This window comes from Mesorhizobium sp. M0800, from assembly GCF_040320095.1.
Lineage (GTDB): Bacteria > Pseudomonadota > Alphaproteobacteria > Rhizobiales > Rhizobiaceae > Mesorhizobium.
The window spans coordinates 1-56,949 of record NZ_JAMYOZ010000003.1 but is presented as its reverse complement, the minus strand read 5'-3'; the positions used below and the strand labels follow the sequence as shown (position 1 = coordinate 56,949).

Below are 56,949 nucleotides of genomic sequence, written 5' to 3'. Positions count from 1 at the left end.
CAGGCCGCTTACTCTGGGCGGCAGAGTGCCCTTCCGCGCTTCGCCAAACCTGCCGTGGGAAAAGCCTTGCCGTTTTTTCCGGCGGGGCTTTGATCAGATCGCGACTATTAGTGATTTATGCTGGAACTGGTTGCGGAGGTTGGAGTCGGACCGATTTGCGCCGATTAAGAAGCCCGTCAGCAAACGAACTCGGTCACAGCACTGTATTGGCGGTATCCCTCTAGCGACTTGAACGCCCCGGCCGTTGCTTAGGTCGCGCCCACCCTTTTGCACGCGCCCCCCTGCCCGGCCGTTGAACCCGTTGGGCGGCTTGCTAGTCTGCCAAGCTCCTAACAGGGATAGCAACCTGGAATGAACACAGCACTGCTTTTGATGGCTCAGTATGGTGGCAAGGCCATCATCCCGATCGATGAGGTCTGCCGAGACTATTTCTCCCACCTGACGCCGCCGAAGTTGGTCCGAAAGATTTCCATGGGGGAAATTGCCCTTCCGCTCGTGCGGATCGAGGACAGTCAGAAGTGTGCCAAGGGCGTCCATCTCGCCGATTTGGCCAAATACCTTGAGTTCCGGACTGAGGCTGCGAGAAAGGAAATGAGGGGTCTCACGGAGTAGCGAGGGAGCGTGAATGAGGTTTCGTTCAGCCCTGCCGTACACAGCCGCCCGGGGCTTATGGCCTGATGAGCGACGAACTGGATCAACCGTTTCAAGGCCGGTACTGCATTTGGTACAGCACCACTTCAACAAAGACGCGTAATCGACTGTCTGAACTGCATGTTTGTTGGGACTGCGTCCCATCTGATGTTGGACACGATGGTACAACTTTGCAGTATCAAACGAGGCGTTTCGCGAAATGATCCTACAGAACACGCACGTGTCCCTGCGACGAGCCGAAGCAGCGCACCGGCTGCGTGGAACACGCTGACGGGAGGGGCCTGAAAAAGAAGATTATTAGTCGGCTGCCGAGGTCATTATGAATTCAAATGCCGTCAGCTATTTGTACAGTTCTGGCTTACTCATTGCGCCAATAACTGCCTTTCGCCCTTCTGATAGTGATTGCAGACCCGCCTCGGCGGCGATTGCAGCCCGGTATCCGTCCAGCAGCTTGCTCCGGCCGGAATTCCGCTGAGTATTGAATGGATCCAGGCCTGGGCCTGCAGGCGATAGGCATCGGTGAAGCGAGGACGCCAGTCCGCGGGATAGGCCGTTCCTCGCGACAGACCCGAATTGATCTCGGTGCGCAGGGGCGAAAGCAGCGAGACCGTTGCGGTGGAAGCGTAAGCGCCTCGCGGATCGCCTATGGATTTGGGCTTGACGTTTTCCGGAATCGCCAGGGCATGAGTTCCTCGATCTGGGTTTGCGGATGGCCGTTGATGATGGCGTCGAGGGTTTCGGCGAGGTAGGCGACCGGGTTGACGTCGTTGAGCCTGCAGGTGGCCACGATGGAGGCGAGCAGCGCCCAGTTGTCGAACGTAGTGCTGTGCTGCGATTGTCGACAGTGTCCCAGGAGCCTCTTAGGGACTATTGCCTCCAACGATCCGTTGCTTTCCCCACCCCAACTTTCAAAATTGTGGTAAAGTCTCGACGTTGTTATTGGCTTTGAGCGAGCGGTGTGAGGGCGCTGGAGGCTACCATGCACTTCATTAAGCTCCTGGTTGGCTCAGCAATATTGACAGCATCGGGGGCAGCGTTTGCGGCAGAGGAGGTGTCTGTCGAGAGAGGACGGCTGGTTTCCATCATCGGCAGCTGTCACGACTGCCATACTGACGGCTACAGGGAAGCCGAAGGCGCACTCGACCCCACCAAGGCATTGAGAGGGAAAGTAATAGGTTGGCGGGGGCCGTGGGGCACAACGTATGCAAGCAATCTGAGATGGAGCGCGCAAGACCTTAGCGAAGACGGGTATGTAACCTACATCAAGACACTTCGCACATTGCCGCCGATGCCTTGGTACAACGTTCGCGTCATGCCGGAGAGCGACATTCGGTCATTCTATCGATATGTGAAGTCGCTCGGTGATCCCGGCGCCTTCCTCCCGAGAACGGCGAGACCGGGGGAAGAGCCGAGGACGCCCTTCGTCACGCTGGAGCCACCGCAAATGCCGAAACCTTGTTCACGCGACCTGGACTGCGGCGTGGGCGAAGTTTGCTCGGCCGCACCAGTCCGCCAATGCGTTAAGAAGTAGGCACCGTGGGCAGCGGCCCTCTTAAGACAGCCGACCCCAATTACGCGGTAGGGCGAAACCTTAAGTTTCGGAATAGTAGCGAACGCCGCCCTCGGGCCAGACGTCAAGTCAGACCGTCAATGATAAAACTTAGGGTGAGCGCCTCGCGGATCGCCTGTGGATTTGGGCTTGACGTTTTTCGGAATCGCCAGGGCATGAGTTCCTCGATCTGGGTCTGCGGATGGCCGTTGATGATGGCGTCGAGGGTTTCGGCGAGGTAGGCGACCGGGTTGACGTCGTTGAGCCTGCAGGTGGCGATGGAGGCGAGCAGCGCCCAATTTTCGGCCCCGACTTCGTGACCTGCAAACAGGGCATTTTTTTCTGGTCAGGCATACTGGCCTGATCGCGTTTTCGACCGGGTTGGTGTCGAGTTCCAGGCGGCCATCGTCCAGGAAGCGGGTCAGGCCTTGCCAGTGGCCGAGCCCATGCCGGATGTCTTCGGCCAGGCCAGAGCCGGGAGGAGATCATCGATAGCTGCTTTTCGAACCATGGTTTCAGGGCAGCGATGATGGGCGCGGAATGCTCCCGTCGGGCGGCAAGCCGGGCTTGAGGTGATGCGAGCATCCGCGCGTGATCCGCACCCATTACCCCTACGCCGATAATTCCAACGCGTATACTCAAGTTGACCTCCGTATTATTCCAATGCGTTCAGTCAAGCCAGCCGGTTGTCCAGGCTTTTCCGGCCTCGTGCGAGTCGGCGGCCGCCTGGATGAATTTCACCCAGCGCAGCCCGTCGAGCACGTTCGGAAACAAGATCGTGACTGCCTCCGCATGAACGGTTGCACGGTACAACGCGGTACGCGATGCCGTTTCGTGAGACGCTTCTCGCAATGAATCCTGGCCGGCTCCGCGGGCGAAAGCGCGTCAGAGAAGCAGCCGCTGGTCCGTTGTAGGCAAGATGCGGACCATATCCGCAGTAGGATGAACCTGCCGTGCCGGCGTGTCTATCTTCTGAGGCTGACCGGTGCTGGCGGCGCGCTCAATGGCAAGCAGGGCGCACACGTCGGCAAATCCTTCTCCACCGTCGGCTTCAGGCGGTTGTGCATTCAGGATGCAGTCGGAGAAATACGCGGTCTGTCCGGCGAAATGGTCTGTCTGCGGGAACGTCTTTTCGGTTCTGATGTCGCCATGCCGAAGCTTCATTTGCACGGCAGTCTCGAAACGGAAGCCAGGGTCGGCCGTTACGCTCCCCTTCGTTCCGGCCACATGGTAAAAATCCGAATTGTCCGCGCCGAAGCTGGCAATGAACTGTGCAAGCCGGCCCTCGGGGAAGCGCAACGTCACGGCAATGCTTTCCTCTACCTCCCCGACTGAGGCGCTGCCGAAACTCCTTACCGCGACTGCCTCGATCGGCTCAGTGGCAAAGATATGGCGCGCGGCATTCAGGCAGTAGACGCCGATGTCCTGCAACGGACCGCCCCAATAGCCGGCCTTGAGGCGGTGATTGTCGGGCGACGCCATGAACGAGAAGACCGCGGCGAAGATGCGGGGATCGCCGATCTCGCCGCTGCGGATGCGCTCCAGTATCTCGACGGTGCCGGGCTCGTTGTGCAGCCGATATGCTGTCATCAGATACGCGCCGCTCTCATCGGCGGCGGCGATCATCGCCTCGCATTCCGCCTCGGTTGTGGCTAGCGGCTTCTCAACAAGCGCATGCTTGCCGGCTCTCAGGGCTCGGATCGCATAGTCGGCATGCATAGAGTTCGGCAATGCCACGTAGACCGCATCGGCGACGTCCGATGCGAGCATCTGGTCGTACTGCTCGTAGCTGAAGACATGTTCCACGCCGTAGAATTCGGCGAGCTTCGCGGCGTTCTTGGCCGAGCCGCTGACGATTGCCGTGATTGTCGAGTTTCCGGTCTGGGACACACCGGGCATAAAGGCTTCCTGTGTGATCCAGCCCGCGCCCACCACGGCATATCGTATCTTTCTCAATTGCTCCTCCCGAATGGGATCACTCCCGGCACTCGTCTAAAAATGGTCACGCCGTGGCCAGCGGAGCGTCTCTGAGGCCTGACGGCAGCGGTCGATTTGAGCCAGTCGCTCGATGGGTCTGTTGTCGCCTCTCAGGGGCAAAGGCGGGCAAGAGTCATCCCTCGCCCGCCGCAGAGTTGCGCCCCCCGCCTACTTTCCGATGCAGGTGTCGGCGGTTTCGGGGGTGCAGACGTCGAGACCGGTGTAGGTCGGGTCGGCCGGCGCGGGCTTGCCGTCCTTGATGTCCTTCAGCGCCAGCATGGTCTTGTAGCCCATTTCGAACGGCCGCTGTCCGACCTGGCCGAGCGACAGGCCTTCCTTCATCTGGTCCATCTGCACCGGCAGCGTGTCGGCGACGACCAGAGCCAGCTCCTTCTTGGCGATCTTATCCTTGTACGGCTCGACCGCAGCGCGATTCGCATCCGGTATGAATTGCGGAAAGCCGCCTGTCGGCACGAAGGCGTCGAGGTTTGGCGTCTTCGCCATGAAGTCCTGGAACTGCTGAACCGACAGAGGGAAGTCGTCGTTGGTATAGAGAGGGCAGCCCGGTGCTTCCGTCCAGCCGTTCTGGCCGGTCAGGGCATCACCTGGCGAGGCGGCCGACTCCTTGCCGGCCAGCGTATCGCGTATACCCTTCATGCGCTCATTGTGGTTGGCCGCGGCAGCTCCGCCCGACTGGATACAGATGGTGCCGCCTTTCGGCTTGATGGTCTGCACGATCTTGGCGAGGTTGACGCCAATTTCGTAATTGTGCGTGCCGATATAGGCGACACGCAGGTCCTTGTTCTCCGGTAGCACATCCGAGTCCCAGGTAAGCACGGGAATGCCCGCTTCCTTGGCGGCCTGAAGCGCGACGGCCATTGCCGCGGCGTTCGACGGGGCGACGGCGATGCCGTCGACCTTCTTGGCCACCAGGTCCTGCACGATCTGCACCTGCTCCTCGCCGCCGCCATGCTCGCCGGGGCCGATATACATGCATTCGATCGCGCCGCTGGATTCGGCTTCGGCCTTCTTGCAGCCGTCACGAGCCTGGTCGAAGAAAGGATTGTTCATGTTCTTCGGCACAAGGGCGAAGACGTATTTCTGCTGGGCATAGGCCTGCCCTGCCATCAGCGCGGAAAACGCCACGGCCGCCGTCAGAATGTATTTTTTCACCTGTTCCTCCACTTTGTTTTGACGTCCACTATCCCCGACGGCTTGCGGCCGCCGGATTCTATTTGCGCTTCCAGGTAAACATACCCTCCAGCGTCGCCCGCAGCGACTTGCCCGAGGTCTGCATGCCGAGAAGCACGGCAAGAATGATGAAGGCCCCGACAAAGGCGCCCTGCCAGTTCGAATCGATCCCGGCCATCAGCAGCGCGTTGCGGATGACCTCGAGGAAGGCCGAACCGATCACAGCGCCAAACGCGGTTCCGTAGCCGCCCATCAGGCTGGCCCCCCGATGACGGTGCCGGCGATCACCCTCAACTCGTAGCCGGTTCCCATCGCGTTGATGGCCGAGCCGCTGTAGCCGAGCAGCAGCAGGGACGCGATCGATGCGGTAAATGCGCAGAAGACATAGGCCTGGAATTTGATCCAGTCGACGGGGACGCCGGTCATCCGCGAGGCGTTCTCGTTGCCGCCGATCGCGAAGAGGTGGCGCGCCCAGGCGGTGAAAATGAAGACGGAGCCGACGATGAGCGCGAGGATCACCATCACCCAGAACTGCGAGGACAGTTCCGGGATCCAATGAGGCACCCAGCCGTCAGGCGTGTGCCTCGGCCATTTGGCCTGGCCGATGGCCTTGACGATCGGCGCATCGGGTCCGAACTGGTAAAGCATCTGGTTGCCGGACAGCACGACCGCCAGCGAGCGCGCGATCGACAGCATGCCTAGCGTCACCACGAAGGACGGCATGCCGATATAGGCCACGAAGAAACCGTTAAAGGCTCCGCAGGCGATGCCTGCGAGCAGACCCGCGCCAAACGCCACATACCAAGGCTGGTGCCAAGTGAGCAGCAGGCCGGCGACGATCGCGACCAGCCCCATCACCGAGCCGACCGACAGATCGATGCCGCCGGTGATCAGCACCACCGTCATGCCCAGCCCCATGATGGCGATAGGTGCAAAATTGCGGGTGGTGTTGGTAACGTTGTCGACCGTGCCGAAGCTGGGCTCCAGCCACGTCATGAAGACCACCAACACGAAAAGCGCGATCGCGACCCAGAAGGCCTGGCTGGCGATCATCTTCTGGAAAACGCTCTGCTCTATTATGCCGACCACATCACCGATGGACGCATGGCCTTCCTTCAGCATGTCGCTCTGGCTATGCATCACGGATCGCTCCCGTAATTAGGCCGGTGATCTCCTCCGGCGATGTCTTCTCCGTCGCCTTGTCGGCCACTTTCGAGCCGCGTCTCAGCACGATGATGCGGTCGCAGACCGCGAACACATCGGGCATGCGGTGGCTGATCAGCATTACCGACACATTTTGCGATTTGAGCCGCCGGATCAGCTCCAGCACCTCGGCTACCTGGCGGACCGAAATCGCCGCGGTCGGCTCATCCATCAGCACGAGCTTGGAGTTGGATAGCCGGGTGCGGGCAATGGCGACCGCCTGCCGCTGGCCGCCTGACATTTTTTTGACCAGATCGCGCGGCCGCGTCTCCGACTTCAGCTCCGCGAACAGTTTTGCCGAGCGGTTGATCATCGCCTGCTTGTCGAGCACGCGGAGCGGCCAAAACCCCTTCTTCATCTCGCGGCCGAGAAAGACATTTTGGGCGGCCGTCAGATTGTCGGCCAAGGCCAGATCTTGATAGACGACCTCGATCCCTTCGCCCCGTGCCTCGATCGGCTTGTGGAAATGGCAGACCTTGCCGTCCACCGCGATTTCGCCGTCGGAGGGTGGGAAGTTCCCCGCAATCAGCTTCACCATGGTCGATTTCCCGGCACCGTTGTCGCCCATCAGGCCAACCACCTCGCCGGCAGCAACCGCGAAGCTAACATCTGACAAGGCGCGGATAGCACCAAAGCTTTTCGAGACGCTTCGTACGTCCAGCACAGACACATTCTCCTCCCTGTGCGACGTCGACTTGAGCACTCAGCCGACGTACCTCTCTCCGGCTGCAATTTATATTGCAAAATGTACAAACATGCAACGTTTATTTCAGACGCATGCGGGGCGGCGACCAACTCTCCCTCGCATCAGTCTGTTCGCAGCCACTTGCTCTCCCGGGCCGAGCCCTGAATTTGCCTCCACGAGTTCCTGGATGCGTTGGCCGGCCCGGAAGCCGAAAGACTCGTCTCGCTTCCCGGCGATCGCATCGACGAACCGCGCAATCTCGATAGCCTTCAGATCGTTGAAGCCGAGCTGATGGCCTGGTGCGACGCAGAAGAGTCCATAGGGATCGTGATCCGGACCGGCCTCGATGCGCCGAAAGCCACGCCGGCCGCCGGGATCGGCCGTGCTGTAGAAATGCAGCTCGTTGAAGCGCTCCTGGCTGAAGACGAGCGCCCCCTTGGTGCCATAAACCTCGAAATCGTGCTGCATCTTGCGGCCGGTGGCGACCCAGCTCGCTTCGATGCTGCCGGATGCACCATTGGCAAAACGCAGAAATGCGCGACCGATGTCGTCGACCTCGATGGTCCGGCGCCCGCCTCGGCCATCCGGACGGCTCGCTATGACGGTGACGGAATCGCCGAGGACCCGTTCCACCGAGCCAAGCAGAAACTCCGCCGTGGCCAGAGCATGGCTGCCCAGATCCGCCAATGCGCCACCGCCGACACGATCGTGCCGGAAGGTAAATGGGCTTTCCGCATCCGCCATGTAGTCCTCGGCGTGAATGCCGCGATAGCTGCGGATCTCGCCCAACTCGCCCGCGCGGATCATCTGCCGCGCCAGCGCGAGCAGCGGGTTGCAGAGATAATTGAACCCGACCTGCGTCCTGACGCCGGCCGCTTCCGCCGCCTCGGCCATCCGTCGGGCATCCGCCGCAAGGGGCGCCAGCGGCTTCTCGCAATAGACGTGCTTGCCGGCGGCAATGGCGGCGAGCGCCATCTCCTTGTGGAAGCCGTTCGGCGCCGTGATATCGATCATATCGATCTCCGGGTCCTCGACCAGACGCCTCCAGTCCCCGCTCGCCCGCGCGAACCCCAAGGCCTGCGCCGCCTGCGCGGCGAGGTCCTCGGTTCTGTCCGCAACCGTGTGGAGCACCAGTTCGTAGGGAAGATCGAAGACACGTTGTGCGGCAGCAAAGCCGAACACATGGGTCTTGCCCATGAAGCCGGTGCCGATCAGGCCGATTCTGAGTTGAGGTTTTTCACCGGCCATTCAACTCGGCTCCGTTTACCACCAGCGCTGAGTCGATCCGCCCGGCGAAAAAATCGAGCACGTTCTGCACGGACGAGATTGCCATGCGCTCGCCGCACTCGGCGGTGAGCCCGGCAATGTGCGGCGTCAGAATCACCTGGTCGAAGCCGAAGAGCGGATGGTCCGCGGCGGGTGGTTCATCGTCGAAGACGTCGATACCGGCCGCTGCGATGCGCCCCGCTCGCAGCGCCGCGATCAGCGCCGCCTCGTCGACGATGCCGCCCCGCGCTGTGTTGATGAGAACAGCAGTCGGTTTCATCGCCGAGAGTTCCACGGGGCCGATCACCGGGCGCTCGGCTTTGGGTACGTTGACGGAGATCGCATCGGCCCAGGCGAGTCCCGTTTGCAAATCGCTCACCGGCGCGACCGGCCCCTCCGGCCAGCCTTGCCTCTCAAGGAATGGATCATAGGCACGCACGTCCATGCCGAATGCCGCCGCCATGCGCGCCAGGTGGCGGCCGATCCGGCCGAACCCGAGGATCAGAAGCCGCTTGCCCGAGAGTTCGCTTGGCTCCAGCCGGTTGCGCCAACCCCATTCGTTACCGCGCACCGAACGATCCGCTCGGATCAGCCGCTTGGTTGCCGCCAGCAACAGCATCATGGCGTGCTCGGCCACCGACACCGAGTTCACATCGCCGACGATCGCGAGAGCGATCCCGCGCCGATTGAGGGAGGATAGATCCACAGCGTCGTAGCCGACGCCATGGCGCGAGACGATCTTCAACCTCTCGGCGCGTGCGACGGTCGGAGCCGACAAGGGCTGGGTGCGAATGACGAGGCCATCGGCCTTGCCGATCAGAGGTGCGTAGCTTGGTTCGGAGACATCTTCGACATAGTCGTAGGTGACGCCGGGCGACGCATCGAGAAGTTCGATGCCGCTCGGATGAAGTTTTCCGGCGACCAGAACGTGCGGCATCAATAGCCTCCCTTGCCGGCTTCAAGAGAGGCGGGCTTCGCGCCGGTCAATTCGCGAAAGCGGGCAACACACGCCTGGGCCGCTGCTGCGAGCAGGCGGGAGTCGCCTGACACGGTGGTCATGTCGAAACCCCATTCGATGGCACGTGCGGCGTAGTCGGCCGTGCCGCAATGGAGCGCGGCGCGTTTGCCGTTCCTCTTGCAGGCTGCAACGATCGTCCGCAGAGCGGCGATCATGTCAGGCTCCTCGCGATCGAAGGACGGCGCGAGACGCCCCTGGTGCAGGCTGAAGGTCAGGTCTGCGGGACCGACATAGATGCCGTCGAGCCCTGGCGTTGCGGCGATCGCATCGAGATTGCGCATCGCCTCGGCGGTCTCGACCATGGCGAAAGCCAGGATCTCGTCATTGGCTTCGGCCGCGTAGTTGGCACCCGCCGAGAAGTTGGCACGCGTCGGCCCAAAACTGCGCTGGCCGGCCGGCGGATAGCGCAGGTAGCTGACGAGCTGAGCCGCCTGTTCCGGCGTGTTGATCATGGGACAGATCACGCCATAGGCGCCGGCATCCAGCACCTTCATGATGATGCCCGGCTCCAGCCACGGCACGCGCGCCATGGGCACCACCCTGGATGCACGCATCGCCTGGAACATCGGAAGCAGCATCGAATAGTCGAGCGCGCCGTGCTGGACATCGATGCTCACGCTGTCATAGCCCTGCGCGGCCATGATCTCGGCGGTGAATGGACTGCCGATCGAAAGCCAGCCATTGATCGTGGGCCGCCCTTCGGCCCAGATCTGCTTGAGCTCGTTCTTGATCAAGGCGGCCTCCTCAGAACACAATCTGCGCAAGCTTGGTGTCGAGGTAGTCACCGATACCTTCGCTGCCGCCTTCGCGACCCATTCCGGAATATTTCGTGCCGCCGAACGGCGCTTCCGATGCGGCGAGAGCGAAGCTGTTGATGCCCACCATGCCTGCCTTCAGCTCGGCTACCGTGCGGCGCGCACGCTTCGGGCTCGACGTGAAGGCATAGGCCGACAATCCCATTGGCGAAGCATTCGCCCGCTCGAGCGCCTCCTCATCCGAGGAAAACCGGGTGATCGCCGCGATCGGCCCGAAATTCTCCTCGGCAAAGACCCTCATGTCGTCGGCAACATCGGTCAGGACCGTGGGCTCATGAAAATGGCCGGCATTGAACGCCGCAACCCGATGGCCACCGGCGACGAGCTTCGCACCGGCTTTCATAGCGTCGGACACGATGTCTTCGATCTCGGAAAGCCGGCCGGCATTGATGAGCGGGCCCATCTGCACGGATGGGTCGAGCCCGTCGCCCAGTTTCAACGCTTTGGCGCGTTGCACAAAGCCCTCGACGAAGGCGTCGTGCAGGCTTTCGTGGACCAAGAAACGATCCGGTGTGACGCAGACCTGGCCGGAATTGGCGTATTTGGTCGGCACGGAGACGTTGAGCGCGGCATCCAGATCGGCGTCGTCGAAGACGATCAGGGGCGCGTTGCCGCCAAGCTCCATAGACACCTTCTTCACCGTGTCGGCAGCATCGCGGATCATCTGCTGGCCGACGCGGGTCGAGCCGGTGAGGGACACCTTGCGCACCGCCGGCGAAGCCATGATCGGCGCATAGGTCGTGCTCGTGGGCCCAACGACCAGGCTGACGGTGCCGGCAGGAAGATTGCAGGCGCGGATGCAGTCGACCATCAGCATCGCCGTCCCGGGCGTCTGACTTGACGGCCGGACGATGGTCGAGCAGCCAGCGCCAAGCGCCGGCGCCACCTTGCGGGCGACCAGTGCCGCCGGAAAGTTCCAGGCGGTGAAGGCGGCTGCGATCCCGACAGGCTCGTGCAGAACTTCGAAACGACCGCCGGGCACGCGCGATTCGATGACGCGCCCATAGATCCGGCGGGCCTCCTCGGCGTACCAGCGGAACTGATCGACCGCCAGCCCCCATTCGCGCTCGGACTGGGCAATAGGTTTGCCGGTCTCGCTGGAGATCATCCGCGCGGCTTCGTCCTTGCGGCGGATCATCTCGTCCGCGATAGCATGCAGGGCGGACGCGCGCTCAAAACCACCCTTGGATTTCCATGCGGAAAACCCACGGGCGGCGCTAACCAGCGCCTCTTCCGTGTCCGCGCGGGTGGCGACCGGAGCCTCGCCCAGCGGCTTTTCCGTCACCGGGCTCGTCACCGGCGCCGTCCCGCCGTCGGATGCCTTGCGCCACTTCCCGTCGATGAACAGTCCGTAGTTCGCGTACATGGCTTATCCGATCTCGCTGACCTTCACGAAGCGGCCTTCGACCGCCGATTTCATCGCCGCCTCAGCCAGGATCAGGGCGCGGCGCCCGTCCTCAAAACCGACCAGCGGCGGCTCGCCCTTCTCGACGCAGGTGACGAAGGCGTCGATCTCGGCATCGAACGCCTCGCGGTATCGCTCGATGAAGAAGTCGAGATAAGGCCCGGCGGCTTCGGTTTGCGCGACCGAGTAGCGGCGCAGTTCGTGAGGCTTCCTGTTGCCGCTGATCACCATGCCGGTGCTGCCCAGCAATTCGACGCGCTGGTCGTAGCCATAAGTGGAGGTTCGGGAGTTGTTGATGTGGCACTGCTTGCCGCTTTTGGTCCGCATCACGACCATGACGCTGTCGTAGTCGTTCAGCTCCGCCATCATGGCCGGGTCGATCAGCCGGCCACCGATGGCGAACACCTCCTCCGGCTCCTCTCCCACCATGAAGCGGGCCAGGTCGAAATCGTGGATCGTCATGTCGCGAAAAAGCCCGCCCGCGACCTCGTAGTAGGAACGGGGCGGCATGCCCGGATCACGCGAGGTGATAATAACCTGGTGCAGGTCGCCGATCTCGCCGGATCGTACGGCGTTCCACGCCGCACGATGACCGGGGTCGAAACGTCGGTTGAAGCCGATCTGGACCGGCACGCCCTTGGACAAAATTGCTTCGGCGCAACGGTTCACCCTTTCCAGGCTAAGATCGATCGGCTTCTCGCAGAGCACGGGTTTGCCAGCGGCCACCGCCTTTTCGATGTAGTCGGCATGCGTGTCAGTCACCGTCGCGACAAGGACCGCATCTACATCTGCCGAGGCAAATACCTCGTCCGCGGATCCCGAAGCGCGAACGCCGTGCCGCGCCGCGACAGTCTCCGCGGACGATTCGTCGATGTCATAGACGGTGGCTAGTTCCGCACGAGGATGTGCGGCGATGTTTGCCGCATGCATCCTGCCAATCCGACCGCAGCCGAGCACAGCTATCCTGAGCAAGAAGTCCTCCCGGTTTGAATTTTTGCAATGATCGTTGCAAACATATTGATTTGTCAATGGGCATTCCGTATAGATTTGGAAAGACCGTCGTTAGGGAGGAGACAAAGATGACCAGGGCCACCGTCCGTCTGACCATGGCACAGGCGCTCGTGCGCTATCTGTGCAACCAGTTCACGGTCGTCGACGGCGAGAAAGTTCCGCTTTTTCCGGGAGTCTTCGCCATCTTCGGGCACGGCAACGTGACGTGCCTTTCTGAAGCACTCGAGGCGGTGAAGCACGTGCTGCCGACCTGGCGCGGCCAGAATGAGCAGTCGATGGCGCTTGCAGCGATCGGCTTTGCAAAGGCGAAGCGCCGGCGCCAGATCATGGTTGCGGCGACCTCGATCGGTCCGGGTGCGCTGAACATGGTGACGGCGGCGGGTGTCGCCCATTCGAACCGGCTGCCGGTGCTGATGCTCTCAGGCGACACCTTCGTCAGTCGCCGGCCCGATCCGGTCATGCAGCAGGTCGAGCACTTCGGCGACCCGACCATCAACGTCAATGACGCCTTTAAGGCGGTCACGCGCTACTGGGACCGCATCGTCCATCCCGAGCAGATCATCTCGTCGTTGCCGCAGGCGGTTGCGGTGCTGCTTGATCCGGCCGATTGCGGGCCTGCCTTCATCGCTTTGCCGCAGGATGTGCAGGAGATCGCCTGGGATTATCCCGAAGCCTTCTTCGAACAGACGGTGAATGAGGTGCCGCGCCCCCGGCCCGATCGCAGCCGGCTCGCCGAAGCGACGCGCCTCCTCAAAGGCGCAAAGCGGCCGCTGATCATCTCGGGTGGTGGCGTGCGTTATTCGGGTGCCGAGAAGGTTCTTGGCGATTTCGCCAAAAGGCATGGGATCCCGCTCGCGGAGACGATTGCCGGCAAAGGCACGGTTACGCACGACCACCCCGCGCATGTCGGACCGATCGGCATCGTCGGCTCAACCTCCGCCAACGCGCTGGCGGCGGAAGCCGACGTGATCATCGCCGTCGGCACACGGCTCATGGACTTCACCACCGGATCCTGGAGCGCCTTCTCGGCCGACGCAAAGTTCGTCTCGATCAATGCCGCACGCTGGGATGCCACCAAGCACCGGGCGCTCGCCGTCGTCGGCGACGCGCTGGAGACGGTGAGCGAACTCGAAGGTGCCCTCGGCGACTGGAAAGCGGAGAGGGCCTGGACAGACAAGGGTCGCATCGAGTTCGCCAAGTGGAACACGATGCTTGACGGCTTCCAGAAGCCGACCAACGAGCCGGTCCCGACCTATGCGCAGGTCGTAGGCGTGGTGAACGCCAAGGCGGGCGAGCGTGACCTGCTGATCACCGCGGCCGGCGGACTGCCCGGCGAGGTGATGAAGAACTGGCGGGTGAAGGAACCCAACACTTTCGACTGCGAGTTCGGCTTCTCCTGCATGGGTTATGAAATCTCTGCCGGCTGGGGCGCGGCCATGGCCGACCCTACCCGCACGCCGATCGTCATGATCGGCGACGGCACCTACATGATGATGAACTCCGACATCTATTCGTCGGTGCTCGCCGGCCACAAGATGATTCTCGTGGTATGCGACAATGGCGGCTATGCGGTGATCAATCGGCTGCAGAACGCCAAGGGCGGCGCCTCCTTCAATAACCTTATCAAGGACTGCCGGGTCAAGGAGCCGTTCTCGGTCGACTTCGCCAAGCACGCGGAAGCCATGGGCGCGCTGGCGCGGCGTGTCGAAAGCCTTGCCGATCTCGGCCAAGCGATCGAATGGGCGAAGACCACCGACCGAACCACCGTCATTACCATCGTCTCCGACGCCTTCAGCTGGACGCCCGGGGATGCATGGTGGGACGTCGGCGTGCCCGAGATCAGCGGGCGCCAGCAGGTCCGCGACGCGCATGCCGCGCAAACCGAAGGTCGCAAGAAGCAGCGCGTGGGTGTCTGAACCGTTCGGGCGCGCGGGGGCGTCCCCTGCCGGAACGATGCAAAACTCCCTGAGCTTTGTTCCGGCAGTTTTTTGTCGCTGCGCAGGCAGCCAGCAGCATTCGAAAATCATGATTGGAGATGACGATGAGAGCCAAGCTTGGCATCGCGCCGATCGCCTGGTGGAACGACGACCTTCCCGAACTGAGCGACGACGTCTCGCTGGAGGAGTGCCTGCGGCAGGCCCGTGAGGCCGGCTTCACCGGCATGGAGACTGGCCGCCGCTTCCCGATGGACGCGGCGGTGCTTGAGCCCATCCTGAGGCAGCATGCCATGAGCGTCTGTGGCGGCTGGTTCTCCGGCCGCTTGCTGGTCGGCAATATCGATGAAGAGAAGGACCGCATCGCCGCGCAGATGGAGTTGTTCAAGGCGACCAACGCGCCCTGCATCGTCTATGGCGAGACGGGTCGCACCATTCAGGGCGACCGCGGAACGCCGCTGGCTATGCGCCCGCGTCTCGACGACGATCAGATCAAGGCCTACGGCCGTAAGCTCACCACTTTCGGCGAATGGTGCGCGGATCAGGGCATGCCGATTTGCTACCACCACCACATGGCCGCGCCGATCGAAAGCGAACAGGACGTCGATCTGCTGATGAAGCATTCCGGCGAGGGTCTGCCCCTGCTCTACGATGCCGGCCATATGGCCTTTGCCGGCGGCGACGTGCTGCGGGTGGTGGACAAGCACCACGCCCGCATTTCGCATGTACACACCAAGGACATCCGCCAAGCGGTCGTGGACGGGCTCGACCGCAGCCGGGAAAGTTTTCTCGACGCAGTGGTAAAGGGCGCCTTCACCGTACCCGGTGACGGCTCGCTCGACTTCGAGGCGATCGTGAAGCGGCTGGCCTCCTACGGTTACGAAGGCTGGTTCGTCGTTGAAGCCGAGCAGGATCCCGTCAAAAGTCCGCCACTCGAAATGGCGAAGATCGGGCATAAGGAATTGCGGCGCGTCATGGCCGCGGCTGGCTACACTGTGGAGAGCTGAAGTATGAATCGCATGGATGGAAAGGTCTGCGTTGTCACGGGTTCAACGCAGGGGTTGGGAGCGGCCATTGCGCGCCGGCTGGCGGAAGCCGGCGCTGCCGGTCTTGTCACTCTCGGCCGCAACGAGGCGAAGGGCCGTGCCGCGGCCGAGGCGATCACGCACGACACCGGCGTGTCTGTCCACTTTGTCAAGGCCGATCTCGGCAAAGTCGAGGATTGCCGAAGCGTGATGGCGGAGGCCGAGCGCGTTTATGGCAAGATACATGTGCTGGTGAACGCCGGTGCCCGCACGGACCGTGGCACCATCCTCGATACCTCGCCCGAACTTTTCGACGCCCTGTTCGCCGTCAACGTGCGCGGACCCTACTTCCTGATGCAGGAGGCCATCCGCCGCATGATCCGCGACGGCCTTGAAGGCGCCATCTGCAACATCGGCTCGATCTCGGAACATGCCGGCCAGCCTTTCATCAACGTTTACTGTGCCACTAAGGCGGCGCTGGCGACGCTGACCCGCAACACGGCGTTTTCCGTCATGAAGAACCGCATCCGCGTCAACCAGCTGGATGTCGGCTGGATGGCGTCTGATAACGAGCGAGAATTGCAGGCGAGTGAGACGGGCGATCCCAATTGGGAAGCGAAAGCCGTTGCGAACCTGCCCTTCGGCCGGCTGGTCGATCCGGCCGAGGCCGCCCGCACCGTCAACTTCCTCGTTTCGGACGATGCCGGGCTCATGACAGGTGCGGTGGTGGATTACGACCAGACAGTCCTCGGTGCCGCATCCGGCCCCATGGCCGTGCCTGAAAAGGCGATGGCGCTCTCGCCTTCCGACACTGATTGAGAATCGACGGCCGGCGGTCCGAAAATGCTGCAATGAGGCCAGGTTTCGCGGTTCGCAGTCCCTACCGCTCGGTAACCGTTGGAATGCGGGGATCGACTGCGTTGTTCTGAAGCCTGGCCGCCAAGGCCACGGTCAAAGCCTGCGCAAGACACATAGGAGCCGCCAGCGAGCGCGAGAAAGTGTATTCGTGCTCCGGTACGGCGAACAGAACGCGCGCGCTCTTGGCCAATGGAGACAGCGTGCTGTCCGAGATCGCCACGATGGGTACACCTCTCCCCACGGCTTCTTCCACAACATTGACGACCTCGTTCGCATAGAAGCGGAACGACACCGCAAACAGCAGGTCCGTCTTCCGCATCGCGCGGGCCATATGCGTGGCCAGTCCGCCGCCCGGATCCAGGAGCACGCAGCGCTTACCTAGCATGGTCAGTATATAGCGAAGGAGTTCGACGACCGGTGCCGAGCGAAGTTGTCCCATCAGATAGATGACGTCGGCCTTCTCGAGCAGGCTAACGGCTTCTGCCAGATCCTCGGGTTGAAGATCGGTGAGCATCTCTTTCAGGGACGCGATGTCACGGACGACCAGGTCGTGCATCAATCCCATCTCGCTGCGATCTGTCCGCTCCCCCAGTTCCTTCTCCAACGCCTTGACGCGGGCTTCGAAGCCGGGAGCCGCGGTGGACAATCGTTTCTGGAAGAGGCTCTGCAGGTCCTTGAACCCTTCATACCCCAATGCTTGGGCAAATCGGACGAAGCTGGACGCGTGAACGCCGCTGCCTTCCCCGATCGAGTTCACCGATCGCACCGCGACGTCATTCGGATTTTGGGTGAGGTACAACGCAATCTTCTGGTACGACTTGCTCATCCCATCATACCGGTCGTGTATCACGCGGATGAGATCCTCATAGTCCTTGGGAGCCTCGACCTTCTCGTCCACGATGCACATCCTTGCAATTTTTGTTGCATGATGGCGTCTTTGAAGGTTTTTGACCAGCAGAGAGTTGTCAACTCTGTTATCGGGTCTGTTATCGGGTCTGTTATCGGGCCACAAGTTGTGTGCGCACCGCGCGTCCGCGCACCAAGAGGGCTGCGACAGCTCCGTGCGAAGGAGAAGCGTCAGAGGAGCAGCGGTTTCGGACAGGCGTAGGAATAGAAGGCCGGAAAGTCGACCGCTCCACCGCCCGACCAAAAGGCTTCGCGGCGGCGAAGATCTTTGCCGACGCCGCCCACTACGACTTGGAGAATTCCTGCTGCCGTATGCGATCCGCAGAGTTACCGATCCGGAACCAAGCCTCATGGTCGTCCTGGAGAGCACATATCGCGCCGCCGCAGACCTCGCGGACTGGGATTCAGCCGGTCTCGAATGTGCATTCGGGCAACCTCTGCGACCACGGGCTCCGTAAGTGCCCTGTCGCGCCGACGTTCGCAACGGCAAGTCCGTCCTACGACCCTGAAAACATCATCGGCTGCGCTTCAGCGGTACTGCATTTGGTACTGCATCGCCAACTTAAACCCCCTTAAGCTTTGATTTTTATTAGCTTTTCCGGACAGTCCGTCCAGTCCATCATTGAAATCGACATGGATGTCCTGGCCGCGTCGCCGATTTCTCGCCATAGCTTCCATTCGAGCGATCGAACCGCTGCAAACGTTGCCATTCTCCGGAGATTAGCCAAGATCCGATTATGCCGCCTTCCGATTTGTGGCGCGATAGATGCCATAGCCGATCTTGATGAGCAGGCCCTCGTCACACATCCGGGCCAGATAGCAGCCGGAATTCCGATGTCCGTGAGATCGCGTGTTCGCACACTTGTCGCTCCCATGCGAGTGCGATCGCCCGTTTTTCTTGAGTGACGGTTTCGGCCCACCGGCCAAGAGGACGCGCTCCGCGCGCTCGCGGTCACGCTTGCGGATCTTGATGGTAGGCTGTGGCGTAGATTTGTAGATTGGAAAGGGATCGGCAGCTCATGCTTCGCAGTTTCGCTCAGCCCGGGGCCAAAGCCTTTTCTACGCTAAGGCGCGATTTTGCACACCAGCGTGCGACTTCTCTCTGTCCCTCGATCCGCTTCGCTTCCACTTGAATGGTTGTAGCAGCCCTAGTCCGGTTTCGATACGCCCGCGTTCATCTCTTGGCGGAAACTGCTCCTGCTCATGTAAAGATAGGCGCCGTAGAGCAGCATCCCAATCGCCGCAACAGGCTCTTCAAAGAGCCGAACCATTTGGTCAGCAAAACTCTCTCGTCAGTCATCGCTCAATGCCCCCACAGCGCCACCGTAATGAGCTCACCGCGCATAGCCTTCATTCACGGTTTGCTATTCGCAGCGCCCGAATCGAGGTGATTTTTTGCGCGATCTGGAATGGGTGCTCGCTCGTATTCATAGCAAGCCATTCGATCTTCTCCAGCTCGCGTTCTACTAGATGCAGATGCTCGTATCTCAGCATGCCATTCAGCAGCCCGAGTACGTCGCTGTAGCCGTACTGCTGGTTCCTTTCGAGCACCCGGTTCACGTACGAGCGCCGGAATATGTTGTCGACGAGAGCAGGCTTGAATTCATAGCGCTCGTATACCGTTTGGAGCGCGTCTTCGAGCCGGTTGAGCCGCCACAACGCGTATACGATGAGGTAAGACACGCCGTAATACTCGCGATCCCTATCGAGGCGGTCCAGCAAAAGTGACGGGAACTTCGCCAAGCGATCTTCGGGAAGCTTTGAGGCGTACTCAACGATCGCATCGCCAATCTCAAAGACGATCTTCGGCCCGCTCTCGACCACGATGTCCTGCCGCTCGGAAACGCGGTCGGACGCCCACCAATCCTGGTAGATCGACTTTATCTTCGCGTTCCCCTTTACTGCCGAAATGGTCCCCAGCCCGCCATGCTGGCGACCGTGCCGCGCATAGCGCCCAATCTCCTCTTTCAGGAGCGACGCCAGAGCCTTCTCGTCTTGGTCAGCGATCTCTGCAATCGGAGTTGAGTTTCGTCGTCTTGACGCGTTGGCGCTCGGGCTTGTATTCGATGCCCCGTTTTCGCGTCCGATGCCCGTTGTGATCGACGAATGTGAAATCGTAGCGTTTCGTGGCCTTCAGGTGATGCTTCCTAGTGGGGACCATGAAGTGCGTGGAAATCGGGACCGTCGCCTTTGGCGGGATGACAGGTTCGCCATCGTGCGCCCTCGGCCCATCCACAATGAGATCGCCCTTGACACGTGGTCGGTCGATTTCCACCCCCACCATACGCAGAGGACGGTCGCTGTTGTTAGTCAGCCACCAATCGTTTTGCAGTTGAAGGAGGAATGTACCATCCGACTGTCTCGCCAGATGCCACCTGTTCTCTTTCGGTCGTTCGGTGATAGTCGGGCGCGACGCCCAGCTCTTCACGACGTCGGGTACGAAGGGCCTTCCTACCCGTTCAATGAACTGCACGATCGCGGCAGTAGCCGACGAAGACTTGGGAATTGCTTCGTCTTCGTTATCTTGCGACATCTGAATGTCCTACCGCCAACGCCACCACGGCACAATATACAAGACGGCGAGCATTGCGTAAGCGATTTGAAGCAGGGTCATCGAGGTCGCTCCGTTGGACGATGACCTAGCCATTTATCGAAGATTTTTTGTCATGGGTGACAAATCCTTTGTCACGCACGACAAATCCTTTTCCGAAATCCGGAAAGATCGCGCTGCGGTTCAGTGCCCTCCCATACCGAAGAACGCGATGAGGTAGCCAACGAAGGCAATGAACGCGCCCGCGGCGAGGCAGAGATAAGCGATCTGGAGAAGTGTCATAAGCGGCATCCTTTGTTGCTGCTTACTCTATAGCGCTCCGCAAACCGTGTTGCGTTTTATGGTGACACGCTCCTGTCATTCGACGGCAAGCGCAAACACAGGCGCGCAGTACGTGCGGCAACTGAACGGCGAATACGAGAAACACTACGCGCCAATTTCATTGACGCTAGACAGGCCAATACGACGCGTACGAACAAACACTAGCCGATGGCGCTAGCCGCACTAGCGAACGAACACTGCATTGTCCGCAATGACGAACTCAATGCGTCGAACGACGCTAAGCACCGCGAACTGTCATATGGTTAGCGCAGACACTTGATTGACCAATTAGGCCAATTGGCGATTGACAGTGCATTTGATAAATGCGCCGAACCTACGGCAATTAGCAATGCTAACGTTGACATCGCCCTGATGCAGCACCTTGGATTTGATCGCTTCGCAATCGCCGGGCACGATCGGGGAAGCCACACCGCCTTTCGGACTGCTATGGATCATCCCTCCGCGGTGACACATCTCATCGTGCTCGATGGCGTTCCTATCCTCGAAGCGCTTGAACGATGTGATACACGCTTTGCAACCGCGTGGTGGCATTGGTTCTTCTTCGCCCAGCAAGAGAAGCCGGAGCGCGCTATCAATGCCGATCCCGATGCTTGGCATGGTGGCTCCGCCGAACAGATGGGCCCAGAGGCCTGTGCCGATTACAGCGCGGCCGTTCACGATCCGCGGGTCATTCACGGAATGATAGAAGATTATAGGGCAGGTATCACGATAGACCGTCTGCACGACGCGGAAGACCGAGAGGCGGGCCGCCGTATTGAATGATGGTTCTGTGGTCGCTGCGTGATGACCTTGAGCAGCTTTACGGCGATGTTCTCGAAGTTTGGCGACCGTGGACGGCGGCGAGACTGCAGGGGAAGGGCCTGGACTGTGGTCACCACATGGCTGAGGAAGCACCGGATGCGCTCGCGGCCGAAATCCTGCGATTCTTGGGACCCTGCTAGGCTCTGCCTGCCGTGGCACGTATCGAAGCATTGACGCCCGGCAAGCCATGTTGTCCGCTTCGCCCGCAATGCGGACCCAATGTGAGGGCTTCGGAACTTCGACTTTGGGTCAAATGCCGAATTTGGTCCGCTGTAACATAGCTCCGACTTCCTTGCGCGCCGAGCACGAAATACCACCGATCCTGCCGACATCATGGCACACCTCGAGTAAAGCCTTCGTCTCGAGCCCCTCGCCCCGATTTTGTTCGCGCGATAGAAGCGGCGGTTGGCGATTAAGCAGCATGGAATCGCCGAATTCATGCGCGCGGTAGCGGTAGGCGGCAAAGGCTGTGGAGGCCTTGGCGAGCAGAGCATCGTCGGCAAAGGCGCGCAGGAGTTCGAAATGGCTTTCGCCGGGCTGGTGGACGCCTGTAAAAATCGCATCGACCACGCGAAGCGGCGTGCCGCGCGCGATGCGCCCTGTCGCAATGCCTTTTCCGGCACGCACACCGCCATCGGAATTGGCGGCTGCCTCAAGGGCGCGCACTACGCTCGTGCCGATCGCGATGATGCGGCTGCCGCGGAGCTTCGCCCGCACGACCTGCGCTGCGGTGCGCTCGGGAATGCGGTAGGGCTCGTCGAAGGGAAGACGCGAATCGAGTGCGGGATCGCCGGTGGAAGAAACGCCGGCGGCATGCGTGAGCGTTGCGAAGCCAACGTCGCGCCGACGCCAGACCTGGAGCGTACGCCAGTCGAGCGCGAAGCCTGCCGATGGCGCCTCGAACGCGGCCGGCTCGGCGGCAATATTCGTCCAGACATCCCACAGTGCCAACGGCTCACGAACATGCGCGTATTGGATCGGTCGGCCGTGCTGCGCCAGTGCTGCAAGCACCGCTGCGCGGTTGCCTGGCAAACGCAGCTCAAGAAGGCGAGGATGGTCGAGAAGGCGCTCTACGACGGCGTTAAGCGGGCCGAGCCGGAGTCGATCGCCTGGTGACAGCGGAGGCGGAGGCGGCCGGTCTTCAGTGCGCGTGCCGTGATCGCCTGCACCGAAGGCAATCGCCAAGAAACGGGTTGGATCGGGAAACGACTGCCAGCCTGCCAGGCGGATCTCGATCGCCTCGTCGCTCGGGACATGCGTGCCGTGCAAGCTGGCAGGCAAGGTCGCGGCGTCATTGGCGACGACCAGATCGCCGGGACCGAATAGCGTCTTGATTCCAGCGCGCGGCAGGTCGCGCGTCGTGCCGTCCGCCTCGAGGACCAACAGCCTGGCAGCGCGCCGGTCGGGACGGTCGGCGGCAATCATGTATTTGCCCCGGCGTGAAGCGTAGCACGGACCTGCAACGCGTCGAGCATCTTTTCGATGATCTCGGCAGCGGACAGCTCGGGGCGTTTCAATGTAGACGGATCGGCGTCAGGAAGCGCCAGCGCGTGCAATGGGGTGTCCATATCACCGGGGTCTAGCGCGAAGAGCCGTATGCCGTCAGCCTTCGCCTCCTCGTCCCAAATCGCCGTCAGATGAGCAAGAGCAGCCTTGCTCGTGCCGTAGGCGCCCCAGCCGGGATAGGCGTTCACCGCCGCATCGCTGGAGATGTTGATCACCAGCGCGCCACGGCCCCCGCGTGCGGACGCGGCAAGTGCACCGAACAGGGCCTTCGTCAGCCGGAACGCGCCGACCAGGTTGACCGCGAGCGCCACTTCCAGTTCCTCGCACTCAGTATCGGCGAGGAGCGCCAGAGGGACAGGGCCGAGGCTCGAGGCATTGTTGATCAGGACGTCGAGCCCGCCGAGGCTCGCAGTTACCTGTAGCGCGATCGAGTAGGTGTCCTCCTTCTTGCCGACGTCGCCGACAATGCCGTGCGCGCCCGTCTCGTCAGCGATGCGTTCGACATTCGCGGCGGTGCGAGCGACGAAGGCCACGCACGCACCCTGCGCGGTCAGCTGCCGCACAAGCGCCATTCCGAGCCCGGAGGTGCCGCCCGTAACCGCCACGCGAAGTCCCTGAAGATCAATATTCGACTGCATTGCCGGTGCTCCTTCAAGCTTTATGGCGCCTTCTACAAGTTCAAGTTAACTTGAAGTCAAGCGGGAATCGTGCTTTCGTTCATGCATGGATTCCATGCTGACCATCGCCGACGTGTCGCGGCGTAGCGGCGTCGCCTCATCGGCCCTGCGCTTCTACGAGGAGCGCGGGCTGATCGCGTCCGAGCGGGCCGGCTCGGGACACAGACGCTATCCGCGATCCGTGCTGCGCCGGATCGCCTTCATCGTCTTCGCGCAGCGAATTGGGCTGACGCTCGAGGAGATCGGCGCCGAGCTCGCCAAGTTGCCAGCCGATCGCGTGCCGTCGCGTCGGGATTGGTCGCGGTTGTCGGGCCAGTGGACCAAGCGCATCGACCAGCGCATCGCCGAGTTGCAGCGCCTGAGGTCGGGGCTTACCGAGTGCATCGGTTGCGGCTGCCTGTCGATCGACCGGTGTAGCCTTGCAAACCCTACCGATATGGCAGGACGCAAGGGGCCGGGGCCGAGGTATTGGCTGGGGTGAGTTGGCAGCCAAGTGCGAGACGCTGCGGACCGGTAACGTTCAGCGGCGGTATCGTTTGTCGCTGACTTTCTCCATCCACTCGACGGCGTTGCCATCAATTGCTTGCGCCGTCCTGCCAGACGGTTCGTTCCTTCTAAAGATGCGGCTGCATTTCAGCGGGCCAAGCGAAATAAGGAAATACGTCGAACTGCTCCGGGTGCGGCAGTCGTCAACCTCTTCAGCCCCCCGAAACGCTGAGCATTGGAGCCGTTGCGCGTTGCCACAGGCTGATCGGATTGATCCGGCGGTTGGCGATACCTTTCTTGCGGCAACGAAGGACGAAAACGGTGTCTAGGCCATCGGTAATGGTAGCCTGTTCAAAATTTCGCCAATCGTTGGCTGATCGCCCGCACGGTACTGCATTCGGACAGCATGACCCAAGACTTTACATTAAGTATTCGAATTTGTTCGCTTTCGGCGCAGTTGGTCCCGCCCATCATTGAACCGACACGAATCTCATAACCGATTTCCTGCCAAGCGATCGCCGTGTGAAGCTTGTCAAACTCACCCCAAAGGTGCCGCAATATCGAGGAATGCTAATGATAAGGTAATCATAAGCGACCTCCCGAGATACTCGCGCTCCCACGCACTGATCCGGATCAGCTGATTGCCTCTCCTCAGGTAATTATAGCCCACCAAATCCGGCATTGCCTGCGTCCTCCGATCGGTTTGGTCGGATCGGATGAGGCATTCCGGCCCGCCGACAGCCTGCGGATCGATTCGGTCTCGTGTCCGGTTCAAGGGCATCGACCCGTCTGAGTCCGCTCAGCAATTCATGTGGCCGGATGTGGCTAGCTGCATCTGACAGTGCAGAGTTGCCGCAAGCGTGTTTTCCGATTTCTACGTCGAAGTATCGCCGCTGCACGATGCGGGAGGCAAACCGCTTTTCTCACCTGCGCCTGCTGCCATTATCTCGTCTGTGTCATCGCCGAACAGGAAACAGACGGGACAGACAATGACCTGTGTTCTGCCACAGGTAAGCACTGTTCCTGAGCCCGTGACCTTAGACAGAATTGACCGCGCTCTGGATACGCTCGCCCTAGCTATCCACAAGGCTGGCAACAAAGGCCGAGCGTATCTCCCGATTTACGAGCGTCTTGAACGGGAGAAGAAGAAATTGATTGCAGAGATGGGCGCAATGCTGCGCGTCCAGGAACGGCTCAAACGATCTCGGGATCGAAAGGCAAAGCAATTTTTTTGAGTTCGTCTCGTCGCCATTGCAACGATCCGCCCGTACCATACTCTACACGCTCTATCGTATGGCCCATCAAGATTTTGCGAAGCTCGCTGTCGATACCTGCCTCCTTCATACGATCCTCGAAACTGTGCCGGAGGGAATAAATCTTGTGCTTCGGTGTCGGGAAAAGTTTGAGTGTTTTAGAATTTATTGAGGTTTGCAGAAAGCGCCTCTTCACGATTGCGGTAGCGCGGAAAGCCCTGCGGATTTTTCTTAAAAACTTCCAGCGCGACGCCTACCAGCGGTACATCTCGCACTGACCATTCGGTCTTGATCTCGCGCGGATCATCGGCGTCCTCTCGTGGGGTAAATGCGAATATACGGAACCGGCGTGTCAAGGAAGATCAAGTCTCATCAAGATTGCATATCTCGCTTGGGCGTGTGCCTGTCTCGATCAGCGCCAGAACGCAGCGACGCGCTTGAGCATCCAGGGATGCTAAAGCGCCCGGCCTCATGATCTGATCGGTCATCCATTTGGGTTCGAATGACGGCCGTTTACGACGGCGCTTGCCACGCTCCGAAAAGCGGAGGTCATCGAATGGGGTGCCTTTTTGTTCCTCGCCCAAATGAGCGAAATAACGCCTGTAGAGATCCCGCATGTTGCCGAGGTCTCGATTGCCGGCAGACGCCGAATGTGTCGCGGCTCCGATGTCTGGCGGCGGCGCGATGCGCTTGAGCCAGAACCGGTAGAAGGTCAGTCCGTCTTCACGCGTGACGTCGCCGATCGGCTTGTCACCAACCAGGGCAACGAAATTGTTTACGGCTCTCTGCTTTACCTTCTTCCACATTCGGCGCTGCGACTGGCTCTTACCCGCGACTTCATGGGCCATGATCTCATCGGCGTAGAGATCAAAAGCTTTGGAGACTTTGACCGGCGGCACCTGCACCCCGCCGAGGAGGGCGTCGGCGACCGCGGGGGCCGCTTGAACGCGCTCCAGCGCCTCGACACGCTTTAAAATTGAATCGACATTCTGAAAGCCTGCCACCTGTCCATTTGAAAGGTAGGAAACGCCCATGGCTTCAGCCCGGCGAACGGCGTCGCGATACTGATCGAGTGCTGACCTTGTCTCGCCGCCGCAAAGAAGCACCGCCCACAGGGTCTTGTCCGCGTCTTCGAGCTTGTCGCGCATGGCACGTGCGAGGCGGCGTTCGTCCGTTCCCAGGGCCTTGCGAATGAACCTGCCGCGATCGTCGATGCCGACCATCTTGGCGGGCATTCGCCGATGATAATAGAAAATTCCGTCGCGCTGGACGAGGTAGCGATCCGGGTCTCTGGCGGGCTCTGCGACGGCCTCTTTTCGCATGGGCCAAACTCGCGATGTATCTCAGTTTGTATCCCAAATTGTATCGCATTTCGGCAAGAACGCCAAGCGCCCTCATCAACGGGTGCTCTGCCGGACTGGAGTTTCAATGGCTTAGAGGGCCAAGTTCACGAATTTGATGGTGCGGTCGAGAAGACTCGAACTTCCACGGGTTGCCCCACAGCGACCTCAACGCTGCGCGTCTACCAATTCCGCCACGACCGCACGTGGTAGGAGCCGGAACCAACCGGCCCGCGGCGTGTAGCAAATCGTTTCCGGTGAAACAAGTGCGCGGCCAGCAATAATCGGCCGGACATCGGCATAACTCTTCAAGGGCCGAACGTGCCGGAACTGGACGTTTGTACCGATTGCCGCCATATGAGTGGCGAGACGAGATATCATGACAGAACGCAGCCAGATCGCCACGTCGTTCCTGCCCTTGCCCGGCTCGGCGCCGGTCGAATGGCGCATCGAGCCCGGGCTCACCGCCTATCCCAATGCGCTCGCCGTGATGGAGGCGCGCGCCGAGGCAATCCGCAGCGGCGCCGCCGGCGAGATGGTCTGGCTGGTCGAGCACCCGCCGCTCTACACCGCCGGCACCAGCGCCCGCATCGAGGACCTGATCGAGCCGGACCGTTTCCCGGTCTTTGCCGCCGGGCGTGGCGGCGAATACACCTATCATGGGCCGGGCCAGCGCGTCGCCTACGTCATGCTCGACCTGAAGCGGCGGCGCGAGGATGTCCGCGCCTTCGTCGCCGCACTCGAACAATGGATCATCGGCTCGCTGGCCGCCTTCAACGTACGCGGCGAACGCCGCGAGGACCGCGTCGGCGTCTGGGTGGTTCGGCCGGACCGCCCCGCTTTGCCCGACGGCTCGGCGGCCGAGGACAAGATCGCCGCCATCGGCATCAGGCTGAGGCGCTGGGTGAGCTTTCACGGCATCGCCATCAATGTCGAGCCGGACCTTAGCCATTTCAGCGGCATCGTGCCGTGCGGCGTCCAGGATCACGGCGTCACCAGCCTTGTCGACCTCGGCCTTCCCGTGACCATGGCCGACCTCGACCTGGCGCTGAAATCCGCTTTCGAGGACGTGTTCGGGCCCGCCGCGGTGTCGCCTGTCGAAGTGTCCCGCAAGGCCGGCTGAAACACTCGCCCAATGCCTGCGCCAATATGCGAAGGCGGCCCTCGCTCATCAGCATCGAGCCCGCCCTTGAGCTCAATCCTCACATCGCGCCGATCCAGATTGCCATGGAAATGAGGAACGTGCTCATGCACACCAGCGAGACGACATCCTGAACAAGATCGGTCATAACTCTCTCCTGTTGTTAGTATGTTCGTATTTTGTTCTAATTTTGTTCGAATGTCAACGACCGCAGTCCGGGCGTCACCGGAACTGCGCTCGGTCATTTCGACAGGGTTAAGAAAGGGTTGAGAAGGAGATGCCGAGCGTTTCGGGGCCGACAGGCGCGCGAAAGCGGCGGGACGGCGCACGGCAGCTCGCGGGCCGTCATCGCCTCAATTGCAGCGCACCCTAAAGCGGCACAACCTTGCCGTCGGCCAGCGTCACGCGGCGGTCCATGCGCGAGGCGAGCTCGTGATTGTGGGTGGCGATGAGCGCCGCCAGGCCCGATTGCCGGACCAGTGCTGCCAGCGCCTCGAACACATAGGAAGCGGTCACCGGGTCGAGATTGCCGGTCGGCTCGTCGGCCAAAAGCACCAGCGGCGCATTGGCGACGGCACGCGCAATGGCGACCCGCTGCTGCTCGCCGCCGGAGAGCTCGGAGGGGCGATGCTGTGCCCGCTTGCCGATCTGCATATAGTCGAGCAATTGCGCCGCCCGCTCGGCCGCCTCCTTGCGCGGCAGCCCTTTTATCAGCTGCGGCATCATGATGTTTTCCAGCGCAGAAAACTCAGGCAACAAATGATGGAACTGGTAGACGAAGCCGACATCGTTGCGGCGGATCGCCGTGCGTTCGTCGTCGGAAAGCCGGCCGCAGGCGCGCCCCGCCAGGATCACGTCGCCGGCGTCCGGTCGCTCCAGCAGCCCGGCGGTGTGGAGCAGCGTCGACTTGCCGGTGCCCGACGGCGCCACAAGCGCCACCATCTCGCCACGCTTCAGCGAAAAATCGGCGCCGTTCAGGATGGTCAGCTTGCGCGGCCCCTGCACATAGTGCCGCTCGACGCTCTTCAGCTCGATAATGGCCTCGGCCATCATTCGTACCTCAGCGCTTCCACCGGATCGAGCCTGGCCGCGCGCCATGCCGGAAACAGTGTCGCCAGGAACGACAGCGCCAAAGCCATGAGAACGACCGAGATCGTCTCGCTGGCATCCATGCGGGCCGGCAGCTGGCTTAGGAAATAAAGCTCGGGATTGAACAGCCGCTCGTTGGCCAGCCAGGAGAAGAACTGGCGGATGCGCTCGACGTTGAGGCAGATCACGATGCCGAGCAGCACGCCGGCGATGGTTCCGACAACGCCGATCGCAGCCCCGGTCATCAGGAAGATACGCAGGATGGCGCCGCGCGTGGCGCCCATGGTGCGCAGGATGGCGATGTCGTGGCCCTTGTCCTTCACCAGCATGATCAGGCCCGAAATGATGTTGAGCGCCGCCACCAACACGATCAGCGTCAGGATCATGAACATGACGTTGCGCTCGACCTGCAGCGCGTCGAAGAACGTCTTGTTACGCTCCCGCCAATCGACGAGGGTGATCGGCCGTTGCGCCGCCTCTTCGACCTTCGGCTTCAGCGCGTCGATATTGTCGGGATTGTCGGCGTAGATCTCGATCGTCTGCGCCCTGCCGTCCATGTTGAAATAAAGCTGCGCTTCCGAAAACGGCATGTAGACGATGGAGCTGTCATATTCCGACATGCCGACCTCGAAGATCGCGGTTATCGGATAGCCTTTCATGCGCGGCGTCGTGCCGAGCGGCGTGACGTCGCCCTCGGGCGAGATCAGCGTGATGGTATCGCCGAGCACAAGGCCGAGATTCTCGGCCATGCGGCTGCCGATGGCGACGCCCTCGCCGGTGTCGAAGCCGACGATCGAGCCCGCCTTGATGTTGTTGGCGACGATGGTGATCTTGCCGAGATCCTCGCCGCGTATGCCGCGCACCAGCGCGCCGGTGCCGCCGCCGACATTGCCTTGCGCCAGCACCTGCCCGTCGATCAGCGGAATGGCGTATTTAACGCCGGGCACGCCGTTGATGCGGCCGGCGACCTGGTCATAGTCCTCCAGCGGCATGTCGAGCGGCTGCACGATCAGGTGCCCGTTGACGCCAAGGATGCGCGTCAGCAGTTCGGCACGAAAGCCGTTCATGACCGCCATGACGACGATCAGCGTGGCAACGCCCAGCATGATGCCGAGGAAGGAGATCGAGGCGATCACCGAGATCACCGTCTCCTTGCGGCGCGAGCGCAGATAGCGCCACGCCACCATGCGCTCGAAGCCGGAAAAGGGTCCTGCCGCCGAAGGTTTGGCTGCTGCCGCTTCACTCATACGGCGGCACCGAAACGCTTTTTCACGTCGCTGATCGGCAGCGTCTCGCGCTCGCCGGTCCTGCGGTTCTTGATTTCGATCTCGCCGGCGGCGACACCACGCGGCCCGACGATCACCTGCCACGGGAGCCCGATCAGGTCGGCGGTGGCGAACTTGCCGCCCGGCCGCTGGTCGGTGTCGTCGTAGAGCACCTCCTTGCCGGCGGCGGCAAAGGCGGCATTCAGCTCGCCGCAGACGCGGTCGCATTCGGCATCGCCAGCCTTCATGTTGATCAGGCCGACATCGAACGGTGCCACCGCCTCCGGCCAGATGATGCCGTTGTCGTCATGGCTGGCCTCGATGATCGCCGCGACCAGCCGCGACGGGCCGATGCCGTAGGAACCGCCAGAGACAAAATGATCCTTGCCGTCCGGGCCTGTCACCTTGGCGCCCATCGGCTTGGAGTATTTGTCGCCGAAATGGAAGATATGCCCAACCTCGATGCCGCGCGCCGAGACCCGGTCGCCGGTCGGCACCTTCTCCCATGCCGCCTCGTCATGCATCTCGTCGGTGGCGGCATAGGGCGTCGTCCACGTCTTGACGATCTCGGCGATCTCGGCGTCGTTCGAAAAGTCGGTATCCGCCCCCGGCACCTCAAGCGAGAGATAGTCGCGATGGCAAAACACCTGGCTCTCGCCGGTGTCGGCCAGGATGATGAACTCATGGCTGAGGTCGCCGCCGATCGGCCCGGTGTCGGCGCGCATCGGGATGGCCTGCAGACCCATGCGCGTAAACGTCCTGAGATAGGACACGAACATGCGGTTGTAGGCGGCCTTGGCGCCTTCATAATCGAGGTCGAAGGAGTAGGCGTCCTTCATCAGGAATTCGCGCGAACGCATGACGCCGAAGCGCGGGCGCACCTCGTCGCGAAACTTCCACTGGATGTGATAGAGGTTGAGCGGCAGGTCCTTGTAGGACTTGACGTAGGAGCGGAAGATCTCGGTGACCATCTCCTCGTTGGTCGGCCCGTAGAGCATATCGCGGTCTTGCCGGTCCTTGATGCGCAGCATCTCCTTGCCGTAGTCTTCATAGCGGCCACTTTCGCGCCACAGCTCGGCCGATTGGATGGTCGGCATCAGGATCTCGAGCGCGCCGGCGCGATTCTGCTCCTCGCGGATAATCCGGCAGACCTTGTCCAGCACCCGCTTGCCGAGCGGCAGCCAGGAAAAGCTGCCCTGCCCCTGCTGGCGGATCATGCCGGCACGCAGCATCAGCCGATGCGAGACGATCTCGGCCTCGCGCGGATTTTCTTTGAGAATGGGCAGGAAATAGCGCGACAAACGCATGGACTGGTCCGTGAGAGAGGATGGCGGCGCCGGAATCGGCGCAGCGCTGGCTTGCTTGCCCCGGCTTCATAGCCATTTCATGGCGGAATGGAAACCCGGCCCAGGCGCTGCATAGACGCCGCAATTGCCGCACACGGCTTGCTGGGCGTTTCGCAAGCAACGCCTGCCGTACTATTGTGCACTGCAGCACGAGATTGCCTGTTTCCGGGCAAAATTCTTCGTGACATTTTCACCCGCCTTAGGCTAGTGTGCCCCCATAACCGAGAGGGCGGAGAAAAATCTGCCCTCCTACGCGGTCAAAGTCTTGGGAGGATGCGATCTAGGCGCGGTAACTCGCTGCCGCCGGACACCGGAAACAGATCGGACGCGTTTAAATTGCAAGGCCTCGCGCCTTGCATTTTTTTTGTGCAATCATCTGGTTAGCACGACAGATTACCAAACTACATGACGTTGCGTCAGCCCAAACCCGCCCCGGCCTTTACTTTGGCTTGACCTTGCTGGCTCAGCTTGATTTCAGAGCCTCGGCTAGGCTGGGATAGTCGGACACGGTAGGTAGCCGGCTAATGCGCTGGGCTCTGGTTGAAATCCGGCACGATGTGCGGGATGTCGTCGATACCGAGGCCAAGCCCTCTCGTGATGCCGTAGAAGATACCCATGAGGACCAGCGTGACGATCGTCGTGCGCAGCGCCGCGCGCAGCATGTGCGGTCCGCGCGGTGCGCTCGGAACCGTGCCAAGCGTCACGTCCCGATCCTCGTCCTGCGTCCGCATGCTGAACGGCAGGACGGCGAACAACACCACCCACCATGTGGCGAAGAACAGGGCGACAAACGAAACCCAACTCATGCTTGCTCCAGTTCGACCAGCGTGCCGAAGAAATCCTTGGGGTGCAGAAACAATACCGGCTTGCCATGTGCGCCGATCTTCGGATTGCCGTCGCCCAGCACGCGCGCGCCGCTGGCCTTGAGACGGTCGCGCGCCGCAACAATGTCGTCCACCTCATAGCAGACATGGTGCATGCCGCCGGACGGATTCTTCGCGAGGAATGCGGCGATCGGCGAGGCTTCGCCGAGCGGCTCGAGCAACTCGATCCTGGTGTTGCCGACGTCGACGAACGCCACCGTAACGCCATGCTCCGGCAGCGCCTGCGGCGCGGTCACGCGCGCGCCAAGCGTATCGCGATAGACCGCCGCAGCCGCGGCCAGATCCGGCACCGCAAGCGCGACATGGTTGAGGCGTCCGAGCATAGGGTACTCCCGGGTTAGGGGAGTAGGGGAGTAAGGCAGTAGGGGAGTATGGAAAAAAGGATCTAGAAGTGCATCTGTTTGCGCTCCTACTTCCTACTTCCCCACTCCCTTACTGCCTTACTCCCCTACTCCCTTGTTCGTCACCTCGTGACGAACACCGTCACCAGCGGCTTCTTGCCCCAGGCTTCGTTGGCCGCGCCGCGCACCGCGCGCCGCACCGCCTCCTGGACCAGGTCGAGGTCTTTTCGGCGCTGGCGGGGGATGGAGTCCACGGCGCCGATTGCCGCATCGATCATCAGGTCTTCCAGGCTCTCGCCGCTGCCGTCGGCCTCGGCGACGCCGATGGCGACGAGATCGGGATCGCCGGCAAGCTCGTATTTGTCGTCGAGCACGACATTGACGGCGACATGGCCGGCAAAGGACAGTTTGCGGCGGTCGCGAATGCCCATCGCCTGGTCGGTGCCGATCAGCCTTCCGTCCCTGTAGATGCGGCCGAACGGCACCTGGTCGATGATTGCGGCGGCACCCGGATGCAGCCTGAGCATGTCGCCGTCGCGCACCTGCGCGACCTGGCCGATGCCGGACGTCGACATCAGCGAGCCCTGCGCCACCAGATGCGCCGCTTCGCCATGCACGGGAACGCCGATCTGCGGCCGCACCCATTCATACATTTTGCGCAATTCGCTGCGGCGTGGATGGCCGGAGACATGCACCAGCGCATCGCCGTCCTCGATGATCTTGATGCCGAGATCGATCAGGCGGTTCTTGATTTCGAGGATCGCCTTCTCGTTGCCGGGAATGGTGCGCGAGGAAAACACCACCGTGTCGCCGGCCGTCAGCGCCACCGACTTCATCTCGTCGCGCGACAGCTTGGCAAGTGCGGCAAGCGGCTCGCCCTGGCTGCCGGTGCAGATGATGACGAGGTTTTCGCGCGGGATGAAGCCGTAATCCTCCTCGGCGATGAATTCCGGCAACCCGTCCATATAGCCGAGTTCATCAGCCACATCGATGACGCGCTTCATCGAGCGGCCAATCACCAGGCACTGGCGGCCGGCATCCCGCGCCGCCTTGGCGATGGAGACGATACGCCCGACATTGGAGGAGAAGCTGGTGACGGCGACCCGGCCCTTGGCGTTCTGGATGACGCTCTTGAGGCCCTCGCCCACCGCCACTTCGGACGGCGATTCCCCTTCCCGCATCGCATTGGTGGAATCGCAGACCAGCGCCAGCACACCCTTGTCGCCATAGGCTCGGAAGCGCGCCTCGTCGGTCATCGGCCCGACCGTCGGCGCCGGATCGATCTTCCAGTCACCGGTATGGATGACGACGCCGGCCGGCGTCGTGATCGCCAGCGACATCGGTTCGGGAATGGAGTGCGCAACAGGGATGGCCTCGATCTCGAACGGGCCGACGGTGAATTTCTCGCCGGCCCGGTAGATCGTCACCGGGATCTTCGGCGCCCCTTGCTCGCCCTGCCGCTTGGCTTCCAGCAGGCCGGCGCTGAACGGCGTCATCCACACCGGCGCCTTGAGCTTCGGCCAGATGTCGTGGAGCGCGCCGTAATGGTCCTCATGCGCATGGGTGATGACGATGCCGCGCAGATTGGCGACATTCTCCTCGATGAAACGCGTGTCGGGCAGAACCAGGTCGACGCCGGGCAGGGTTGCATCGGGAAAAGTGACGCCGACGTCGACCACGATCCATTCGCGCGCATTGGCCGGCCCATAGCCGTAGAGGGCGAAGTTCATGCCGATCTCGCCGACACCGCCGAGCGGCACGAAGACAAGTTCGGCGTTTTCCGCTGTCGCCATGGTCTTTCCTTCCTTGCCGGTCAAAATTGTGGGCCGGTCAAAATTGTCGGCCGGTCAAATTCAAGCTGGTCAAATACCTGGCCAGTCAAACGTATTGGCCGGTCAAACGCCGGCCGAGGCAACCGCGCCGAAATGCACGTCGCCGGCGGCGATCGTCAGAACCGAACCTTGATCGTCGCGGATCACGAAACGGCAGTCCTCGTCAATGGTCTCGAAGGTGCCACGCACCACATTACCGTCAATTCTGACAGCAACCTGCCCGCCAAGCCCCGCCGCACGCGCCAGCCAGCGCCGCCTGACGGCGGCAAGCCCACGCCCTTCGTTCCACAGCCGCGCATTCTCGCTCCAGGCATCCGACAGCGCCAGGAACAGCGTCTCGGCATCGCAAGCAGACCCCAGCGCGCTGAGCGACGTCGCTGGATAAGGCAAATCCTTGGGATAAGCCACCACGTTGACGCCGATACCGACAGCCACCGCGGAACGGTCACCATCCAGCATCGCCGATTCCAGCAGGATGCCGGCGAGCTTGGCGCCCGAGGCAAGCACATCGTTCGGCCATTTCAGTTCGAAACGGTTCTTGCCTTGGCTCGCACCATCGAGGCCGATCGCGATCCTGCCCTTCGGCACGACGGCGTCGAGCGCGTCGGCCAGCGCCAGTCCGGCAACGAAGCCGAGCGTCGCGGCAAGCCGAAGCTCGGTGTTGGTGATCACCAGCAACGTCGCTGCCAGATTGCCCTCGGGCGTCGCCCAGGCGCGGCCACGGCGGCCACGCCCGGCTTCCTGCTTTTTGGAGACGACCCAGAGTTTGCCCGGATCGCCGGCCCGTGCGTGCTCCAGCGCCAGCGCGTTGGTGGACCCGACCGTATCGTGCGCCTCGAGCCGGAACCCGTCCGAAGCCGCAGTTGGAGCCAGCCTGAACGTCATTCCGTTAGAAGAAGGTCTTGGCCGCGGCTGCCGCGTAGGTTCCGATCGGGCCGCCGATCAGAACGTAGAACAGCACGAAGGCGCCACAGACACCGAGCACGACGCGCAGTTCGGTCGCCATCGGCACGAAGCCGCCGACCGGTTCGTCGAACCACATGATCTTGATGATGCGTAGATAATAATAGGCGCCCACCACAGACGCCAGCACGCCGATGATCGCCAGCGCGTAGAGGTGGGCATTGATGGCGGCGAGGAACACGTACCATTTCCCCCAGAAGCCGGCGAGCGGCGGGATGCCGGCCAGCGAGAACATCAGGATGGTGAGGATCGTCGCCATGATCGGATTGGTCGCCGACAGGCCGGCGAGATCGCTGATCTGCTCGACATTGCCCTCCTTGCGCCGCATGGCGAGGATGAAGGCGAAGGTGCCGAGCGTCATCACCAGATAGATCAGCATGTAGATGGCGACGCCGCGCACGCCGTCCTGGCTGTTCGCGGCAAGGCCGACCAGCGCATAACCCATATGACCGATGGAGGAATAGGCCATCAGCCGTTTGATGTTGGTCTGGCCGATGGCCGCAAAGGCACCAAGCGCCATCGAGGCGATCGAGATGAAGACGATGATCTGCTGCCAGTCGGCGGCGATCGGCTTGAAGGCGCCCATGGTGACGCGCACCATCAGCGCCATCGCCGCCATCTTCGGTGCCGCCGCCAGAAAAGCCGTCACCGGCGTCGGCGCGCCCTCATAGACGTCGGGCGTCCACATATGGAACGGCACCGCCGAGATCTTGAAGGCAAGGCCGGCCAGCACGAAAACCAGGCCGAAGACGAGCCCAAGCTGGCGCTCACCGCCGCTCAGCGCCGTGGCGATCTCCTGGAAGCCGGTGTTGCCGGTGTAGCCGTAGACCAGCGAGATACCGTAAAGCAGCATGCCCGACGACAGCGCGCCAAGGACGAAGTACTTCAGCCCGGCCTCGGTCGAGCGCAGATTGTCCCGGTTGATCGCCGCCAGCACGTAGATCGCCAGCGACTGCAGCTCGAGGCCGAGATAGAGCCCGATCATGCCGTTGGCCGAGATCATCAGCATCATGCCGAGCGTGCAGAGCAGGATCAGCACCGGATATTCGAACTTGTCGAAACGCTCCGCCTGGGCAAAGCGGACCGACATGACCAGCGTCACCGCCGAGCCGACCAGCGCCAGCACCTTCATGAAGCGGGCGAACGGATCCTGGATGAAGGCTTCGCCATAGGCGTTGCCCTGTCCCGGCGAAAAGACCAGCCAGGCGCCGGCGATCACCAGCACGGCGACGGCAAGGCCGCTCACCGTGACAGTGGTGTTGGCGCGCGAATAGGCGCCGAGCATCAACAGCGCCAAGGCGCCGATGGCGAGGATCAGCTCTGGCGTCGAGAGCGACAGGCTTGAGAGAAGGTCCGGCGTCATGGTTCGCAAAACCCCCAGTCAGTTCGCCGCCGCGGTCTGCGCGGCGCCGATGGATGCGGTGACATTGGTAACGAGCGCCTTGACCGATTCGGCGGTCGCGTCGAAGATCGGCGCCGGATAGACGCCGAAGAAGATGACCAGCGCGACCAGCGGATAGATGATCACCTTCTCGCGCGTCGACAGGTCGAGCAGGCCTTTCAGGCTTTCCTTGGTCAGCGCGCCGAAGATCACCTTGCGGTAGAGCCAGAGCGCATAGGCCGCCGAAAGGACGACGCCGGTGGCGGCGAAGAACGCCACCCAGGTGTTGACCCGGAACACGCCGAGCATGGTCAGGAACTCGCCGACGAAGCCGCTGGTGCCGGGCAGGCCGACGTTGGCCATGGTGAAGATCATGAACACGGTTGCATATTTCGGCATGTTGTTGACCAACCCGCCATAGGCGTCGATGTCACGCGTGTGCATGCGGTCGTAGACGACGCCGACGCAGAGGAACAGCGCGCCGGAGACCAGGCCGTGCGACAGCATCTGGAAGATCGAACCTTGGACGCCTTCCTGGTTCATCGCGAAGATGCCCATGGTAACGAAGCCCATGTGAGCGACCGACGAATAGGCGATCAGCTTCTTCATGTCCTCCTGCATCAGCGCCACCAGCGAGGTGTAGATGATGGCGCCGCCGGAGAGCGTGAAGATAAGAGGCGCGAACATTTCGGATGCGATCGGAAACATCGGCAGCGAAAAACGCAGGAAGCCGTACCCGCCCATCTTGAGCAGGATGGCGGCCAGGATCACCGAGCCGGCCGTCGGCGCCTCGACATGCGCGTCCGGCAGCCAGGTATGCACCGGCCACATCGGCATCTTCACCGCGAAGGACGCGAAGAAGGCAAGCCATAGCCAGGTCTGCATATTGGCCGGGAAGTTATGGGTCAGAAGCGTCGGGATGTCGGTGGTGCCGGACTGGAAGAACATCGCCATGATGGCGAGCAGCATCAGCACCGACCCGGCCAGCGTATAGAGGAAGAACTTGAACGAGGCATAGACGCGCCGCTTGCCGCCCCACACGCCGATGATGATGAACATCGGGATCAGGCCGGCTTCGAAGAAGACATAGAACAAGACGATGTCGAGCGCGCAGAACACGCCGATCATCAGCGTCTCGAGCAGCAGGAAGGCGATCATATAGGCCTTGACGCGCTTCTCGATCGATTCCCACGAGGCGAGAATGCAGAGCGGCATCAGGAAGGTGGTCAGGATGACGAACAGCATGGAGATGCCGTCTACGCCCATATGGTAGGAGATGCCGGAATCCAGCCAGGCAAACTTCTCGACGAACTGGAAGCCGGGCTGCGAATTGTCGAAGCCGGTCCAGATAAACAGCGAAACCACGAAGGTGAACGCGGTCGTGAACAGTGCTATGGCGCGGATGTTGCGGCGCGCGTTCTCGCTGTCGTCACGCACGAAAAGGATGAGCAGCACACCAACCAGCGGCAGGAAGGTGACCAGCGATAGGATCGGCCAGGCGGTCATCAGAGCATCATCCAGGTGACGAGTGCGGCAACGCCGATCAGCATGGCGAAGGCATAGTGGTAGAGATAGCCGGTCTGCAGCTTGACGACCCGGTTGGTGACGTCGACGACGCGCGCCGAAATGCCGTCCGGCCCGAGCCCGTCGATGACGGTGCCGTCGCCGGTCTTCCACAGGAAGCTGCCGAGGCGCTTTGCCGGCCGCACGAACAGGAAGTCGTAGAGCTCGTCGAAATACCATTTGTTGAGCAGGAAGGCGTAGAGCAGGCGATGGTTGGCGGCGACGCTCCGAGGCATTTCCGGCGCGCGAATATAGAACTGCCAGGCAATCGCAAAGCCGATCAGCATGGCGATGAACGGTGACAGCTCGACCCACAACGGCACTTCGTGGATTTCGTGCAGGATGTGGTTGTCCGGCAGCGTGAACAGCGACGCCTTCCAGAATTCGGCATAGCTCTCGCCGAAGAAGGCGCCGTGGAAGATCACGCCGGCGAACAGCGCGCCCGCCGCCAGGATGAACAGCGGCACCAGCATGACCGGCGGCGATTCATGGACATGGTGCATGACCTCGTGGCTGGCCCGCGGCTCGCCGTGGAAGGTCATGAAGATAAGTCGCCACGAGTAGAAGGAGGTGAAGCAGGCAGCAATGACCAGCAATATGAAGGCAAACGCGGCGACCGCATTGTGGCCGGCGAAGGCCGCTTCGATGATGGCGTCCTTGGAAAAGAAGCCGGCCGTGCCGATGATCGTTACCGGAATGCCGACACCGGTCAGCGCCAGCGTGCCGATCACCATCATCCAGTACGTTTTCGGAATGAGCGTCCTCAGGCCGCCCATCTTGCGCATGTCCTGCTCGTCGGAGACGGCGTGGATGACCGAGCCCGAGCCGAGGAACAGCAGCGCCTTGAAGAAGGCGTGGGTGAACAGATGGAAGATCGCCGCGCCGTAGGCGCCGACGCCGAGCGCCACGAACATGTAGCCGAGTTGCGAACAGGTCGAATAGGCAATGACGCGCTTGATGTCGTTCTGGACGAGACCGACTGTCGCCGCGAAGAAGGCGGTGAAGGCGCCGATGAAGGTGACCACGGTCAGCGCCGAATGCGACAGCTCGAACAGCGGCGACAGCCGCGCCAGCATGAACACGCCTGCCGTCACCATGGTCGCGGCATGGATCAGTGCCGAGACCGGCGTCGGGCCTTCCATGGCATCCGGCAGCCAGGTGTGAAGCGGCACCTGCGCCGACTTGCCCATGGCGCCCATGAACAGGAGCAGGCAGACGACCGTCATCGCAGCCTGCTTGTCGAGCGCATAGCCGAGGAAGGTCAGCACGGCCGCACCTTGCGGCGCGCCTTCCGCCGGAATGAACGTCGCCGCATTGGCGAAGATGGTGCCGAGATTGACCGAGCCGAACAGCACGAACACGCCGAATATGCCGAGCGCAAAGCCGAAATCGCCGACGCGGTTGACGACGAAGGCCTTGATCGCAGCCGCATTGGCCGACGGCTTCTTGTACCAAAAGCCGATCAGCAGATAGGAGGCAAGGCCGACGCCTTCCCAGCCGAAGAACATCTGCACGAGGTTGTCGGCCGTCACCAGCATCAGCATGGCGAAGGTAAACAGCGACAGATAGGCGAAGAAGCGCGGCCGGTCCGGATCGTGATGCATGTAGCCGATCGAGTAGATATGGACCAGCGACGACACCGTGTTGACGACGACCAGCATGACCACCGTCAGTGTGTCGATCCTGAGCGCCCACGACGCTTCAAGGCCGCCCGACTGGATCCAGCGCATCACTGGCACGGTGAACACCTCGCCGCCGCCGAAACCGACCGAGAAGAAGGCGACCCACGACAGCACGGCCGCGATCACCAGGAAGCCGGAGGTGATGTATTCTGAAGCCTTGGCCCCGAGCGAAGTGCCGAACAGGCCGACGATCAAGAAGCCGAGCAGCGGAAGGAAGACGATGGCCTGATACATGGTGGTTCCGTCAACCCTTCATCATGTTCACGTCTTCGACCGCGATCGAGCCGCGGTTGCGGAAGAAGACGACCAGAATGGCAAGGCCGATCGCCGCTTCGGCCGCCGCGACCGTCAGCACGAACAGTGCGAACACCTGGCCGACCAGGTCGCCGAGCGCCGCCGAGAAGGCGACGAAATTGATGTTGACCGCAAGCAGGATCAGCTCGATCGACATCAGGATGACGATGACGTTCCTGCGGTTCAGGAAGATGCCGAACACGCCGAGCGTGAACAGGATCGCCGATACGGTCAGGTAGTGCGCGATGCCGACGACCATCTCAGACTCCTTCGCCCGTCTTGACCTTGCGGATTTCCACTCCGGTTGCCGCCGTGCGGCCGACCTGGGCGGCGATCGACTGCCGCTTGACGCCCGGCTTGTGGCGCAGCGTCAGCACGATGGCGCCGATCATGGCGACCAGCAGCACCAGCCCAGCCACCTGGAAGTAATAGAGGTAATCCGTATAGAGGATGTCGCCGAGCGCTGCCGTGTTCGAGCGCGCGGCCAGGTCCGGGATGGGCTTGGCGACCGTCGCCGCCAGTTTCGGCGCGAATGTATAGCCGCCGAGCACGATGATCAGCTCCGCCGCCAGGATCAGCCCGACCAGCGCGCCGATCGGTGCATATTGCAGGGCGCCTTCCTTCATTTCGGCGAAGTCGACGTCGAGCATCATGACGACGAACAGGAACAGCACCAGCACCGCGCCAACATAGACGACGAGCAGGATCATCGCCAGGAACTCGGCGCCGGTCAGCATGAACAGGCCGGCGGCGTTGAAGAAGGTCAGGATCAGGAACAGCACCGAATGCACGGGATTGCGCGCCGAAATGACCATGAACGCCGATGCCACCGCGACAAAGGCGAAGAGGTAGAAAAAGGCCGCCTCTAGTCCACTCAGCATGGGTTCCCCCGGGTTTCCTGTCCGAACAGGACGTTCGTCCTGTTTTTTGCCACCGCCTCCGGTCGGCAAGTTGCGTGTTCCTTAAACGAGGCCTCTCGCCCCGTCCATGCGTCAAATATCAGCGGTAAGGCGCATCCAGCGAGATGTTGCGCGCCAGCTCACGCTCCCAGCGGTCGCCATTGGCCAGGAGCCTGTCCTTGTCGTAATACAGCTCCTCGCGCGTCTCCGTCGCGAACTCGAAATTCGGCCCCTCGACGATGGCGTCGACCGGGCAGGCCTCCTGGCAGAAGCCGCAATAGATGCATTTCACCATGTCGATGTCGTAGCGCACCGTGCGCCGCGTGCCGTCATTGCGGCGCGGGCCGGCCTCGATGGTGATGGCCTGCGCCGGGCAGATCGCCTCGCACAATTTGCAGGCGATGCAGCGTTCCTCGCCGTTCGGATAGCGGCGCAGCGCATGCTCGCCGCGGAAGCGCGGGCTGACCGGCCCCTTTTCATGCGGATAGTTGATCGTCTCCTTCGGCGCGAAGAACTGGCGCATCGACAGGAAGAAAGCGCCGACGAAATCCTGCAAAAGCAGCGATTTCGCGGCTTGAGACAGAGCACTCATTCGGCACCTCCAAAGATCTGCATTGCAGCAATTGCGCCGATAAATCCGAAAATGACAGGCATCTGGAAACGGTACATAAGTCTCGTAAACGACGCCAATTTCTGCTTGTCCCAGCCAAACACCGGAACTCGGTAGTTTGCTGCCAACCTTCGTTCCTGTTGCCGCAAGACGTAGGGCAGCACAACAATGTTGCCAAAGATTGCAACGAGCACGCCGACAACTGCACCCAGAAAACCAGCGGTCAGATTGCCCATCACGCAAACCCCGTGATCTTCAGGAAGGCGGCGGTGGCGACCACCATGAACAGCGAGATCGGCAGGAAGACCTTCCAGCCGAGCCGCATCAGCTGGTCGTAGCGGTAGCGCGGCACGAACGCCTTCACCATGGAGAACATGAAGAACACCAGGCAGACCTTGAGCACAAACCAGATCAGCCCCGGCACCCAGGTGAACGGCGCGAAGTTGAAGGGCGGCAGCCAGCCGCCAAGGAACAGGATGGTGGCCAGCGCGCACATCAGGACGACGGCGACATATTCGCCGAGGAAAAACAACAGGAACGGCGTCGAGGAATATTCAACCATATGGCCGGCGACAAGTTCCGATTCGGCTTCCACAAGGTCGAAGGGCGGCCGGTTGGTCTCGGCCAACGCCGAGATGAAGAAGACGATGAACATCGGGAACAGCGACAGCCAATGCCAGTCGAGGAAGGTGTTGGGCAGGCCGAGCCGCGTGCCCAGCCCGTCCTGCTGCGACAAGACGATGTCGGACAGGTTGAGCGAGCCGACGCAAAGCAGCACGGTGACGATGACGAAACCGATGGAGACTTCGTAGGACACCATCTGCGCCGCCGAGCGCAGCGCGCCGAGGAAGGGATATTTCGAATTGGACGCCCAGCCGCCCATGATGACGCCATAGACCTCGAGCGAGGAGATGGCGAAGACATAGAGGATGCCGACATTGACGTTGGCGATCGCCCAGCCCTCATTGACCGGGATAACCGCCCAGGCGGAGATCGCCAGCACCGCCGACACCAAAGGCGCCAGCAGGAAAACGCCCTTGTTGGCGCCGGACGGGATGACCGGCTCTTTGAAGACGAATTTCAGCAGATCGGCGAAGGCCTGCAGCGTGCCCCACGGGCCGACGACGTTCGGTCCGCGGCGCAATTGCACCGCCGCCCAGATCTTGCGGTCGGCGTAAAGCACATAGGCGACGAAGATCAACAGAACGACGATCAGCACGACCGACTTTAAAAGGATCAGCAGCGCCGGCAGCACGTAGAAGGAGAAGAAGGTGTCCATGTCTACTCCGCCGCCTGCCTGAAGCCGTTCTTCGCCAAAGCCGAGCATTCGGCCATCACCGCGGAAGCCCGCGCGATCGGGTTGGTCAAGTAGAAATCCTTGACCGGCGAGGTGATGGTGCCCTTGTTCAGCCGCCCGCCGAGCTTGGCAACCCTGGCGATGTCGGCCGGGTCGCCGGCCGCGACATGGTCGATGCGGGCAAGATGCGGATATTCCGCATAGAGCTTTGCGCGCAATTGCGGCAGCGAATCGAACGGCAGCTTCTTGCCAAGCACATCCGACAGTGCCCGAAGGATCGCCCAGTCCTCGCGCGCCTCGCCGGGCGCGAAGCCGGCACGGTTGGTCTGCTGCACGCGGCCTTCGGTGTTGACGAAGGTGCCCGACTTTTCGGTATAGGCGGCTCCCGGCAGGATGACGTTGGCGCGGTGTGCGCCCTTGTCGCCATGCGTGCCGATATAGACGACGAAAGCGCCGCCGGTCTTGGCCATATCGATTTCGTCGGCGCCGAGCAGGAACAGCACATCGGTCTCGCCCAGCATGGCGGCGACGTTCCTGCCGCCCTCGCCCGGCACGAAGCCGACATCGAGGCCGCCGACCCGCGCCGCCGCGGTGTGCAGCACGGCAAAACCGTTCCAGTCGGCCCTTGCGGCGTTGACGGCGACGGCGAGCTTCGCCGCCTGGCCGAGCACGGCCGTACCGTCCGGACGCGCCAGCGCACCCTGGCCGACGATGATCAGCGGATGCGTCGCCTTCTTCAGCAGCTGGAAGAACTTGCCGTTGCCGTCGGCCAGATCCTTCAGCGATTCCGGCCCGGCGCCGAGCTGCTCGTAATCATAGCGCGTATCGCCGACATCGCCGATGACGCCGACCGGCAGATTGCCGGCCCGCCAGCGCTTGCGGATGCGGGCGTTGAGCAAGGATGCCTCGAAGCGCGGATTGGCGCCGATGATCAGCACCGCATCGGCCTGTTCGATGCCTTCTATGGTCGGGTTGAAGACATAGCTCGCCCGGCCGAGCGACGGATCGAGTGCGGCGCCGTCCTGGCGGCAGTCGGTGTTCTTCGAGCCGAGCGAAGCCATCAACAGCTTCAGCGCGTAGATCTCCTCGACGGCGGCAAGATCGCCGGCAATGGCACCGATCTTGTCGGGTGCCGCATTCGACACCGCTTCCTTGATCGCGGCAAAAGCCTCGGCCCAGCTTGCCGGGGCCAGTCTGCCGTCCTTGCGCACATAGGGGCGGTCGAGGCGCTGCGTGCGCAAGCCGTCCCAGATGAAGCGGGTCTTGTCGGAAATCCATTCCTCGTTCACCGCCTCGTTGGTACGCGGCAGGATGCGCATCACTTCGCGGCCTCGGCTATCGACGCGGATCGCCGAGCCGACGGCGTCCATCACGTCGATGGATTCTGTCTTGGTCAGTTCCCACGGCCGTGCCTGGAAGGCATAGGGTTTGGAGGTCAGCGCGCCGACCGGGCAAAGGTCGATGACATTGCCCTGCAGTTCCGAAGTCATCGCGCTTTCGAGATAGGTGGTGATCTCGGCATCCTCGCCGCGGCCGATCAGGCCGAGCTCGGAGATGCCGGCAATCTCGGTGGTGAAGCGGACGCAGCGCGTGCAATGGATGCAGCGGTTCATGATCGTCTTGACCAGCGGCCCGATATACTTGTCTTCGACCGCCCGCTTGTTCTCATGGTAGCGCGAGGAATCGACCCCGAACGCCATCGCCTGGTCCTGCAGGTCGCACTCGCCGCCCTGGTCGCAGATCGGGCAGTCCAGCGGATGGTTGATCAGCAGGAATTCCATCACGCCTTCGCGCGCCTTCTTGACCATCGGCGTGTTGGTGAAGATTTCCGGCGGCTCGCCATTCGGACCGGGGCGCAGGTCGCGCACGCCCATGGCGCAGGACGCCTGCGGCTTGGGCGGGCCGCCCTTTACTTCGATCAGGCACATGCGGCAATTGCCGGCGATCGACAGCCGCTCATGGAAGCAGAAGCGCGGCACTTCCGCGCCGGCGTCCTCGGCCGCCTGCAGCAGCGTGTAATGGTCGGGTACAGTGATCTCTTTCCCGTCGACCTTGAGCTTTGCCATTTCGCCTCAAACCCCTGCGGACGTTCCGCAATCTTTCCTTCCGGGCGCAGCCGAGACCGCGCACGATATTGAATTCACTTTTTGGCCCCGGCCAACGCGGCCGCCTGACCGATCCAGCCGTCACGGCCGATGCGGCCCTTCAACGACAGGTAATCTTCGACCCAGGCGATCTCTTGCGGCGTCCACGCGGCGATCTGGGCGTATGTCCAGATGCCAAGGCCGTTCAGCACCTTTTCCAGTTTCGGCCCGATGCCCGATATCGCCTTGAGGTCGGCGGGCTCGGCGGGCCGGTCCATCGGCCTGGGCTGCTTGAAATCCTCCGGCATCAGCCCGGCCGACGCATCCGCTGCAACGGTGCTGGCATTCGCCAAGCTCCGCGCAGCGGTGCTCGACGCAATGTCGGTCACATCGTTGGCGAAGGACTGCGCCTCGGCAATCAGGGTTTTGGTCGCCGCGCGCGCCTTTGTCGAGGAGCTTTTGCCGGTCGCGGAAAAGCGTTCCGTCCGGGCCTCGAAATCCTCGGCGACCGGCTGCCAAAGCCGCTGCGAGGTCTCGGCCGCACCTGAAAGCACGCCCATCCAGATACCAAAGGCGTGGTTGGCAAGGCCGATGCCGAGTGCCGTCATCGCCGCCGCGCCCGCGACAGGATGCGCCAGGAGATTGACGGCATTGGCCATCTCCTTCGGCATCATCCTGGTCAGATCCTGGTTCATCTTCAACAACGGGTCCATATCGGGCGTAAAATCGTCGGGTGTCGAAAACAGCGACATAGGTGGTCTCCTGGTCGTTTCCGTCTGCCCCGCGCTCGTTTCCTCGTGTCGGACATTCGTCCGCATTTTGAATTCTTCTATTCCGCGGCCGCCAGCACCGGTTCGGCGCGGTGTGCGTTGCGCGAAAACTCGTCGATGCGCCGCTCCACCTCGCCGCGGAAATGCCGCATCAGGCCCTGGATCGGCCATGCTGCCGCATCGCCCAGCGCACAGATCGTGTGGCCCTCGACCTGCTTGGTCACGTCGAGCAGCATGTCGATCTCGCGCTTCTGCGCCTCACCGCGCACCAGCCGTTCCATCACCCGCCACATCCAGCCGGTGCCCTCGCGGCAGGGCGTGCACTGGCCGCAGCTCTCGTGCTTGTAGAAATAGGACAGCCGCGCGATCGCTTTCACGATATCGGTCGATTTGTCCATGACCATGACAGCCGCCGTGCCGAGGCCCGATTTCAGGTCGCGCAGCGCGTCGAAATCCATCGGCGCGTCAATGATCTGCTCGGCCGGCACCAGCGGCACCGAGGCGCCGCCCGGAATGACCGCCAGCAGGTTGTCCCAGCCGCCGCGAATGCCGCCGCAATGCGTCTCGATCAGTTCGCGGAACGGGATCGACATCGCCTCTTCGACGGTGCACGGATTGTTGACGTGGCCGGAGATGCAGAACAGCTTGGTGCCGACATTGTTGGGCCGGCCGAAGGACGAGAACCAGGCGGCACCGCGGCGCAGGATGGTCGGCGCGACAGCGATGGACTCGACATTGTTGACCGTCGTCGGGCAGCCATAGAGGCCGACATTGGCCGGAAACGGCGGCTTCAGCCGCGGCTGGCCCTTCTTGCCCTCGAGGCTTTCGAGCAGCGCCGTTTCCTCGCCGCAGATGTAGGCGCCGGCGCCATGGTGCATGTAGATGTCGAAATCGTAGCCGGAGGTGTTGTTCTTGCCGATCAGCTTGGCTGCATAGGCCTCGTCTATGGCGCGTTGCAGCGCCTCGCGCTCGCGGATGAACTCGCCGCGCACATAGATGTAGGCGGCGACCGCGCCCATGGCGAAGCCGGCAAGCAGGCAGCCTTCGACCAGCGTGTGCGGGTCATGGCGCAGTATGTCGCGGTCCTTGCAGGTGCCGGGCTCGGATTCGTCGGCATTGACGACGAGATAGCTCGGCCGGCCGTCGCTTTGCTTGGGCATGAACGACCATTTCAGCCCGGTCGGGAAACCGGCGCCGCCGCGGCCGCGCAGGCCCGATGCCTTCATCTCGTTGACGATCCACTCGCGCCCCTTGGCAACGATGCCGGGCGTGTTGTCCCAGGCGCCGCGCGCCATGGCGCCGGCCAGCGACTTGTCGAAGCGGCCGTAGATGTTGTTGAAGATGCGGTCTCTGTCCTGAAGCATTGCTCGTTCCTCAGACCGGCTTCTTGCCGGTCGGCCGGCTCCTGTTTCCGGGCGACGGCTTGGCCGCCTTGGCGGCAGCCTTCGCCGGTTTAACCTTGGCCTCCGGCGCCTTGAAGGCAGACGCCGGCTCGGCCTTGTTCTTGGGGCCCTTGCGCTGTTTCGAGACGTCCTCGACCTGCGGCTCGGCCTTGTTGGCATTGGCGGCCGAATGCAGAGGCGCTGCGACGCTCGCCGCCTTCTCCACCGCGGGCGCGACTTTTGTCGCCGATGGCGATTTCAGCGCCGGGCTGGTCTCGACCGCATCGGTTTTCGGCTTGCTGGCATTCGAGGGCGCAACCGGCGCCGGTGCAGGCGCGGCCGAAGCCGCTGGCGGAACTGGTGCTGCGGCGGCAGCCGCCGGCTCTGCATCCTTGGCGGCCTTGGTCGCCGCCCTGGTTTCCCGGTCGCGGGTCGCCTTGAGGATCGCCTTTTCGCTCTTGAGGGTCGTCAGGCCGCTGGCCGGCTCCGAGGTGATGCGGCCGTTTTGCGGTCCTGGCGTCACCGAAGCACCTTTGCCGGCGTCATAGAGGTCGATGATCTCGGCAAGCCGCTCCGGCGTCAAATCCTCATAGGTGTCCTTGAATATCATCACCATCGGTGCGTTGACGCAGGCGCCGAGGCACTCGACCTCCTCCCACGACAGCGTACCCTTGTCATTGGTGTGAAACTGGTCGTGATGGATCTTCGAGCGGCACACATCCATCAGCGCTTCCGAGCCGCGCAGCATGCAGGGCGTGGTGCCGCAGACCTGGATATGCGCGCGGGTGCCGACCGGATTGAGCTGGTATTGCGTATAGAAGGTGGCGACTTCCAGCCCACGGATATAGGGCATGTCGAGCATGTCGGAGATCGTCTCGATCGCCGCCTTGGTCACCCAGCCTTCCTGTTCCTGCGCCAGCATCAGCAAGGGAATGATCGCGGACTGCTCGCGCCCCTTCGGATATTTCTTGATCCACTGCTTCGCCGCCGCCGCATTCGCCCGGTTGAAGGCGAAGGAGGCTGGCTGGAGGCTGGCTTCTGCGAGACGGCGGACTGACATTACGATTTCGCTTCTATGTTTCTACTGGTTAGAGTTGTAGGCGCGATAGCAATCCTCGGATCGCCCCAAAACGCATACGAACTCTTCATTTCCACGCTTCAGGCGGATGTATCCGTCATAGCGGCTATACACCCAAGCTATTGGCTTGCAACGATATTCTTCGGGGATCAATGACGCTACGAGGTTGTCATGAACCGCGCAGTTGGACGATGTCGACGGCCGGCCATGGACAAGAATGCCCTCATCCATTGCTGGGGTCTGGGTGCTCAAGCCACGGACTGTAAGCAGATCGCCTTCTGCAATAAGCTTGAACCCCTCTTTGAGAAGATCGGTCGACGAGAGACCCTCACCGGACCCAGCAAGCGACACTTCAGCGGAAGCCGCAAGGCATGCCGCGGCCAGAAACGCCTTTGACGGTCGAGCCATTCCCATCATCACCGATCGACCTCACCAAACACGATGTCGAGTGAACCCAACACGGCGGTGACGTCGGCCAACATGTGGCCGCGACACAAAAAGTCCATGGCCTGGAGATGCGCGAAGCCGGGCGCGCGCAGCTTGCAGCGATAGGGCTTGTTGGTGCCGTCGGAGACGAGATAGACGCCGAACTCGCCCTTCGGTGCCTCGACGGCGGCATAGACCTCGCCGGCCGGCACGCGGTAGCCTTCGGTGTAGAGCTTGAAGTGATGGATCAGCGCTTCCATCGAGCGCTTCATCGCCGCGCGCTTCGGCGGCACCACCTTCCCGTCGAGGTTCGACACCGGGCCGGCGCCCTCCTTGCCGAGCAACAGGTCAACGCACTGGCGCATGATCTTGGCCGACTGGCGCATCTCTTCCATGCGCACTAGGTAGCGGTCGAAACAGTCACCGTTCTTGCCGATCGGAATGTCGAAATCCATCTCCGCATAGCATTCGTAGGGCTGCGATTTGCGCAGGTCCCAGGGTGCACCCGAGCCGCGCACCATGACGCCCGAAAAACCCCAGGCCCAGGCGTCGGCCAGAGACACCGTCGCGATGTCGACATTGCGCTGCTTGAAGATGCGGTTGCCGGTCAAGAGCGAGTCGAGGTCGTCGAGCGATTTCAGGAACGGGTCGATCCACTTGCCGATGTCCTCGATCAGCTTCTGCGGCAGATCCTGATGCACGCCGCCGGGGCGGAAATAGGCCGCGTGCATGCGCGAGCCGCTGGCACGCTCATAGAACACCATCAGCTTTTCGCGTTCGACGAAGCCCCACAGCGGCGGCGTTAGCGCGCCGACATCCATCGCCTGCGTCGTCACGTTGAGGATATGCGACATGATGCGGCCGATTTCCGAATAGAGAACTCGGATCAACTGGCCCCGCTTCGGCACCTCGATGCCGAGCAGCCGCTCGGCGGCGAGCGCAAAGGCGTGCTCCTGGTTCATCGGCGCGCAATAATCGAGCCGGTCGAGATAGGGCACGGCCTGCAGATAAGTCTTGGCCTCGATCAGCTTTTCCGTGCCGCGGTGCAACAGCCCGATATGCGGATCGACGCGATCGACGACTTCGCCGTCAAGCTCCAGCACCAGGCGCAAAACGCCGTGCGCCGCTGGATGTTGCGGGCCAAAATTGATGTTGAAGTTGCGAACGGAGGTTTCAGCCATTTACTGCTTTGCCTTTTCATCCCCCGGAAGCACGTAATCCGTACCTTCCCACGGAGACAGAAAATCGAAATTGCGGAATTCCTGCTTGAGCTCCACCGGCTCGTAGATGACGCGCTTGGCTTCGTCGTCGTAACGCACCTCGACGAAGCCGGTCAGCGGAAAGTCCTTGCGCAGCGGATGGCCTTCAAAGCCGTAATCGGTAAGAATCCGCCGCAGATCGGGATGGCCCGAAAACAGCACGCCATAGAGATCATAGGTCTCGCGCTCGAACCAGTCGGCGCCGGGATATATCCCGGTGATCGACGGCACCAGCGTCTCTTCGTCGGCCTGGACCTTGATGCGGATGCGGATATTCTGTCTCGGCGACAGCAAATGATAGACGACGTCGAAGCGCTTCGCCCGCGACGGATAATCGGCGCCGCAGACGTCGATGATCGAAATGAACTGGCATTTCGGGTCGTCGCGCAGGAAGGTCACCACCTCGATCAGGTCGCGCGGCTCGACCGAGATGGTGAGTTCGCCATAGGCGAACACCGCCTCGCCGATCCGGCCGATCAGCTTCTCGCCGAGATAGGTCGAGAGGTCATTCAACGCCTGGGTCATGACAACCTCGCCAACCAGCCCAGAACCTTGCGCGAGTCTTCTGGATCTTTTTCACCAAACCAGCCGCTCGCCCTGGCGGCGTCAATAGTCAAAAAAACCTGGCATTCATCATCGTCACCCGGCTCGCCAAAAAACAGCTTTCCGACAAACTGCCGGGTTTCCAGATGCGCAGGGTCGCCATTTAGAGCAACGCATTCCACAAACAGCTTTTCGGTAGCTGCTCCCTGGCCCGACGCGGCAGAGGAAAGCTTGGCCGACATTTCACCAATCAGATTCTTGGTTCGATCGCCAAGCGAACGCAGTCTTACGTCGCCATGATAAAAGACAATTCGTGGGTCGCTTGTCGGCTCGGCTTCCCAATCATTCAATCGGATGTCGATACCGACACCAGCAGCACCAAATTTCGTGTCTGTTGAGAGCGCAGAAGAATAAAACGTCGAACCGGAGTCCGTTTTTACAAATCGCTGTTCAGACGTTCTGAACATCAAATCCAGCCAAGGTTCAGGGTTGCCATAAATGATCCGATCTTCATCCATGGCGATTTACCGCTCGATCGTGCCGGTGCGGCGGATCTTCTTCTGCAGCAGAAGGATGCCGTAGAGCAGCGCTTCGGCGCTCGGCGGACAGCCGGGCACGTAGATGTCGACCGGCACGATGCGGTCGCAGCCGCGCACCACCGAATAGGAATAATGATAATAGCCGCCGCCATTGGCGCAGGAGCCCATCGAGATGACGTAGCGCGGCTCCGGCATCTGATCGTAGACCTTGCGCAGCGCCGGCGCCATCTTGTTGGTCAGCGTGCCGGCGACGATCATGATGTCGGACTGGCGCGGGGACGCGCGCGGCGCGACACCGAACCTCTCCGAGTCATAGCGCGGCATCGAAGTATGGATCATCTCGACGGCGCAGCAGGCGAGGCCAAACGTCATGAACATCAGCGAGCCACTGCGCGCCCAGGTGATGAGCGCCTCGGTCGAGGTGACGAGAAAGCCCTTGTCGGCGAGTTCGTTGTTGATCTCCAGGAAGAACGGGTCGTCGGACCCGACCGGCCTGCCGGTGTTGGGGTCGATGAGGCCCTTGGGCTTCGGCGCGACGAGCGTACCGGAACTGTCGTTCAATCCCATTCCAGCGCTCCTTTTTTCCATTCATAGGCAAAGCCGATGGTCAGCACCGCCAAAAACACCATCATCGACCAGAAACCGAGCATGCCGATCTGACTGAACGACACCGCCCAAGGAAACAGGAAGGCCACCTCCAGGTCGAAGATGATGAACAGGATCGACACCAGGTAGAAGCGGATATCGAACTTCATGCGGGCGTCGTCGAACGAGTTGAAGCCGCACTCATAGGCGGAAAGCTTTTCCGGATCGGGGTTGCGGTAGGCCACCAGGAACGGTGCGGCGAGCAGCGCCAGCCCGACGATCAGCGCCACGCCGATGAACAGGACGATGGGCAGGTACGAACCTAAAAGTGCGTTCATGCTGCAGTTTCCGTTGGCGGCCAATCCACTCTGATTACAGCACCGGACCCACTTGCGGAAGCGTGACAGTTTAACCACTGAACCGTTTTAAGGGGGCTCTATGCTGCAACGCGGCGAGGGTTAGCGCAGCGCTTTCGGCGAAGCAAGTCAAACCTTGTTCAAATCGCGGTGCTGGACGGCATATCCGGGAAAACTGGTCCGATCCGCTCCTGTTTGATTTCCTTCACTTTTTACTCCAGTTTTCTCTCCTGACATAGATGCCGCCAAAACCCTGTTAGCATGGCACGGAATCGCAGGTCATTTTCTCTGTCTAGAATCGTCCGGATGCCGCCTTCATGAAGGAAAAAATCTCGCTTGCCATGGCCCGCCGCATTGCGCTCGCGGCACAGGGATTCAATGACCCGCGCCCCACCGGCACGCCTGACCGCCGGCATCTGGCCCGCGTGCTTGCCCGTACCGGCCTGCTGCAGATCGATTCCGTCAGCGCCGTGGTGCGCGCCCACTATATGCCGCTCTATTCGCGGCTTGGCCCCTACAAGCTGGCGCTGCTCGACGACGCCGCCGTAACGCGCAAGCGCATGGTCTTCGAATATTGGGCGCACGAAGCCTCCTTCTTGCCGGTCGAGACCTATCCGCTGATGCGCTGGCGCATGCAGCGGGCCGAACGCGGCGACGAAATGTACAGCGGACTGGCCAAATGGGGCCGCGAGCACGCCGCCTATATCGAAGACATCTATCGCGAGGTTGCCGAACGAGGCCCGACCGCGGCGTCGGCTTTCGAAGGCCAGAAGGGTTCGGGCGGCTGGTGGGGCTGGAGCCATGCCAAGCACGCCTTCGAATGGCTGTTCTGGGCCGGCCGCATCACCACGGCGCATCGCCGCGGCTTCGAGCGGTTCTACGATCTGCCGGAACGCGTGCTGCCGCCGGCGGTACTCGCGCTACCGGTTCCCTGTCCCGAGGATGCTCACCGCGAATTGCTGCGCATCTCGGCCCGCGCCCACGGCATCGCCACGGCAGGCGACCTGCGCGATTATTTCCGGCTCTCGCCCGCCGACATCAAGGGCCGCATCGAGGAGTTGGTCGAGGCCGGCGACCTGTTGCCGGTGAGCGTCGAAGGCTGGAACAAAACAGCCTATCTCCACAAGGACGCCCGTTTGCCGCGCAAGATCGAGGCGCGCGCCTTGCTCGCGCCGTTCGATCCTGTCGTCTTCGAGCGGTCGCGCACCGAGCGGTTGTTCGACTTCCACTACCGCATCGAGATCTACACGCCGGCCGAAAAGCGCCGGTATGGCTATTATGTGCTGCCATTCCTGCTCGGCGACAGCATCGTCGGGCGCGTTGACCTCAGGGCCGACCGCCCGGCCGGCGTGCTGCGCGTCCATGCCGCCTATGCGGAGCCCGGCGCCTCGCTGCAAACCGCAGCCGAGCTTTTCGAAGAGTTGAAGCAGATGCAGGGCTGGCTCGGCCTGGAACGCATCGAGGTGACCGCTGCCGGCGACCTCGGCCGGCCGCTCGCGGATATCGCCGCGTCATAGACGTGCGTTGACACGACTGCCTCCACAAGCCTAAATCCGTTCCAGACGGTCCCCTACCCGCAACGGCAGGGGCCAAGAGGGAATGCGGTGCGAAATCTCGATTTCAAATCCGCGGCTGTCCCCGCAACTGTAAGCGACGAGCCTCGGCCGAAAACCACTGGGATATTCCCGGGAAGGCGGCACCCAGGCGATGACCCGCGAGCCAGGAGACCTGCCGTCTAGGACATAAGAATCCGATCGCCTGGCGGGTTTTCCGGGCAAGGAGCCTGATTTGGAACGCGACAGCAGTTTTTTGGCTGAGACAGCGGATTTATTGTCCGGCCATGGTGATTCCCCGGCCGGCGTTACCGTCATCGTTTGCTCGTCCTGCCGTGACGAGACCGGTTCGGACGCTCATCCGCGCGCCGGCGAACTACTCGCAGAGGACACGCGCCGCGCTGCTTCCAGCGAAAACATCAAAATCCGCACCGTCGAATGCCTCGGCAATTGCAAGCGCCGGCTCAGCGCCGCCATGCTGCGCGACGGCTGCTGGAGTTACGTCTTCGGTGATCTGACCACGACCAGCGGCGCCGATCTCGTCACCGGGGCAAAGCTGTTCGCCACCTCGACGGATGGGCTCATTCCATGGCGCGGCCGTCCCGATTGCCTGAAGCGCGGCCTGGTTGCCCGCATCCCTCCCCTTGACCTTTTGAAGGACCTGACATGACCGCTGCCTCCCTTTCGCGCGTTCCCTGCACCGTGGTCACCGGCTTTCTCGGCGCCGGCAAGACGACGTTGATCCGCCATTTGCTCGAAAACGCCAAAGGCAAGCGCCTGGCCATCATCGTCAACGAGTTCGGCGACATCGGCATCGACGGCGAGATCCTGAAGGGCTGCGCCATCGACACCTGCCCCGAGGAAAACATCGTCGAGCTGGCCAATGGTTGCATCTGCTGCACCGTCGCCGATGATTTCGTCCCGGCGCTGGACCAGATCCTGTCGCTGACGCCGAGGGTCGACCACATCCTGATCGAGACATCCGGCCTCGCTTTGCCCAAGCCGCTGGTCCAGGCCTTCCAGTGGCCGTCGGTGAAAAGCCGCGTGACGGTGGACGGCGTCATTGCCGTGGTCGACGGACCGGCGCTGGCTGATGGCCGCGTAGCCAACGACATGGACGCCCTGCAGGCCCAGCGCGCGCAGGACGAGACGCTCGACCATGACGATCCGGTCGAGGAAGTGTTCGAAGACCAGCTCGCCTGCGCCGACCTGATCATCCTGTCGAAGAGCGACCTGATGGACGCAGCCGGCTCGGCCCGTGCCAATGCCGTCATCGGCAAGCACGTTGCGCGGGCGGTGAAGATCGTACCGACTTCGCAAGGCAAGGTCGACCCGTCGGTGCTGCTCGGCCTCGGCCTCGCCGTCGAGGACGACATCGAGAACCGCAAGACCCACCACGACGACGAGCTCGACCACGAACATGACGATTTTGACTCGTTCGTCATCGACATCGCGTCTGTGTCCAACCCGGACGAGCTCGCACAACGCGTCGCCACGGCGGCGGAGGAAGAAAACGTGTTGCGCGTCAAGGGTTTCGTCGAAGTCGGCGGCAAGCCGATGCGGCTCCTGCTGCAGGCCGTCGGTCCGCGCGTCAACCACTATTACGACCGCGCCTGGACCGCTGAAGACGACCGCCGCTCGCGCCTGGTCGTCATCGGCCTGAAAGGGCTGAACCGCCCGGCCATCGAGCGTATCCTCGCCGGCTGACCCCAGGTACGAGCCGCGATGCACATCCTCACCACCACATCCGCCTCGCTCGACGATCTCGCCGAGCCTGTCGATCTCAGGCAAGCGCCTGCGGATGTCGTGGCGCTGTCCTTCACCGACAGCGACCTGGCCGGGCTGGCGGCGGCGTGGAAGGCAGATGCGCACCGCCTGCCGTCGATGCGGCTCGCCGCCTTGCGCGACCTGCGCCATCCGATGTCCGTCGACCTGTGGATCGACAGCGTCGCCCGCCACGCCAAGGTCATTCTGGTCCGCATCCTCGGCGGCTATGACTGGTGGCGCTATGGCTGCGACCAGCTCGCCGTTATCGCGCGAAATCGCGGTATCAAGCTGGCGCTCCTACCGGGCGAGAGCCACGACGAGGATTTGCGACTGATCGAAGGCTCGACGCTGCCGCGCGAGGAGTTGGACGCCCTGCTTGGCTATTTCCGCGAGGGCGGGCCGGCAAATATGACGGCGCTGGTGCAGAGGCTGACAAGTCTCGCTGGATCGGGTGCGGCGGTAGCCGAACCTGTTAGCGTGCCAAAGGCGGGATTTTACGAGCCGGGACTGGGGGTCGTAGAACGCGACGTCCCCCTCCTCCTCGAGGGGAGGGTCCGGCCGCAGGCCGGGGGTGGGGTCCTCTCCGAAGCGCGCCTACACAAAACGTCGCGCACTGCCGTGACGACCCCACCCGGCCCTGCGGGCCACCCTCCCCTCGAGGGGGAGGGGGACGTCGTGCCAATTCTCTTCTACCGTTCGATGCTGCTCGCCGCCGATGTCGCGCCCATCGACGCGCTTTTCGAAGCCCTGCGCCACCGCGGCATGGCTCCCGTGCCTATGTTCGTCTCCAGCCTCAAGGACCCGGCGTCGCTCGCCTTTGTCGAAACCGCGCTCGCAACCCTGAAGCCTGCCGCCACCATCACCGCCACAGCTTTCGCCTCGGGTGCCGAGCCCGGTGTCGACACCCTGTTCGACCGCGCCGGCGTGCCGGTGTTCCAGGTCATCGTCGCGACCACCCGCCGCGACATCTGGCAAACCAATCAGCGCGGCCTGGCGCCCGCCGACCTTGCCATGCACGTCGTCCTGCCCGAGCTCGACGGCCGCATCCTGGCCGGCGCCATTTCATTCAAGGGCGAAAGCGAAACCGACCCGGCGCTGGCCTTCCGCGCCTTCGCCAACCGGCCTGAGCCCGACCGCGTGGCGCAAGTGGCGAACCGTGTCGAGGCCTTCGTGCGCCTGCAGCGGACGCCGCGTGCGGAGCGCAAGCTCGTCATCCTGATCCCCGACTATCCGAGCGCCCCCGGTCGCACCGGCTACGCGGTTGGTCTCGACGTGCCGTCCAGCGTGCTGGCAATGCTGCACGACCTGAGCGAACAGGGCTACGCCGTTGAAAGGATTCCGCAAACGCCGCGCGAGTTGCTGGAGACGCTGGAGCGTGGAGGTGAAGGGTTGGGGTTTGAAGACTATCTCGGGTACTCGGCGGAATTGCCCGCTGAAGCGATAGCTGCCGTGACGGCCGCATGGGGGAATGCGGCAGATGAGACAAGTTTGTGCGAGGCACCCCCCTCTGTGCGGGCAGCCGCAACCCGCACGGCGAAGGACGGGAATAAAAAAAAGAACACCCCCAACA

54 protein-coding genes, 1 tRNA gene, 2 pseudogenes and 1 riboswitch are annotated in these 56,949 nt (G+C 62.1%); of the genes and pseudogenes, 13 read left to right on the top strand and 44 right to left on the bottom strand.

All coding sequences use genetic code 11. From position 1 onward, the window contains the following. The first annotated feature begins 351 nt into the window (after positions 1-351). Positions 352-612 (top strand): pyocin activator PrtN family protein, encoded by a 261-nt coding sequence (locus NKI18_RS05055; protein ID WP_352579555.1) that lies wholly within the window; start codon positions 352-354, stop codon positions 610-612. 682 nt (positions 613-1,294) lie between these two features. Here the strand turns inward: NKI18_RS05055 and NKI18_RS05050 are convergent. The 12 genes and pseudogenes from NKI18_RS05050 to iolG all read right to left on the bottom strand — a co-directional run bounded on the left by NKI18_RS05050 (position 1,295) and on the right by iolG (position 12,732). Beyond that, positions 1,295-1,438 (bottom strand): transposase domain-containing protein, encoded by a 144-nt coding sequence (locus NKI18_RS05050; protein WP_301942484.1) that lies wholly within the window; start codon positions 1,436-1,438, stop codon positions 1,295-1,297. Positions 1,439-2,285: 847 nt separating this feature from the next. Next, positions 2,286-2,628: pseudogene (locus NKI18_RS05045) on the bottom strand (transposase domain-containing protein); the annotation flags it as partial. 457 nt (positions 2,629-3,085) lie between these two features. Next, positions 3,086-4,156: a Gfo/Idh/MocA family protein gene (locus NKI18_RS05040; protein WP_352617503.1), complete on the bottom strand. Its 1,071-nt coding sequence runs from the start codon at positions 4,154-4,156 to the stop codon at positions 3,086-3,088. Between the two features lie 189 nt (positions 4,157-4,345). After that, complete coding sequence (locus NKI18_RS05035; protein WP_023676588.1) at positions 4,346-5,350, bottom strand: substrate-binding domain-containing protein; 1,005 nt, start codon at positions 5,348-5,350, stop codon at positions 4,346-4,348. Between the two features lie 58 nt (positions 5,351-5,408). Beyond that, positions 5,409-5,621 carry a hypothetical protein gene (locus tag NKI18_RS05030; protein WP_352617500.1) on the bottom strand — a complete coding sequence of 71 codons (213 nt, stop codon included), beginning with the start codon at positions 5,619-5,621 and terminating at the stop codon, positions 5,409-5,411. Further along, positions 5,621-6,508, bottom strand: a complete 888-nt coding sequence (locus NKI18_RS05025) for an ABC transporter permease (protein WP_352617498.1) — start codon at positions 6,506-6,508, stop codon at positions 5,621-5,623. Before NKI18_RS05025 ends, NKI18_RS05030 begins: the two co-directional genes overlap by 1 nt. Continuing rightward, the gene (locus NKI18_RS05020; protein WP_023676590.1) at positions 6,501-7,241 is read right to left on the bottom strand and encodes an ATP-binding cassette domain-containing protein; all 741 of its coding nucleotides are present in this window, start codon (positions 7,239-7,241) and stop codon (positions 6,501-6,503) included. Before NKI18_RS05020 ends, NKI18_RS05025 begins: the two co-directional genes overlap by 8 nt. Positions 7,242-7,378: 137 nt before the next feature. Beyond that, a pseudogene (locus tag NKI18_RS05015) lies at positions 7,379-8,504 on the bottom strand (Gfo/Idh/MocA family protein). Further along, positions 8,494-9,459 carry a hydroxyacid dehydrogenase gene (locus NKI18_RS05010; RefSeq protein WP_023676592.1) on the bottom strand — a complete coding sequence of 322 codons (966 nt, stop codon included), beginning with the start codon at positions 9,457-9,459 and terminating at the stop codon, positions 8,494-8,496. The pseudogene NKI18_RS05015 and the gene NKI18_RS05010 overlap by 11 nt, the downstream one beginning before the upstream one ends. After that, complete coding sequence (locus NKI18_RS05005) at positions 9,459-10,274, bottom strand: HpcH/HpaI aldolase family protein (RefSeq protein ID WP_023676593.1); 816 nt, start codon at positions 10,272-10,274, stop codon at positions 9,459-9,461. The genes NKI18_RS05010 and NKI18_RS05005 overlap by 1 nt, the downstream gene beginning before the upstream one ends. Positions 10,275-10,284: 10 nt before the next feature. Next, a complete protein-coding gene (locus NKI18_RS05000; RefSeq protein ID WP_353019017.1) occupies positions 10,285-11,721 on the bottom strand; it encodes an NAD-dependent succinate-semialdehyde dehydrogenase in 1,437 nt (478 codons plus the stop codon). Positions 11,722-11,724: 3 nt separating this feature from the next. Beyond that, on the bottom strand, positions 11,725-12,732 hold the full coding sequence (iolG, locus tag NKI18_RS04995; RefSeq protein WP_352617490.1) for an inositol 2-dehydrogenase: 1,008 nt from the start codon (positions 12,730-12,732) through the stop codon (positions 11,725-11,727). A 107-nt stretch (positions 12,733-12,839) separates the two neighbouring features. On the opposite strand from iolG, the gene iolD reads away from it, so the two are divergent. From iolD to NKI18_RS04980, 3 genes are all read left to right on the top strand, one after another. After that, a complete protein-coding gene (iolD, locus tag NKI18_RS04990) occupies positions 12,840-14,687 on the top strand; it encodes a 3D-(3,5/4)-trihydroxycyclohexane-1,2-dione acylhydrolase (decyclizing) (RefSeq protein ID WP_352568989.1) in 1,848 nt (615 codons plus the stop codon). 125 nt (positions 14,688-14,812) lie between these two features. Further along, positions 14,813-15,712, top strand: coding sequence for a myo-inosose-2 dehydratase (gene iolE, locus NKI18_RS04985; RefSeq protein WP_352617487.1), 900 nt, complete (start codon positions 14,813-14,815; stop codon positions 15,710-15,712). A gap of 3 nt (positions 15,713-15,715) precedes the next feature. Further along, positions 15,716-16,549 (top strand): SDR family oxidoreductase, encoded by an 834-nt coding sequence (locus NKI18_RS04980; RefSeq protein ID WP_352617485.1) that lies wholly within the window; start codon positions 15,716-15,718, stop codon positions 16,547-16,549. 61 nt (positions 16,550-16,610) lie between these two features. Here NKI18_RS04980 and NKI18_RS04975 read toward each other — a convergent pair whose 3' ends face one another. Beyond that, the gene (locus tag NKI18_RS04975) at positions 16,611-17,486 is read right to left on the bottom strand and encodes a MurR/RpiR family transcriptional regulator (protein WP_245274693.1); all 876 of its coding nucleotides are present in this window, start codon (positions 17,484-17,486) and stop codon (positions 16,611-16,613) included. A 358-nt stretch (positions 17,487-17,844) separates the two neighbouring features. On the opposite strand from NKI18_RS04975, the gene NKI18_RS04970 reads away from it, so the two are divergent. Continuing rightward, on the top strand, positions 17,845-17,952 hold the full coding sequence (locus NKI18_RS04970) for a hypothetical protein (RefSeq protein WP_245274694.1): 108 nt from the start codon (positions 17,845-17,847) through the stop codon (positions 17,950-17,952). Positions 17,953-18,844: 892 nt separating this feature from the next. On the opposite strand, the gene NKI18_RS04965 is transcribed toward NKI18_RS04970, so the two are convergent. Both NKI18_RS04965 and NKI18_RS04960 read right to left on the bottom strand, forming a co-directional pair. After that, a complete protein-coding gene (locus NKI18_RS04965; RefSeq protein ID WP_352617483.1) occupies positions 18,845-19,318 on the bottom strand; it encodes a hypothetical protein in 474 nt (157 codons plus the stop codon). Positions 19,319-19,493: 175 nt separating this feature from the next. Continuing rightward, positions 19,494-20,027, bottom strand: a complete 534-nt coding sequence (locus NKI18_RS04960; protein WP_352617480.1) for a hypothetical protein — start codon at positions 20,025-20,027, stop codon at positions 19,494-19,496. Positions 20,028-20,663: 636 nt separating this feature from the next. Here NKI18_RS04960 and NKI18_RS04955 point away from each other — a divergent pair. Next, a complete protein-coding gene (locus NKI18_RS04955; RefSeq protein ID WP_353019012.1) occupies positions 20,664-21,149 on the top strand; it encodes an alpha/beta fold hydrolase in 486 nt (161 codons plus the stop codon). A gap of 288 nt (positions 21,150-21,437) precedes the next feature. Here NKI18_RS04955 and NKI18_RS04950 read toward each other — a convergent pair whose 3' ends face one another. Further along, complete coding sequence (locus NKI18_RS04950) at positions 21,438-22,613, bottom strand: S-adenosylmethionine:tRNA ribosyltransferase-isomerase (protein WP_352617474.1); 1,176 nt, start codon at positions 22,611-22,613, stop codon at positions 21,438-21,440. Beyond that, complete coding sequence (locus NKI18_RS04945) at positions 22,610-23,332, bottom strand: SDR family NAD(P)-dependent oxidoreductase (protein ID WP_352617472.1); 723 nt, start codon at positions 23,330-23,332, stop codon at positions 22,610-22,612. Before NKI18_RS04945 ends, NKI18_RS04950 begins: the two co-directional genes overlap by 4 nt. Positions 23,333-23,417: 85 nt before the next feature. Between NKI18_RS04945 and soxR the strand changes: the two genes are divergently transcribed. Both soxR and NKI18_RS04935 read left to right on the top strand, forming a co-directional pair. Beyond that, positions 23,418-23,852 (top strand): redox-sensitive transcriptional activator SoxR, encoded by a 435-nt coding sequence (soxR, locus tag NKI18_RS04940; protein ID WP_352617470.1) that lies wholly within the window; start codon positions 23,418-23,420, stop codon positions 23,850-23,852. 865 nt (positions 23,853-24,717) lie between these two features. Further along, positions 24,718-25,092: a hypothetical protein gene (locus tag NKI18_RS04935; protein ID WP_352458232.1), complete on the top strand. Its 375-nt coding sequence runs from the start codon at positions 24,718-24,720 to the stop codon at positions 25,090-25,092. Between the two features lie 176 nt (positions 25,093-25,268). On the opposite strand, the gene NKI18_RS04930 is transcribed toward NKI18_RS04935, so the two are convergent. From NKI18_RS04930 to NKI18_RS04920, 3 genes are all read right to left on the bottom strand, one after another. Further along, complete coding sequence (locus NKI18_RS04930; protein WP_352617467.1) at positions 25,269-25,466, bottom strand: hypothetical protein; 198 nt, start codon at positions 25,464-25,466, stop codon at positions 25,269-25,271. Positions 25,467-25,472: 6 nt separating this feature from the next. Beyond that, entirely contained in the window at positions 25,473-26,432 is a 960-nt protein-coding gene (locus NKI18_RS04925) for a hypothetical protein (RefSeq protein WP_352617464.1), read from the bottom strand. 137 nt (positions 26,433-26,569) lie between these two features. Beyond that, positions 26,570-26,654 (bottom strand) — tRNA-Leu (locus NKI18_RS04920). A gap of 175 nt (positions 26,655-26,829) precedes the next feature. Here NKI18_RS04920 and lipB point away from each other — a divergent pair. Further along, the gene (gene lipB / locus NKI18_RS04915; protein WP_352617461.1) at positions 26,830-27,573 is read left to right on the top strand and encodes a lipoyl(octanoyl) transferase LipB; all 744 of its coding nucleotides are present in this window, start codon (positions 26,830-26,832) and stop codon (positions 27,571-27,573) included. Between the two features lie 387 nt (positions 27,574-27,960). Here the strand turns inward: lipB and NKI18_RS04910 are convergent, their stop codons facing one another. The 24 genes from NKI18_RS04910 to NKI18_RS04795 all read right to left on the bottom strand — a co-directional run bounded on the left by NKI18_RS04910 (position 27,961) and on the right by NKI18_RS04795 (position 52,041). Continuing rightward, on the bottom strand, positions 27,961-28,644 hold the full coding sequence (locus NKI18_RS04910) for an ABC transporter ATP-binding protein (RefSeq protein ID WP_254818120.1): 684 nt from the start codon (positions 28,642-28,644) through the stop codon (positions 27,961-27,963). Further along, positions 28,641-29,927: a lipoprotein-releasing ABC transporter permease subunit gene (locus NKI18_RS04905; RefSeq protein WP_352458234.1), complete on the bottom strand. Its 1,287-nt coding sequence runs from the start codon at positions 29,925-29,927 to the stop codon at positions 28,641-28,643. The genes NKI18_RS04910 and NKI18_RS04905 overlap by 4 nt, the downstream gene beginning before the upstream one ends. Continuing rightward, on the bottom strand, positions 29,924-31,252 hold the full coding sequence (gene proS / locus NKI18_RS04900; protein WP_352617457.1) for a proline--tRNA ligase: 1,329 nt from the start codon (positions 31,250-31,252) through the stop codon (positions 29,924-29,926). The genes NKI18_RS04905 and proS overlap by 4 nt, the downstream gene beginning before the upstream one ends. Positions 31,253-31,812: 560 nt before the next feature. After that, on the bottom strand, positions 31,813-32,097 hold the full coding sequence (locus NKI18_RS04895; RefSeq protein ID WP_023676613.1) for a DUF1467 family protein: 285 nt from the start codon (positions 32,095-32,097) through the stop codon (positions 31,813-31,815). Further along, positions 32,094-32,498, bottom strand: a complete 405-nt coding sequence (gene mce / locus NKI18_RS04890; RefSeq protein ID WP_352617453.1) for a methylmalonyl-CoA epimerase — start codon at positions 32,496-32,498, stop codon at positions 32,094-32,096. The genes NKI18_RS04895 and mce overlap by 4 nt, the downstream gene beginning before the upstream one ends. A 140-nt stretch (positions 32,499-32,638) precedes the next feature. After that, positions 32,639-34,309, bottom strand: a complete 1,671-nt coding sequence (locus NKI18_RS04885) for a ribonuclease J (protein ID WP_352617450.1) — start codon at positions 34,307-34,309, stop codon at positions 32,639-32,641. A gap of 102 nt (positions 34,310-34,411) precedes the next feature. Beyond that, positions 34,412-35,233, bottom strand: coding sequence for a biotin--[acetyl-CoA-carboxylase] ligase (locus tag NKI18_RS04880; RefSeq protein WP_352617447.1), 822 nt, complete (start codon positions 35,231-35,233; stop codon positions 34,412-34,414). Positions 35,234-35,237: 4 nt separating this feature from the next. Further along, positions 35,238-36,674 carry an NADH-quinone oxidoreductase subunit NuoN gene (nuoN, locus tag NKI18_RS04875; protein ID WP_352617444.1) on the bottom strand — a complete coding sequence of 479 codons (1,437 nt, stop codon included), beginning with the start codon at positions 36,672-36,674 and terminating at the stop codon, positions 35,238-35,240. 18 nt (positions 36,675-36,692) lie between these two features. Next, positions 36,693-38,198, bottom strand: coding sequence for an NADH-quinone oxidoreductase subunit M (locus NKI18_RS04870; protein ID WP_353019004.1), 1,506 nt, complete (start codon positions 38,196-38,198; stop codon positions 36,693-36,695). Continuing rightward, positions 38,198-40,171: an NADH-quinone oxidoreductase subunit L gene (gene nuoL / locus NKI18_RS04865; RefSeq protein WP_352617438.1), complete on the bottom strand. Its 1,974-nt coding sequence runs from the start codon at positions 40,169-40,171 to the stop codon at positions 38,198-38,200. Before nuoL ends, NKI18_RS04870 begins: the two co-directional genes overlap by 1 nt. Before the next feature lie 10 nt (positions 40,172-40,181). Beyond that, positions 40,182-40,490, bottom strand: a complete 309-nt coding sequence (gene nuoK, locus NKI18_RS04860; RefSeq protein ID WP_023676620.1) for an NADH-quinone oxidoreductase subunit NuoK — start codon at positions 40,488-40,490, stop codon at positions 40,182-40,184. Position 40,491: 1 nt separating this feature from the next. After that, on the bottom strand, positions 40,492-41,112 hold the full coding sequence (locus NKI18_RS04855; RefSeq protein ID WP_352458241.1) for an NADH-quinone oxidoreductase subunit J: 621 nt from the start codon (positions 41,110-41,112) through the stop codon (positions 40,492-40,494). A 118-nt stretch (positions 41,113-41,230) separates the two neighbouring features. Further along, entirely contained in the window at positions 41,231-41,722 is a 492-nt protein-coding gene (gene nuoI, locus NKI18_RS04850; RefSeq protein WP_254818109.1) for an NADH-quinone oxidoreductase subunit NuoI, read from the bottom strand. Then, a complete protein-coding gene (locus NKI18_RS04845; RefSeq protein WP_352470236.1) occupies positions 41,719-41,976 on the bottom strand; it encodes a hypothetical protein in 258 nt (85 codons plus the stop codon). Before NKI18_RS04845 ends, nuoI begins: the two co-directional genes overlap by 4 nt. After that, entirely contained in the window at positions 41,976-43,019 is a 1,044-nt protein-coding gene (nuoH, locus tag NKI18_RS04840) for an NADH-quinone oxidoreductase subunit NuoH (protein WP_292663045.1), read from the bottom strand. The genes NKI18_RS04845 and nuoH overlap by 1 nt, the downstream gene beginning before the upstream one ends. 2 nt (positions 43,020-43,021) lie before the next feature. Continuing rightward, positions 43,022-45,103: an NADH-quinone oxidoreductase subunit NuoG gene (nuoG, locus tag NKI18_RS04835; RefSeq protein ID WP_352617433.1), complete on the bottom strand. Its 2,082-nt coding sequence runs from the start codon at positions 45,101-45,103 to the stop codon at positions 43,022-43,024. A gap of 74 nt (positions 45,104-45,177) precedes the next feature. Then, positions 45,178-45,873 (bottom strand): helix-hairpin-helix domain-containing protein, encoded by a 696-nt coding sequence (locus NKI18_RS04830; protein ID WP_352617430.1) that lies wholly within the window; start codon positions 45,871-45,873, stop codon positions 45,178-45,180. A 77-nt stretch (positions 45,874-45,950) separates the two neighbouring features. Continuing rightward, on the bottom strand, positions 45,951-47,255 hold the full coding sequence (gene nuoF / locus NKI18_RS04825; protein WP_352617428.1) for an NADH-quinone oxidoreductase subunit NuoF: 1,305 nt from the start codon (positions 47,253-47,255) through the stop codon (positions 45,951-45,953). A gap of 10 nt (positions 47,256-47,265) precedes the next feature. Beyond that, the gene (gene nuoE, locus NKI18_RS04820; RefSeq protein WP_352617425.1) at positions 47,266-48,333 is read right to left on the bottom strand and encodes an NADH-quinone oxidoreductase subunit NuoE; all 1,068 of its coding nucleotides are present in this window, start codon (positions 48,331-48,333) and stop codon (positions 47,266-47,268) included. Positions 48,334-48,767: 434 nt separating this feature from the next. Further along, positions 48,768-49,958 (bottom strand): NADH-quinone oxidoreductase subunit D, encoded by a 1,191-nt coding sequence (locus NKI18_RS04815; RefSeq protein ID WP_352617422.1) that lies wholly within the window; start codon positions 49,956-49,958, stop codon positions 48,768-48,770. Continuing rightward, entirely contained in the window at positions 49,959-50,561 is a 603-nt protein-coding gene (locus tag NKI18_RS04810; protein WP_352617419.1) for an NADH-quinone oxidoreductase subunit C, read from the bottom strand. Beyond that, entirely contained in the window at positions 50,558-51,097 is a 540-nt protein-coding gene (locus NKI18_RS04805; protein WP_352617416.1) for a hypothetical protein, read from the bottom strand. The genes NKI18_RS04810 and NKI18_RS04805 overlap by 4 nt, the downstream gene beginning before the upstream one ends. Before the next feature lie 6 nt (positions 51,098-51,103). Next, positions 51,104-51,685, bottom strand: coding sequence for a NuoB/complex I 20 kDa subunit family protein (locus NKI18_RS04800; RefSeq protein WP_023670824.1), 582 nt, complete (start codon positions 51,683-51,685; stop codon positions 51,104-51,106). Continuing rightward, positions 51,676-52,041 (bottom strand): NADH-quinone oxidoreductase subunit A, encoded by a 366-nt coding sequence (locus tag NKI18_RS04795; protein ID WP_023676631.1) that lies wholly within the window; start codon positions 52,039-52,041, stop codon positions 51,676-51,678. The genes NKI18_RS04800 and NKI18_RS04795 overlap by 10 nt, the downstream gene beginning before the upstream one ends. A gap of 335 nt (positions 52,042-52,376) precedes the next feature. Here NKI18_RS04795 and NKI18_RS04790 point away from each other — a divergent pair, with 335 nt between their 5' ends. From NKI18_RS04790 to NKI18_RS04775, 4 genes are all read left to right on the top strand, one after another. Next, positions 52,377-53,576, top strand: coding sequence for a winged helix-turn-helix domain-containing protein (locus NKI18_RS04790; RefSeq protein ID WP_352617412.1), 1,200 nt, complete (start codon positions 52,377-52,379; stop codon positions 53,574-53,576). A gap of 29 nt (positions 53,577-53,605) precedes the next feature. After that, positions 53,606-53,809: riboswitch (cobalamin riboswitch) on the top strand. A 38-nt stretch (positions 53,810-53,847) separates the two neighbouring features. Continuing rightward, on the top strand, positions 53,848-54,282 hold the full coding sequence (locus NKI18_RS04785) for a DUF1636 family protein (protein ID WP_352617409.1): 435 nt from the start codon (positions 53,848-53,850) through the stop codon (positions 54,280-54,282). Next, positions 54,279-55,319: a cobalamin biosynthesis protein CobW gene (gene cobW / locus NKI18_RS04780; RefSeq protein WP_352617406.1), complete on the top strand. Its 1,041-nt coding sequence runs from the start codon at positions 54,279-54,281 to the stop codon at positions 55,317-55,319. Before NKI18_RS04785 ends, cobW begins: the two co-directional genes overlap by 4 nt. 18 nt (positions 55,320-55,337) lie before the next feature. Further along, a partial coding sequence (locus tag NKI18_RS04775) for a cobaltochelatase subunit CobN (protein ID WP_353018995.1) occupies positions 55,338-56,949 on the top strand: 1,612 nt, incomplete at its 3' end.

Excerpts from the sequence above, each read along its gene's own strand:
- NKI18_RS04970 (WP_245274694.1), top strand. The coding sequence starts at position 17,845 with ATGGTCGTCCTGGAGAGCACATATCGCGCCGCCGCAGACCTCGCGGAC.
- NKI18_RS04790 (WP_352617412.1), top strand. The coding sequence starts at position 52,377 with ATGAAGGAAAAAATCTCGCTTGCCATGGCCCGCCGCATTGCGCTCGCG.
- mce (WP_352617453.1), bottom strand. The coding sequence starts at position 32,498 with ATGCTCGGACGCCTCAACCATGTCGCGCTTGCGGTGCCGGATCTGGCC.
- NKI18_RS04870 (WP_353019004.1), bottom strand. The coding sequence starts at position 38,198 with ATGACCGCCTGGCCGATCCTATCGCTGGTCACCTTCCTGCCGCTGGTT.
- NKI18_RS04945 (WP_352617472.1), bottom strand. The coding sequence starts at position 23,332 with ATGCAGTCGAATATTGATCTTCAGGGACTTCGCGTGGCGGTTACGGGC.
- cobW (WP_352617406.1), top strand. The coding sequence starts at position 54,279 with ATGACCGCTGCCTCCCTTTCGCGCGTTCCCTGCACCGTGGTCACCGGC.
- nuoK (WP_023676620.1), bottom strand. The coding sequence starts at position 40,490 with ATGGTCGTCGGCATCGCGCACTACCTGACCGTATCGGCGATCCTGTTC.
- lipB (WP_352617461.1), top strand. The coding sequence starts at position 26,830 with ATGACAGAACGCAGCCAGATCGCCACGTCGTTCCTGCCCTTGCCCGGC.
- nuoI (WP_254818109.1), bottom strand. The coding sequence starts at position 41,722 with ATGAGTGCTCTGTCTCAAGCCGCGAAATCGCTGCTTTTGCAGGATTTC.
- iolE (WP_352617487.1), top strand. The coding sequence starts at position 14,813 with ATGAGAGCCAAGCTTGGCATCGCGCCGATCGCCTGGTGGAACGACGAC.
- nuoH (WP_292663045.1), bottom strand. The coding sequence starts at position 43,019 with ATGGACACCTTCTTCTCCTTCTACGTGCTGCCGGCGCTGCTGATCCTT.
- NKI18_RS05025 (WP_352617498.1), bottom strand. The coding sequence starts at position 6,508 with ATGCATAGCCAGAGCGACATGCTGAAGGAAGGCCATGCGTCCATCGGT.
- proS (WP_352617457.1), bottom strand. The coding sequence starts at position 31,252 with ATGCGTTTGTCGCGCTATTTCCTGCCCATTCTCAAAGAAAATCCGCGC.
- NKI18_RS04950 (WP_352617474.1), bottom strand. The coding sequence starts at position 22,613 with ATGATTGCCGCCGACCGTCCCGACCGGCGCGCTGCCAGGCTGTTGGTC.
- NKI18_RS04880 (WP_352617447.1), bottom strand. The coding sequence starts at position 35,233 with ATGACGTTCAGGCTGGCTCCAACTGCGGCTTCGGACGGGTTCCGGCTC.
- NKI18_RS05055 (WP_352579555.1), top strand. The coding sequence starts at position 352 with ATGAACACAGCACTGCTTTTGATGGCTCAGTATGGTGGCAAGGCCATC.
- NKI18_RS04980 (WP_352617485.1), top strand. The coding sequence starts at position 15,716 with ATGAATCGCATGGATGGAAAGGTCTGCGTTGTCACGGGTTCAACGCAG.
- NKI18_RS04845 (WP_352470236.1), bottom strand. The coding sequence starts at position 41,976 with ATGGGCAATCTGACCGCTGGTTTTCTGGGTGCAGTTGTCGGCGTGCTC.
- nuoF (WP_352617428.1), bottom strand. The coding sequence starts at position 47,255 with ATGCTTCAGGACAGAGACCGCATCTTCAACAACATCTACGGCCGCTTC.
- NKI18_RS04960 (WP_352617480.1), bottom strand. The coding sequence starts at position 20,027 with ATGTCGCAAGATAACGAAGACGAAGCAATTCCCAAGTCTTCGTCGGCT.
- NKI18_RS04855 (WP_352458241.1), bottom strand. The coding sequence starts at position 41,112 with ATGCTGAGTGGACTAGAGGCGGCCTTTTTCTACCTCTTCGCCTTTGTC.
- NKI18_RS04805 (WP_352617416.1), bottom strand. The coding sequence starts at position 51,097 with ATGGATGAAGATCGGATCATTTATGGCAACCCTGAACCTTGGCTGGAT.
- nuoL (WP_352617438.1), bottom strand. The coding sequence starts at position 40,171 with ATGTATCAGGCCATCGTCTTCCTTCCGCTGCTCGGCTTCTTGATCGTC.
- NKI18_RS05000 (WP_353019017.1), bottom strand. The coding sequence starts at position 11,721 with ATGTACGCGAACTACGGACTGTTCATCGACGGGAAGTGGCGCAAGGCA.
- NKI18_RS04815 (WP_352617422.1), bottom strand. The coding sequence starts at position 49,958 with ATGGCTGAAACCTCCGTTCGCAACTTCAACATCAATTTTGGCCCGCAA.
- NKI18_RS04795 (WP_023676631.1), bottom strand. The coding sequence starts at position 52,041 with ATGAACGCACTTTTAGGTTCGTACCTGCCCATCGTCCTGTTCATCGGC.
- NKI18_RS04810 (WP_352617419.1), bottom strand. The coding sequence starts at position 50,561 with ATGACCCAGGCGTTGAATGACCTCTCGACCTATCTCGGCGAGAAGCTG.
- NKI18_RS04895 (WP_023676613.1), bottom strand. The coding sequence starts at position 32,097 with ATGAGTTGGGTTTCGTTTGTCGCCCTGTTCTTCGCCACATGGTGGGTG.
- iolD (WP_352568989.1), top strand. The coding sequence starts at position 12,840 with ATGACCAGGGCCACCGTCCGTCTGACCATGGCACAGGCGCTCGTGCGC.
- NKI18_RS04885 (WP_352617450.1), bottom strand. The coding sequence starts at position 34,309 with ATGGCGACAGCGGAAAACGCCGAACTTGTCTTCGTGCCGCTCGGCGGT.
- NKI18_RS04910 (WP_254818120.1), bottom strand. The coding sequence starts at position 28,644 with ATGATGGCCGAGGCCATTATCGAGCTGAAGAGCGTCGAGCGGCACTAT.
- NKI18_RS04800 (WP_023670824.1), bottom strand. The coding sequence starts at position 51,685 with ATGGGATTGAACGACAGTTCCGGTACGCTCGTCGCGCCGAAGCCCAAG.
- NKI18_RS04830 (WP_352617430.1), bottom strand. The coding sequence starts at position 45,873 with ATGTCGCTGTTTTCGACACCCGACGATTTTACGCCCGATATGGACCCG.
- nuoE (WP_352617425.1), bottom strand. The coding sequence starts at position 48,333 with ATGTCAGTCCGCCGTCTCGCAGAAGCCAGCCTCCAGCCAGCCTCCTTC.
- NKI18_RS05030 (WP_352617500.1), bottom strand. The coding sequence starts at position 5,621 with ATGGGCGGCTACGGAACCGCGTTTGGCGCTGTGATCGGTTCGGCCTTC.
- nuoN (WP_352617444.1), bottom strand. The coding sequence starts at position 36,674 with ATGACGCCGGACCTTCTCTCAAGCCTGTCGCTCTCGACGCCAGAGCTG.
- NKI18_RS04905 (WP_352458234.1), bottom strand. The coding sequence starts at position 29,927 with ATGAGTGAAGCGGCAGCAGCCAAACCTTCGGCGGCAGGACCCTTTTCC.
- NKI18_RS04925 (WP_352617464.1), bottom strand. The coding sequence starts at position 26,432 with ATGCGAAAAGAGGCCGTCGCAGAGCCCGCCAGAGACCCGGATCGCTAC.
- soxR (WP_352617470.1), top strand. The coding sequence starts at position 23,418 with ATGGATTCCATGCTGACCATCGCCGACGTGTCGCGGCGTAGCGGCGTC.
- NKI18_RS05010 (WP_023676592.1), bottom strand. The coding sequence starts at position 9,459 with ATGCCGCACGTTCTGGTCGCCGGAAAACTTCATCCGAGCGGCATCGAA.
- nuoG (WP_352617433.1), bottom strand. The coding sequence starts at position 45,103 with ATGGCAAAGCTCAAGGTCGACGGGAAAGAGATCACTGTACCCGACCAT.